This window comes from Pseudomonas sp. GP01-A4 (assembly GCF_058780865.1).
This window is the reverse complement of sequence record NZ_JBYSWF010000035.1, coordinates 1-56,178: the sequence shown is the minus strand read 5'-3', so window position 1 is coordinate 56,178 and position 56,178 is coordinate 1. Positions and strand designations below refer to the sequence as shown.

At 60.1% G+C, this 56,178-nt stretch carries 52 protein-coding genes and 1 tRNA gene (1 of these 53 only partly in view); 16 read left to right on the top strand and 37 right to left on the bottom strand.

The genetic code is table 11. The features are described 5' to 3' along the window. From nuoH to AC3WKX_RS19805, 16 genes are all read right to left on the bottom strand, one after another. A protein-coding gene (gene nuoH, locus AC3WKX_RS19880; RefSeq protein WP_003219563.1) for an NADH-quinone oxidoreductase subunit NuoH crosses the window boundary here: on the bottom strand, window positions 1-162 show its beginning. It extends 846 nt beyond the left edge of the window; the window shows 162 of its 1,008 coding nt (coding positions 1-162); the start codon lies at window positions 160-162; its stop codon lies beyond the left edge, outside the window. Further along, window positions 159-2,873, bottom strand: coding sequence for an NADH-quinone oxidoreductase subunit NuoG (gene nuoG, locus AC3WKX_RS19875; RefSeq protein ID WP_008432794.1), 2,715 nt, complete (start codon window positions 2,871-2,873; stop codon window positions 159-161). The genes nuoH and nuoG overlap by 4 nt, the downstream gene beginning before the upstream one ends. Window positions 2,874-3,008: 135 nt before the next feature. Next, entirely contained in the window at window positions 3,009-4,364 is a 1,356-nt protein-coding gene (nuoF, locus tag AC3WKX_RS19870; RefSeq protein ID WP_003219566.1) for an NADH-quinone oxidoreductase subunit NuoF, read from the bottom strand. Further along, a complete protein-coding gene (gene nuoE / locus AC3WKX_RS19865) occupies window positions 4,361-4,858 on the bottom strand; it encodes an NADH-quinone oxidoreductase subunit NuoE (RefSeq protein ID WP_003219568.1) in 498 nt (165 codons plus the stop codon). Before nuoE ends, nuoF begins: the two co-directional genes overlap by 4 nt. A 2-nt stretch (window positions 4,859-4,860) precedes the next feature. Next, entirely contained in the window at window positions 4,861-6,645 is a 1,785-nt protein-coding gene (gene nuoC, locus AC3WKX_RS19860) for an NADH-quinone oxidoreductase subunit C/D (protein WP_003219570.1), read from the bottom strand. 72 nt (window positions 6,646-6,717) lie between these two features. Continuing rightward, a complete protein-coding gene (locus AC3WKX_RS19855) occupies window positions 6,718-7,392 on the bottom strand; it encodes a NuoB/complex I 20 kDa subunit family protein (protein WP_003219572.1) in 675 nt (224 codons plus the stop codon). A 10-nt stretch (window positions 7,393-7,402) separates the two neighbouring features. Next, a complete protein-coding gene (locus AC3WKX_RS19850) occupies window positions 7,403-7,816 on the bottom strand; it encodes an NADH-quinone oxidoreductase subunit A (RefSeq protein ID WP_003219575.1) in 414 nt (137 codons plus the stop codon). A 716-nt stretch (window positions 7,817-8,532) separates the two neighbouring features. Continuing rightward, entirely contained in the window at window positions 8,533-9,858 is a 1,326-nt protein-coding gene (aceA, locus tag AC3WKX_RS19845; RefSeq protein WP_003219577.1) for an isocitrate lyase, read from the bottom strand. 494 nt (window positions 9,859-10,352) lie between these two features. Further along, complete coding sequence (locus tag AC3WKX_RS19840) at window positions 10,353-11,090, bottom strand: secretin N-terminal domain-containing protein (RefSeq protein WP_008432800.1); 738 nt, start codon at window positions 11,088-11,090, stop codon at window positions 10,353-10,355. A 239-nt stretch (window positions 11,091-11,329) separates the two neighbouring features. After that, window positions 11,330-11,752, bottom strand: coding sequence for a GNAT family N-acetyltransferase (locus tag AC3WKX_RS19835; protein ID WP_003219580.1), 423 nt, complete (start codon window positions 11,750-11,752; stop codon window positions 11,330-11,332). Then, window positions 11,745-12,911: a ribosomal protein uL16 3-hydroxylase gene (locus AC3WKX_RS19830; RefSeq protein WP_003219582.1), complete on the bottom strand. Its 1,167-nt coding sequence runs from the start codon at window positions 12,909-12,911 to the stop codon at window positions 11,745-11,747. The genes AC3WKX_RS19835 and AC3WKX_RS19830 overlap by 8 nt, the downstream gene beginning before the upstream one ends. 84 nt (window positions 12,912-12,995) lie before the next feature. After that, the gene (purB, locus tag AC3WKX_RS19825) at window positions 12,996-14,366 is read right to left on the bottom strand and encodes an adenylosuccinate lyase (RefSeq protein WP_003219584.1); all 1,371 of its coding nucleotides are present in this window, start codon (window positions 14,364-14,366) and stop codon (window positions 12,996-12,998) included. Window positions 14,367-14,490: 124 nt separating this feature from the next. Continuing rightward, the gene (gene hflD, locus AC3WKX_RS19820; RefSeq protein ID WP_003219586.1) at window positions 14,491-15,114 is read right to left on the bottom strand and encodes a high frequency lysogenization protein HflD; all 624 of its coding nucleotides are present in this window, start codon (window positions 15,112-15,114) and stop codon (window positions 14,491-14,493) included. Further along, on the bottom strand, window positions 15,111-16,235 hold the full coding sequence (gene mnmA, locus AC3WKX_RS19815; RefSeq protein WP_003219588.1) for a tRNA 2-thiouridine(34) synthase MnmA: 1,125 nt from the start codon (window positions 16,233-16,235) through the stop codon (window positions 15,111-15,113). Before mnmA ends, hflD begins: the two co-directional genes overlap by 4 nt. Window positions 16,236-16,294: 59 nt before the next feature. Continuing rightward, window positions 16,295-16,741: an NUDIX hydrolase gene (locus AC3WKX_RS19810; RefSeq protein ID WP_102604534.1), complete on the bottom strand. Its 447-nt coding sequence runs from the start codon at window positions 16,739-16,741 to the stop codon at window positions 16,295-16,297. Window positions 16,742-16,969: 228 nt separating this feature from the next. Further along, window positions 16,970-19,195: an NADP-dependent isocitrate dehydrogenase gene (locus AC3WKX_RS19805; RefSeq protein WP_008431567.1), complete on the bottom strand. Its 2,226-nt coding sequence runs from the start codon at window positions 19,193-19,195 to the stop codon at window positions 16,970-16,972. A gap of 494 nt (window positions 19,196-19,689) precedes the next feature. Between AC3WKX_RS19805 and icd the strand changes: the two genes are divergently transcribed. Continuing rightward, window positions 19,690-20,946, top strand: coding sequence for an NADP-dependent isocitrate dehydrogenase (gene icd / locus AC3WKX_RS19800; protein WP_003219599.1), 1,257 nt, complete (start codon window positions 19,690-19,692; stop codon window positions 20,944-20,946). A 69-nt stretch (window positions 20,947-21,015) separates the two neighbouring features. Here the strand turns inward: icd and cspD are convergent, their stop codons facing one another. Then, window positions 21,016-21,276 (bottom strand): cold shock domain-containing protein CspD, encoded by a 261-nt coding sequence (gene cspD, locus AC3WKX_RS19795; RefSeq protein WP_166742174.1) that lies wholly within the window; start codon window positions 21,274-21,276, stop codon window positions 21,016-21,018. A gap of 224 nt (window positions 21,277-21,500) precedes the next feature. On the opposite strand from cspD, the gene clpS reads away from it, so the two are divergent. Then, on the top strand, window positions 21,501-21,869 hold the full coding sequence (gene clpS, locus AC3WKX_RS19790) for an ATP-dependent Clp protease adapter ClpS (RefSeq protein WP_003219604.1): 369 nt from the start codon (window positions 21,501-21,503) through the stop codon (window positions 21,867-21,869). A gap of 29 nt (window positions 21,870-21,898) precedes the next feature. Further along, window positions 21,899-24,169 carry an ATP-dependent Clp protease ATP-binding subunit ClpA gene (gene clpA, locus AC3WKX_RS19785; protein WP_003219606.1) on the top strand — a complete coding sequence of 757 codons (2,271 nt, stop codon included), beginning with the start codon at window positions 21,899-21,901 and terminating at the stop codon, window positions 24,167-24,169. 236 nt (window positions 24,170-24,405) lie between these two features. Here the strand turns inward: clpA and infA are convergent, their stop codons facing one another. The 3 genes from infA to aat all read right to left on the bottom strand — a co-directional run bounded on the left by infA (window position 24,406) and on the right by aat (window position 26,168). Then, window positions 24,406-24,624, bottom strand: a complete 219-nt coding sequence (gene infA / locus AC3WKX_RS19780; RefSeq protein ID WP_002553999.1) for a translation initiation factor IF-1 — start codon at window positions 24,622-24,624, stop codon at window positions 24,406-24,408. Window positions 24,625-24,724: 100 nt separating this feature from the next. Then, window positions 24,725-25,432, bottom strand: coding sequence for an arginyltransferase (locus AC3WKX_RS19775; protein WP_003219609.1), 708 nt, complete (start codon window positions 25,430-25,432; stop codon window positions 24,725-24,727). Window positions 25,433-25,487: 55 nt separating this feature from the next. Then, window positions 25,488-26,168, bottom strand: a complete 681-nt coding sequence (gene aat, locus AC3WKX_RS19770) for a leucyl/phenylalanyl-tRNA--protein transferase (RefSeq protein WP_003219611.1) — start codon at window positions 26,166-26,168, stop codon at window positions 25,488-25,490. Between the two features lie 487 nt (window positions 26,169-26,655). Here aat and ftsK point away from each other — a divergent pair, with 487 nt between their 5' ends. From ftsK to cysG, 6 genes are read left to right on the top strand one after another with little or no spacing between them, the layout of a single operon-like run. Then, window positions 26,656-29,064 (top strand): DNA translocase FtsK, encoded by a 2,409-nt coding sequence (gene ftsK, locus AC3WKX_RS19765; RefSeq protein WP_003219614.1) that lies wholly within the window; start codon window positions 26,656-26,658, stop codon window positions 29,062-29,064. Window positions 29,065-29,121: 57 nt separating this feature from the next. Further along, window positions 29,122-29,745 (top strand): outer membrane lipoprotein periplasmic chaperone LolA, encoded by a 624-nt coding sequence (gene lolA, locus AC3WKX_RS19760; RefSeq protein ID WP_003219615.1) that lies wholly within the window; start codon window positions 29,122-29,124, stop codon window positions 29,743-29,745. 27 nt (window positions 29,746-29,772) lie between these two features. After that, entirely contained in the window at window positions 29,773-31,095 is a 1,323-nt protein-coding gene (locus tag AC3WKX_RS19755) for a replication-associated recombination protein A (protein ID WP_003219616.1), read from the top strand. Continuing rightward, complete coding sequence (crcB, locus tag AC3WKX_RS19750; RefSeq protein ID WP_008431560.1) at window positions 31,095-31,469, top strand: fluoride efflux transporter CrcB; 375 nt, start codon at window positions 31,095-31,097, stop codon at window positions 31,467-31,469. The genes AC3WKX_RS19755 and crcB overlap by 1 nt, the downstream gene beginning before the upstream one ends. Window positions 31,470-31,485: 16 nt before the next feature. Then, window positions 31,486-32,766 (top strand): serine--tRNA ligase, encoded by a 1,281-nt coding sequence (serS, locus tag AC3WKX_RS19745; RefSeq protein ID WP_003219618.1) that lies wholly within the window; start codon window positions 31,486-31,488, stop codon window positions 32,764-32,766. After that, a complete protein-coding gene (gene cysG / locus AC3WKX_RS19740) occupies window positions 32,767-34,161 on the top strand; it encodes a siroheme synthase CysG (RefSeq protein WP_102604531.1) in 1,395 nt (464 codons plus the stop codon). Between the two features lie 163 nt (window positions 34,162-34,324). On the opposite strand, the gene AC3WKX_RS19735 is transcribed toward cysG, so the two are convergent. The 7 genes from AC3WKX_RS19735 to AC3WKX_RS19705 all read right to left on the bottom strand — a co-directional run bounded on the left by AC3WKX_RS19735 (window position 34,325) and on the right by AC3WKX_RS19705 (window position 38,537). Then, window positions 34,325-35,320, bottom strand: a complete 996-nt coding sequence (locus tag AC3WKX_RS19735) for a glutathione S-transferase family protein (RefSeq protein WP_102604530.1) — start codon at window positions 35,318-35,320, stop codon at window positions 34,325-34,327. A gap of 88 nt (window positions 35,321-35,408) precedes the next feature. Further along, window positions 35,409-36,410 (bottom strand): glycosyl transferase family protein, encoded by a 1,002-nt coding sequence (locus AC3WKX_RS19730; RefSeq protein ID WP_102604529.1) that lies wholly within the window; start codon window positions 36,408-36,410, stop codon window positions 35,409-35,411. Beyond that, entirely contained in the window at window positions 36,407-36,742 is a 336-nt protein-coding gene (locus tag AC3WKX_RS19725; protein WP_008431552.1) for a TusE/DsrC/DsvC family sulfur relay protein, read from the bottom strand. Before AC3WKX_RS19725 ends, AC3WKX_RS19730 begins: the two co-directional genes overlap by 4 nt. Beyond that, window positions 36,739-37,032, bottom strand: a complete 294-nt coding sequence (tusB, locus tag AC3WKX_RS19720; protein ID WP_003219628.1) for a sulfurtransferase complex subunit TusB — start codon at window positions 37,030-37,032, stop codon at window positions 36,739-36,741. The genes AC3WKX_RS19725 and tusB overlap by 4 nt, the downstream gene beginning before the upstream one ends. Continuing rightward, on the bottom strand, window positions 37,032-37,382 hold the full coding sequence (gene tusC, locus AC3WKX_RS19715) for a sulfurtransferase complex subunit TusC (RefSeq protein WP_087693046.1): 351 nt from the start codon (window positions 37,380-37,382) through the stop codon (window positions 37,032-37,034). The genes tusB and tusC overlap by 1 nt, the downstream gene beginning before the upstream one ends. A 1-nt stretch (window position 37,383) precedes the next feature. Beyond that, window positions 37,384-37,776: a sulfurtransferase complex subunit TusD gene (gene tusD, locus AC3WKX_RS19710; RefSeq protein WP_003219632.1), complete on the bottom strand. Its 393-nt coding sequence runs from the start codon at window positions 37,774-37,776 to the stop codon at window positions 37,384-37,386. Between the two features lie 89 nt (window positions 37,777-37,865). Then, window positions 37,866-38,537 carry a Bax inhibitor-1/YccA family protein gene (locus AC3WKX_RS19705; RefSeq protein WP_003219636.1) on the bottom strand — a complete coding sequence of 224 codons (672 nt, stop codon included), beginning with the start codon at window positions 38,535-38,537 and terminating at the stop codon, window positions 37,866-37,868. A gap of 152 nt (window positions 38,538-38,689) precedes the next feature. Here AC3WKX_RS19705 and AC3WKX_RS19700 point away from each other — a divergent pair. Continuing rightward, window positions 38,690-38,780 (top strand) — tRNA-Ser (locus tag AC3WKX_RS19700). 248 nt (window positions 38,781-39,028) lie between these two features. Here the strand turns inward: AC3WKX_RS19700 and AC3WKX_RS19695 are convergent. Beyond that, window positions 39,029-39,940: a bifunctional GNAT family N-acetyltransferase/nucleoside diphosphate kinase regulator gene (locus tag AC3WKX_RS19695; protein ID WP_008431545.1), complete on the bottom strand. Its 912-nt coding sequence runs from the start codon at window positions 39,938-39,940 to the stop codon at window positions 39,029-39,031. Between the two features lie 362 nt (window positions 39,941-40,302). Here AC3WKX_RS19695 and AC3WKX_RS19690 point away from each other — a divergent pair, with 362 nt between their 5' ends. Next, on the top strand, window positions 40,303-40,761 hold the full coding sequence (locus AC3WKX_RS19690; RefSeq protein WP_003219642.1) for an Hsp20 family protein: 459 nt from the start codon (window positions 40,303-40,305) through the stop codon (window positions 40,759-40,761). Between the two features lie 126 nt (window positions 40,762-40,887). On the opposite strand, the gene AC3WKX_RS19685 is transcribed toward AC3WKX_RS19690, so the two are convergent. The 4 genes from AC3WKX_RS19685 to AC3WKX_RS19670 form a co-directional block, all read right to left on the bottom strand. Further along, window positions 40,888-42,216, bottom strand: coding sequence for an OprD family porin (locus AC3WKX_RS19685; RefSeq protein WP_102604528.1), 1,329 nt, complete (start codon window positions 42,214-42,216; stop codon window positions 40,888-40,890). Between the two features lie 230 nt (window positions 42,217-42,446). After that, window positions 42,447-42,704 carry a hypothetical protein gene (locus AC3WKX_RS19680; RefSeq protein ID WP_102604527.1) on the bottom strand — a complete coding sequence of 86 codons (258 nt, stop codon included), beginning with the start codon at window positions 42,702-42,704 and terminating at the stop codon, window positions 42,447-42,449. Between the two features lie 40 nt (window positions 42,705-42,744). Further along, window positions 42,745-43,737: a zinc-dependent alcohol dehydrogenase family protein gene (locus AC3WKX_RS19675; protein ID WP_102604526.1), complete on the bottom strand. Its 993-nt coding sequence runs from the start codon at window positions 43,735-43,737 to the stop codon at window positions 42,745-42,747. A 62-nt stretch (window positions 43,738-43,799) separates the two neighbouring features. Beyond that, a complete protein-coding gene (locus tag AC3WKX_RS19670) occupies window positions 43,800-44,102 on the bottom strand; it encodes an ArsR/SmtB family transcription factor (protein WP_102604525.1) in 303 nt (100 codons plus the stop codon). Between the two features lie 598 nt (window positions 44,103-44,700). Between AC3WKX_RS19670 and AC3WKX_RS19665 the strand changes: the two genes are divergently transcribed. Next, window positions 44,701-44,898, top strand: a complete 198-nt coding sequence (locus tag AC3WKX_RS19665) for a hypothetical protein (protein ID WP_023658951.1) — start codon at window positions 44,701-44,703, stop codon at window positions 44,896-44,898. 56 nt (window positions 44,899-44,954) lie between these two features. On the opposite strand, the gene AC3WKX_RS19660 is transcribed toward AC3WKX_RS19665, so the two are convergent. Further along, window positions 44,955-45,515: a fasciclin domain-containing protein gene (locus AC3WKX_RS19660; RefSeq protein ID WP_003219652.1), complete on the bottom strand. Its 561-nt coding sequence runs from the start codon at window positions 45,513-45,515 to the stop codon at window positions 44,955-44,957. A gap of 191 nt (window positions 45,516-45,706) precedes the next feature. Between AC3WKX_RS19660 and AC3WKX_RS19655 the strand changes: the two genes are divergently transcribed. Further along, window positions 45,707-46,456, top strand: coding sequence for a hypothetical protein (locus AC3WKX_RS19655; RefSeq protein ID WP_032898777.1), 750 nt, complete (start codon window positions 45,707-45,709; stop codon window positions 46,454-46,456). 15 nt (window positions 46,457-46,471) lie between these two features. Here the strand turns inward: AC3WKX_RS19655 and AC3WKX_RS19650 are convergent, their stop codons facing one another. Next, complete coding sequence (locus tag AC3WKX_RS19650; RefSeq protein ID WP_102604557.1) at window positions 46,472-47,734, bottom strand: MFS transporter; 1,263 nt, start codon at window positions 47,732-47,734, stop codon at window positions 46,472-46,474. 243 nt (window positions 47,735-47,977) lie between these two features. On the opposite strand from AC3WKX_RS19650, the gene AC3WKX_RS19645 reads away from it, so the two are divergent. Next, the gene (locus tag AC3WKX_RS19645) at window positions 47,978-49,105 is read left to right on the top strand and encodes an MFS transporter (protein WP_102604524.1); all 1,128 of its coding nucleotides are present in this window, start codon (window positions 47,978-47,980) and stop codon (window positions 49,103-49,105) included. Window positions 49,106-49,160: 55 nt separating this feature from the next. Then, complete coding sequence (locus AC3WKX_RS19640) at window positions 49,161-50,258, top strand: LacI family DNA-binding transcriptional regulator (protein WP_008431528.1); 1,098 nt, start codon at window positions 49,161-49,163, stop codon at window positions 50,256-50,258. Between the two features lie 108 nt (window positions 50,259-50,366). Here AC3WKX_RS19640 and AC3WKX_RS19635 read toward each other — a convergent pair whose 3' ends face one another. Genes AC3WKX_RS19635 through AC3WKX_RS19625 form a run of 3 tightly spaced genes read right to left on the bottom strand, consistent with a single transcriptional unit; the run spans window position 50,367 to window position 54,498 of the window. After that, window positions 50,367-51,977 carry an FAD-dependent oxidoreductase gene (locus AC3WKX_RS19635; RefSeq protein WP_102604523.1) on the bottom strand — a complete coding sequence of 537 codons (1,611 nt, stop codon included), beginning with the start codon at window positions 51,975-51,977 and terminating at the stop codon, window positions 50,367-50,369. 17 nt (window positions 51,978-51,994) lie between these two features. Further along, the gene (locus tag AC3WKX_RS19630) at window positions 51,995-53,782 is read right to left on the bottom strand and encodes a thiamine pyrophosphate-binding protein (protein ID WP_102604522.1); all 1,788 of its coding nucleotides are present in this window, start codon (window positions 53,780-53,782) and stop codon (window positions 51,995-51,997) included. Beyond that, window positions 53,779-54,498 carry a ThuA domain-containing protein gene (locus AC3WKX_RS19625; protein ID WP_102604521.1) on the bottom strand — a complete coding sequence of 240 codons (720 nt, stop codon included), beginning with the start codon at window positions 54,496-54,498 and terminating at the stop codon, window positions 53,779-53,781. The genes AC3WKX_RS19630 and AC3WKX_RS19625 overlap by 4 nt, the downstream gene beginning before the upstream one ends. A gap of 288 nt (window positions 54,499-54,786) precedes the next feature. Here AC3WKX_RS19625 and hisD point away from each other — a divergent pair, with 288 nt between their 5' ends. Continuing rightward, a complete protein-coding gene (gene hisD, locus AC3WKX_RS19620) occupies window positions 54,787-56,070 on the top strand; it encodes a histidinol dehydrogenase (RefSeq protein WP_008431521.1) in 1,284 nt (427 codons plus the stop codon). Window positions 56,071-56,178: the final 108 nt, after the last annotated feature.

Here is a 56,178-nt window from a genome sequence, read left to right as displayed (position 1 = left end):
CGGGCCAACGCGGTTCGGACCGTAACGGTCCTGCCACCAGCCCAGCAGGCGACGTTCGACGAAGCTGAGCAGGGCGCCCGCCACGACCACGGCCAACAGGATCACGATGGCCTTGACCACCGCGATGATCACGTCGATCACTTCAGGGGTGAACCAGGTCATTGAGCTGCCTCCTGCAGACCGTCAACGGTAAGGCCGAAGATCGCCGGAGGAATCCCCGCGAGGCCTTTTGGCAATGCAACCAGGCCAGCACCCAACTCTTCGTCGATGCGCAGCGGCAGACGCAGGGTCTTGCCGGCGACGTTCACGCTGAGCAGGGCACCGTCGTTGACGCCCAGGCGGTCGGCTTCGGACTTGGCTACGGACACGTAGGCGGCTGGAATGCGCTCTTGTACCGGCGCGGCTTTGGAAGAAGTCTCTTCGCTGCCGAACAGGTGGAAGAACGGCACAACCTGCCAGGTACCCTGGGCCGGGTTGAACGGACGCGGAACGCTGGCGAACCAGTTCAGCGAGTCACCGGTGCTTTCGATCAGGCGGGTGCCCGGGTCGCCGGCACGGATGTGGCCACCGACTTCGTCCTGGAACTTGTTCCAGGCCTGCGGCGAGTTCCAGCCCGGCGACCAGGCGAAAGGCACCTGCTGACGTGGCTCGACCGAACCCGAGTAACCTTCCATGGAGAAGGCAAACGCGGTGTCGTTGTCTTGCGGTGTACGTGGCTCATGCACGCTGATGTCAGCCCGCATGGCGGTACGGCCGGAGTAACGCAGCGGTTCACGGGCGAGTTTCATGCCCTTGATGCGGAACGAGGCAGACGGTGCAGCGTCGACGATGCGTGCCAGTTGCGGTGCGGCTGCGGCTGTGGCGGCAGTCACGTGGTCGAGCTGGGTCCAGTCGATCGGCTGGTTCAGCAGGGTGGCGCGCAGGGCATGCAGCCAGCGCCAGCCTTCGTGAACCAGGATGCTGGCGTCCATGTACTTCGGATCGAACACCTGGAAGAAGCGCTGGGCGCGGCCTTCCTGGCTGACCAGGGTACCGTCGCCTTCAGCAAAGCTGGCGGCGGGCAGTACCAGGTGGGCACGGTCGCTGGTGGCGGTTTTCTGGTGGTCGGCAACGATCACCACTTTGGCCGCGTTCAGCGCTGCGTCGACCTTGGCCGAATCAGTGCGGGTGTACAGGTCGTTTTCCAGCACCACGATCGCGTCGGCACTGCCGTCGGTCACGGCTTGCAGAGCGGCGTCGAGGGACTCGCCACCGAGCATGGCCAGGCCAAGGCTGTTGGCTTCCGGCACGATCAGGCTGATGGAACCGTTCTTCTCGCGCAGCTTCAAGGCTTTGGCAATGTTGGCAGCGGCTTCGATCAGCGCCTTGGAACCCAACGAGGTACCGGCAATGATCAATGGACGCTTGGCGGCCAGCAGGGCGTCGGCGATACGCTTGGCCAGTTCAGCGGCTTCAGCGTCCAGGCCTTCTACGGCAGGCGCACTGGCGTCGAGGGCGTGGGCCACGGCGAAACCGATGCGGGCCAGGTCGTCAGGCGCGGCGTGTACGCATTCTTCTGCGATGTCGTCGAGCTTGGTGGCGGTCAGGCTGGCGATAAACAGCGGGTTCAGCGCGTGCTGGCCGATGTTTTTCACCGCAGCGTCGAGCCAAGGCTGGACGCGCATGGCGTCGGCCATGTCTTCGGCCTTGCCTTTTACCGACTGGCGCAGGGACAGGGCCACGCGTGCAGCGGTTTGGGTCAGGTCTTCACCGAGGACGAAGATCGCGTCGTGGTCTTCGATGTCGCGCATGTTCGGAACCGGCAGCGGGCTGTCGTTCAGAACTTGCAGCACCAGGCGGATACGCTCCAGCTCACCGGCTTCGATACCCGAGTAGAAGTGTTCGGCGCCTACCAGCTCGCGCAACGCGTAGTTGCTTTCGAGGCTGGCGCGGGGCGAACCGATACCGACGATGTTGCGACCGCGCAGCAGGTCAGCGGCTTTATCCAGTGCTTCGTCGAGGCTCAACTTGGCGCCGTCGGCCAGCAGTGGCTGACGTGGGCGGTCTTCGCGGTTGACGTAGCCATAGCCGAAACGGCCACGGTCGCACAGGAAGTACTGGTTGACCGAACCGTTGAAGCGGTTTTCGATCCGACGCAGTTCGCCGTAGCGCTCACCCGGGGAGATGTTGCAACCGCTGGAGCAGCCATGGCAGATGCTCGGCGAGAACTGCATGTCCCACTTGCGGTTGTAGCGCTCGGAGTGAGTCTTGTCGGTGAACACACCGGTCGGGCAGACCTCGGTGAGGTTGCCGGAGAATTCACTTTCCAGGGTGCCGTCTTCAACGCGACCGAAGTACACGTTGTCGTGGGCGCCAAACACACCGAGGTCGGTACCGCCGGCGTAGTCCTTATAGAAGCGCACGCAGCGGTAGCAAGCGATGCAGCGGTTCATCTCGTGGGAAATGAACGGGCCCAGTTGCTGGTTCTGGTGGGTACGCTTGGTGAAGCGATACCGGCGCTCGTTGTGGCCGGTCATCACGGTCATGTCTTGCAGGTGGCAGTGGCCGCCTTCCTCACACACAGGGCAGTCGTGCGGGTGGTTGGTCATCAGCCATTCGACGACGCTGGCGCGAAACACTTTCGCTTCTTCGTCTTCGATGGAGATCCAGCTGCCGTCGGTGGCAGGGGTCATGCAGGACATGACGATACGACCACGGGTGTCGTTCTCGTCGGTGTACTGCTTGACCGCGCACTGGCGGCAAGCGCCAACGCTGCCAAGGGCGGGGTGCCAGCAGAAATATGGAATGTCGAGGCCTAGCGACAGACACGCCTGTAACAGGTTGTCTGCCCCATCGACTTCGAGCTCTTTGCCGTCTACGTGGATAGTGGCCATGGTTCAAAGTTCTTCGTTGGCCCGGTGTCAGCGGGCGTGGCTAATGGAATCTTGTTATTCATGTGCATCAACACAGCCTTGAAGGCGTCAGCACATGAGAAAGCGAAGGGCACGGACCCTTCGCCTTTTTAAGCGTTACGCGCCGACTACGATCGGCCTTGCCAGAGGCGGGACGGCGGCGCTGGTAGGCGCGATGCCGGCTTCGAACTCCGAGCGGAAGTATTTGATCGCGCTGCCCAATGGCTCCACGGCGCCCGGTGCGTGAGCACAGAAGGTCTTGCCTGGGCCGAGGAAACCGACCAGACCCAGCAGGGTCTCGATGTCGCCCTCGCGGCCTTCGCCGTTTTCCAGGGCCATCAGCAGCTTGACGCTCCATGGCAAACCGTCGCGGCACGGGGTGCAGAAGCCACAGGATTCGCGGGAGAAGAATTGCTCCATGTTGCGCAGCAACGACACCATGTTCACGGTGTTGTCCACGGCCATGGCCAGGCCGGTACCCATACGGGTGCCCACCTTGCCGATGCCGCCGGCGTACATTTGAGCGTCCAGGTGTTCTGGCAACAGGAAGCCGGTACCGGCGCCGCCTGGCTGCCAGGCCTTGAGGGTGTAGCCATCGCGCATGCCGCCGGCGTAGTCCTCGAACAGCTCGCGTGCGGTCACGCCGAAAGGCAGTTCCCACAGGCCCGGGTTCTTGACCTTGCCGGAGAAGCCCATGAGTTTGGTGCCCATGTCTTCGCTGCCTTCGCGGGCCAACGATTTGTACCACTCCACGCCGTCGCCGATGATTGCCGGCACGTTGCACAGGGTTTCAACGTTGTTCACGCAGGTCGGCTTGCCCCACACGCCCACGGCGGCAGGGAAGGGCGGCTTGGAACGCGGGTTGGCGCGGCGGCCTTCGAGGGAGTTGATCAGTGCGGTTTCTTCACCGCAGATATAACGCCCGGCGCCGGTGTGCACGAACAGTTCGAAGTCGAAACCCGAACCAAGGATGTTCTTGCCCAAGAGGCCAGCGGCCTTGGCTTCTTCCACGGCACGGTTCAGGTGCTTGGCGGCGGTGGTGTATTCGCCACGCAGGAAGATGTAGCCACGGTAGGTTTTCAACGCGCGGGCACTGATCAGCATGCCTTCGATCAGCAGATGGGGCAGTTGCTCCATCAGCATGCGGTCTTTCCAGGTGTTCGGCTCCATTTCATCCGCGTTGCACAGCAGGTAGCGGATGTTGATGGATTCGTCTTTTGGCATCAGGCCCCACTTGACACCCGTGGGGAAGCCTGCACCGCCGCGGCCCTTAAGGCCTGCGTCCTTCACGGTCTGGACGATGTCGTCCTGGGCCATGTCGGCAAAGGCTTTGCGCGCGGCCGCGTAACCGTTCTTGGCCTGGTACTCGTCAAGCCATACAGGCTCGCCGTCGTCACGCAGGCGCCAGGTCAGCGGGTGAGTCTCGGCCGACCGCTTGATGCGGTTGGCAGGACCGAAGGAAGTCAGGGTCATGGGTAGCCCTCGAGCAATTGGGTGACGCCAGCAGGCTGCACGTCGCCGAATGTGTCGTCGTCGATCATCAACGCCGGCGCCTTGTCACAGTTGCCCAGGCAGCACACCGGCAGCAGCGTGAAGCGCCCGTCCGGAGTGGTTTGGCCCAGGCCGATGCCCAGCTTGCTCTGGATCTCGCTGACCACGGACTCGTGGCCACCGATGTAGCAGACCATGCTGTCGCACACGCGAATGATGTGGCGGCCGACCGGCTGGCGGAAGATCTGGCTGTAGAACGTCGCCACGCCTTCAACGTCGCTGGCGGGGATGCCGAGGATCTCGCCGATGGCGTAGAGGGCGCCGTCCGGCACCCAGCCACGTTCCTTCTGGACGATCTTCAAGGCTTCGATCGACGCCGCGCGCGGGTCTTCGTAGTGATGCAGCTCGTGCTCGATGGCCGAGCGCTCGGTTTCACTCAAGGTGAAACGGTCTGTCTGGATAAGCGTGCTATTCATGCTTAGCGGTCCACGTCGGCCATAACGAAATCGATACTACCCAGGTACGCAATCAAGTCCGCGACCATTTCACCTTTGATCACCGAAGGGATCTGCTGCAGGTGCGGGAAGCTTGGCGTACGAATCCGGGTGCGGTAGCTCATGGTGCCGCCATCGCTCGTCAGGTAATAACTGTTGATACCCTTGGTCGCTTCGATCATCTGGAAGGATTCGTTGGCCGGCATTACCGGGCCCCACGAAACCTGCAGGAAGTGCGTGATCAGGGTTTCGATGTGTTGCAGCGTGCGCTCTTTCGGCGGCGGCGTGGTCAGCGGGTGATCCGCCTTGTACGGGCCTTCCGGCATGTTGCGCATGCACTGTTCGATGATCTTCAGGCTCTGGCGCATTTCTTCGACGCGCACGATGCAGCGGTCGTAGGCATCGCCGTTGGCCGCCAGCGGGACTTCGAATTCGAAGTTCTGGTAGCCGGAGTACGGGCGTGCTTTACGCAGGTCGAAATCGCAACCGGTGGAACGCAGGCCAGCACCGGTGACGCCCCATTCCAGGGCCTCTTTGGTGTTGTACTGGGCGACGCCGATGGTCCGGCCCTTGAGGATGCTGTTGTCCAGGGCGGCTTTCTGGTATTCGTCCAGACGCTTGGGCATCCAGTCGATGAATTCCTTGACCAGGCGTTCCCAGCCACGTGGCAGGTCGTGGGCGACGCCGCCGATGCGGTACCAGGCCGGGTGCAGGCGGAAACCGGTGATGGCTTCGATGACCTTGTACGCACGCTGACGGTCGGTGAAGGTGAAGAACACCGGGGTCATGGCGCCGACGTCCTGGATATAGGTACCCAGGAACAGCAGGTGGCTGGTGATCCGGAAGAACTCGGCCATCATGATGCGGATGGTGTCGACCTTGTCCGGCACCTTGATGCCGGCCAGCTTCTCGACCGAGAGCACGTACGGCAGGTTGTTCATCACGCCGCCGAGGTAGTCGATACGGTCGGTGTACGGGATGAAGCTGTGCCACGACTGACGCTCGGCCATCTTCTCGGCACCACGGTGGTGGTAGCCGATGTCCGGTACGCAGTCGACGATTTCTTCGCCGTCCAGTTGCAGGATGATGCGGAAGGCACCGTGAGCAGAAGGGTGGTTCGGGCCCAGGTTGAGGAACATGTAGTCCTCGTTGGTGCCGGAGCGCTTCATGCCCCAGTCTTCCGGACGGAAGCGCGCAGCCTCTTCTTCAAGCTGTTGCTTGGCGAGGGTCAGGCTGAATGGATCGAATTCGGTGGCGCGGGCAGGGAAGTCCTTGCGCAGCGGGTGACCTTCCCAGGTCGGCGGCATCATGATGCGCGACAGGTGCGGGTGGCCCGGGAAATCGATGCCGAACATGTCCCACACTTCACGCTCGTACCAGTTGGCGTTGGGCCAGATACCGGTCACGGTCGGAACGCTCAGGTCGCTCTCGGAGAGGGCCACCTTGATCATCACGTCGCTGTTACGTTCCAGCGACATCAAGTGGTAGAACACGGTGAAGTCGGCGCCGCTCGGCAGCCCCTGGCGCTTGGTGCGCAGGCGCTCGTCCACGCCATGCAGGTCATAGAGCATGACGTACGGCTTGGGCAGGTTGCGCAGGAAGCTCAGGACTTCGACAAGCCTGGCACGCGCCACCCACAGCACCGGCATGCCGGTGCGTGTGGCCTGGGCGGTGAAGGCGTCAGGGCCAAAACGGTTGTTGAGTTCGACGACCACATCCTGGTCGTCTGCCTTATAAGGCGGGATGTACAGAGCACTGCCTGTAGTCATGGTTTTTTATCGCTTTCGGTCAACGTAAAGAATGAAGCCAGGTTTTCGTTCTATAAAAGAAGCGGTTCTGGATCAGACTTCGTCGGGGCTGCGCAGGTTGGTTACCTGAATACGCTGTTCGCGGCGCTGTTCCTTTTGTGACGGCATCTCGGCGCGGTATACGCCTTGATCTCCGACAACCCAGGAAAGTGGGCGACGCTCCTTGCCAATCGATTCCTGCAACAGCATCAAGCCTTGCAGAAATGCTTCAGGGCGGGGCGGGCAGCCAGGCACGTAGACGTCCACGGGCAGGAACTTGTCCACCCCCTGAACCACGGAGTAGATGTCGTACATGCCACCGGAGTTGGCGCACGAACCCATGGAGATAACCCACTTTGGCTCGAGCATTTGCTCGTAGAGACGCTGGATGATCGGCGCCATCTTGATAAAGCAGGTACCGGCGATAACCATGAAATCCGCCTGACGCGGCGATGCCCGGATAACTTCGGCGCCAAAGCGCGCGATGTCGTGGGGCGCCGTGAAGGCGGTGGTCATTTCCACGTAGCAGCAGGACAGACCGAAGTTGTACGGCCACAGGGAGTTCTTACGTCCCCAGTTGACCGCGCCACTCAGCACGTCTTCCAGCTTGCCCATGTAGATGTTTTTGTGGACTTGGTCTTCTAACGGGTCGGAAACGGTTTCCCGTTCGCCGATTGGGTACTGCTCGTTAGGAGCATCCGGGTCGATCCTGGTGAGATTGTATTGCATCGCCAAAGCCTCATTGTTTCAGCTTCGCTTGCCGCTTGCGACGAGCTTCCGGAGCCCAGTCAAGGGCGCCCACTCGAAATAGGTAGACAAGGCCTGCCAACAGAATTGCTATGAAAACGAGGGCTTCGACGAATCCGGTCCAGCCGCTTTCGCGGACGGACACAGACCAGGCAAAGAGAAAAAGGGCTTCGATGTCGAAGATCACGAAGAGCATCGCGACCAGATAGAATTTGGCTGAGAGCCGCAAGCGGGCGCCACCTGTAGGTAGCATGCCGGACTCGAACGGTTCGTTTTTGCTGCGGCCCCAGGCTTTTGACCCGAGGAGGCTGGAGACGCCGAGCATGAAGGCGCAAAGGCCGACTACACCGAGGAGGAAAATGGCAAAGCCCCAGTTGTGGGCCATGAGTCCTGTCGCTTCGGTCATGCTGGAAATCCTTAACAGAGAGCAAAGGTCTCTGAGCTCGAAAAAGTAACGATGCAGTGACGATATGTCGCAGCGCAATCAATCGCGGTGATTTTATGGCTAAACACCGGGCAAGTAAAATTCCTATAGCGAAATTATTCGATGGAATAAGGACATAGTGCACCTTCTTGGGGCTGTAGCCCTTGTGCTGCGGGCATTAGCGGGCTTTTCACGAATTGTGTTTTGTTTAACCGGTAAAGAAGTTTTCATGCTCTAAATGATAATGAATATTGTTTGCGTGGGTTTTAAACAACTGTTCGGGGTTTAGCGCGGGAAGTTGTTGTTACTTGTGCGGGTGATGCTAGTTGGTAAAGCGGATCTTTTAACTGGTTTTGCAGATGGGAATAGCGCTCTGGATCAATGTTTTGATCGAAATCGGCTGGCGAGGGCGCGCAGGGGCACATATTCAAAAGCCCAATCAAAGGCTGGGCCAAGGCGCGTGCCGCTCTGCTTTCCTGTGGGAGCTGGCTTGGCTGCGATGGCATCGCCTCGGTGTATCGCAGAAACCGAGTTGTCGGCATCGCAGGCAAGCCAGCTCCTACAGTTGACCGTGGCTGCTCTCACACTCCAGTGCTTTTCAGGCGCCCAAAAAAACGCCCCGAACCAGTCGGGGCGTCAGATCGTGCGGCACTGCGGTTAGGTCTTCCGTGGGGCCGCAGTGGCCGTGTACTCAGTACTTAGTGGAACTGCTCTTCTTCGGTCGAACCGGTCAGCGCAGTCACGGACGAGGTGCCGCCCTGGATCACGGTGGTCATGTCGTCGAAGTAACCGGTGCCCACTTCCTGCTGGTGCGCCACAAAGGTGTAACCCTTGGCGGCGTCAGCGAATTCCTGCTCCTGCAGCTTCACGTAGGCAGTCATGTCGTTACGGGCGTAGTCATGCGCCAGGTTGAACATGCTGTGCCACATGTTGTGAATGCCGGCCAGGGTGATGAATTGGTGCTTGTAGCCCATGGCAGACAGTTCGCGCTGGAACTTGGCGATGGTCGCGTCGTCCAGGTTCTTCTTCCAGTTGAAGGAAGGCGAGCAGTTGTAGGACAGCAGTTGATCCGGGTATTCCTTCTTGATGGCTTCGGCAAAGCGGCGAGCTTCGTCCAGGTCCGGCTTGGCAGTTTCGCACCAGATCAGGTCGGCGTACGGCGCGTAGGCCAGGCCACGAGCGATCGCCTGGTCGAGACCGGCGCGCACTTTATAGAAACCTTCCTGGGTACGTTCGCCAGTCACGAACGGCTGGTCGTACGGGTCGCAATCCGAGGTCAGCAAATCAGCCGCGTTGGCATCGGTACGGGCCAGGATGATGGTCGGAGTGCCAGCAACGTCAGCAGCCAGACGAGCAGCCGTCAGCTTTTGAACAGCTTCCTGGGTTGGAACCAGTACCTTGCCGCCCATGTGGCCGCATTTCTTCACCGAAGCCAGCTGGTCTTCGAAGTGAACGCCGGCAGCGCCTGCCTCGATCATGCTCTTCATCAGCTCGTAGGCGTTCAGTACGCCACCGAAACCGGCTTCAGCGTCTGCAACGATCGGTGCGAAGTAGTCGATGTAGCCTTCATCGCCCGGGCCTTTACCGGCTTTCCACTGGATCTGGTCGGCACGGCGGAACGAGTTGTTGATGCGCTTGACCACGGTTGGCACGGAGTCCACCGGGTACAGCGATTGGTCGGGGTACATGGATTCAGCGGAGTTGTTGTCCGCTGCCACTTGCCAGCCAGACAGGTAGATCGCCTGGATACCGGCTTTGACCTGTTGAACCGCTTGGCCGCCAGTCAGGGCGCCCATGCAGTTGACGAAATCTTTTTCGGGACGGAAGGACGGCTTGGCACCCTGGGTGACCAGCTTCCACAGCTTCTCGGCGCCGAGTTTTGCAAAGGTGTGCTCAGGTTGAACCGAGCCACGCAGGCGGACGACGTCAGCAGCGGAATAAGCGCGGGTCACGCCTTTCCAGCGTGGGTTTTCAGCCCAGTCTTTTTCAAGGGCTGCAATTTGCTGTTCGCGTGTCAGTGCCATGGGGAAAAACCTCGTCGCATAGGTCTAGGTGGAAAATTCCATTTGCCAGCCACGTAATCAGTGCGTGGTTATGGCTGCTCGCTGACCAGAAGCTTAGGCGGTCAAGTCAGGCTTGGCGGGGAAGGCGACGGGATGAACGATAGGCTCAAGGGGGAGTTGAGCAGGTAAGGGCGAACTGCGAACAGTCTTCGGGCGTCGTGGGCCTTTGTACGATCCATCAGTGTGTTGCCGGGTTACCTGGTTAGCTTCCGTCCCTCGGGACAACTTCGTTCCAGTCGCAACCTCGTCAAACACACCTTGTGGGCGGTACAGACACGAATCGGCTCAGGTGGGTGGCTTTGAGCGACGATCCGAAGGCCCTTGCCAGGGCCCCTGATTAGCGGGAGCGAGGCCATCATGCCCATGCTTTTTTGGATCGTCAAATGTTTTGTAGTGCTTTTTTTAAAGCACTACATCTTTAGTCTAATACGACTCGCCAGTCAGTTTTTGGTGCTTCAGTTCAGCGTGTCGACTTTGACCCGCAATGTCAGGTCATCGCGCCCTTGAGTAGAGTAGCTGCGGGTTGTAGTGGTTTTGTCGGCCTGGGTCTGGCGGTTGATACCGGCCAGGGTGATCCACTCGCCCAGGCGTCCGCTGACAGTTGTGTCGGTACTTTGCACGTTCACTACATCGGGACGTTCCTGGCTCATGCGGTCACGATTGGTACTGATGCTCAGGTGAACGGTCTCGCCGGTGACGCTGGCCGTCACGTAGAAGCCCTGGGTTACGTTGCGATACTGGGTCTGGTTCTGCGGGCGGCCGTAGGCATCGGGCTGGGTGGTGGTGAGGGGCACGCTCTGGCCGATCTGGATCAGCGCGGGCACGCCTTCGCTGGCCTGGATCTGCTGGATCCCGCCGTCACGGCTTTCGGTGCTGTAGGTGATGACCTGTGTTTGATTGTTGCCGTTGCTCTGCTGGTTGTTTTCGTTGGTGTCGACGGTGATCAACAGGCGTTTGGAAGGCGTATCCAGTTGCGCGAGCAGGGCGCGCAGGCCCTGGATCTTGTCGGGCTCGGCGTTCACGATCAGTTGGTTGCCGTAGGCGCTGACGGTGCCGTCCTTGCCGATAAAGTTCTGCGCCACCGGCAGCAGGTCGGCGCTGGTGCGGTTGCTCAGGGGCACGACTTCGGTGGCGGCCATCACCGAGAAACTGGTGGCCAGGAGCAACAGGGTGAGCAGGGTGCGTAGGGACATGTCCGTTATCTCTGCGAGTCATTTAGGCTAGATATTGCCAGTTTGTCGGCCTGGCGGGGCGCAAGTTGAATCCTGGACGGCAAAAGGCCCTGGCATCGGGGGATGGCAGGGCCTTTTGAGGTGTTGCTGATGGCGCCTTCGCGAGCAAGCCCGCTCCCACATTTGACCTCATTCCAAAGGATGTACTGGATCGAATGTGGGAGCTGGCTTGCCTGCGAAGGGCGCGGCGCGGTCTCGGATCAGCCCTCGCGCACCATATCAACGTGAGGAATCCCGACTTCCAGGAACTCATCGCTGACAATCTTGAAGCCCAGGCGCTCATAAAACGGCGCCGCATGGACCTGTGCACTGAGGATCTGCCGGGTCTGGCCGCGTTTCTCGGCCACGCCGATCACCGCTTCCATCAGCTTGTCGCCGACCTTCAGGCCGCGCCAGTCTTTGAGAACCGACACGCGGCCGATCTCGCCGGTAGGCAGCAGGCGTGCAGTACCGATGGGAAAGTCGCCTTCGAACGCCAGGAAATGCACGGCACTCGCGTCGTCTGCATCCCATTCCAGCTCCGGTGGAACCGATTGTTCAGCGATAAATACCGCTTCACGAATGCGCCGTATCTCGGCGATATCCTTTTGCCAGTCCGCGACACTTACGTGAATCTTATTCATCGGCAAACCCCAGGCTTCCTTGCTTGACCAGTTCCCACAGCAGGGCGCAGCCATCTTCATCCGCCAGCCATGGGCCGAGGTTGTCGATGTGCAGGGCGTCGGCGGCGCACACCAGCTTCAGCAGTTCCCGCAGCTTGCCCGGCAACAGGCGGCTCTGGCCGCTGGCGAACAGCAGCAGGTCGTCGTCGACTTCGGACCAGGCCAGGCGGGCGCTCGGGTTGCGGATCAGCACGGCGCCGTTTTCCAGGCTGCCCAGCAGGTCTTCTTCTTCCACTTCCGGGCCGGCGACCAGTTCCGGGTAGCGCGGCTCGGTCATGAACTGGCCGAACCAGGTCAGCAGCATGCGCTCGTCGCTCATGTGCTCGGCCAACAGGCTTTTCAGGCGGTCGAGGGCGTCGCCCTGGATCTGGTGCGGGTCGCTGACCGGCTGGGCATCGGCGTCGGTGTAGCGCTCTTCGTCAGTCAGGTACTGGCTGAGGAAGTCGGTGAAGTGGGTCAGCACTTCAGCGGCGCTCGGAGCGCGGAAGCCTACGGAGTAAGTCATGCAATCATCCACGGCCACACCGCAGTGGGCCAGGCGGGGCGGCAGGTAGAGCATGTCGCCCGGTTCCAGCACCCATTCGGCGGTCTCTTCGAATTCAGCGAGGATGCGCAGGTCCGCGTGTTGCAGCAGCGGGCTTTCGGAGTTGCACATCTGGCCGATCTTCCAGTTGCGCTTGCCGGAACCTTGCAGCAGGAACACGTCGTAGTTGTCGAAGTGCGGCCCCACGCTGCCACCCGGGGCGGCGTAGCTGATCATCACATCGTCAATGCGCCAGCTTGGCAGGAAGCGGAAGTTTTCCAGCAGTTCGGCCACTTCCGGCACGAACTGGTCGACCGCCTGCACCAGCAGGGTCCACTCGCGCTCGGGCAGGGTGCTGAAGGCATCTTCGGCGAACGGGCCGCGGCGCAACTCCCACGGGCGTTCGCCGTGTTCGATGATCAGGCGCGACTCGACTTCTTCTTCCAGCGCCAGGCCGGCCAGTTCGTCGGCGTCGATCGGGCTTTCGAAGTCAGGGATGGCCTGGCGGATCAGCAGGGGTTTTTTCTGCCAGTAGTCGCGCAGGAATTCCCGTGCCGTGATGCCGCCCAGAAGTTGAAGAGGAATGTCAGGATTCATGTGTAACCTATTGAAAAAAAGCACTTTTCAGACGGGAATAAAAACGCCCGGCGCTGCCGGGCGTCTCAAAGGGTCAAGCTTCTATCAGATGCGTTTGGCTTGAGCCACAGCGTTGCCGATGTAGTTGGCCGGGGTGAGCAGTTTCAGCTCGGCTTTGGCGGCGGCTGGCATATCCAGGCCGTCAATGAAAGTTTGCAGCGCTTCGGAGGTGATGCCCTTGCCGCGGGTCAGCTCTTTGAGCTTCTCGTACGGGTTTTCGATGTTGTAGCGGCGCATCACGGTCTGGATCGGCTCGGCCAGGACTTCCCAGCAAGCGTCCAGGTCAGCGGCGATCTTCTGCTCGTTGAGCTCCAGTTTGCTGATGCCTTTGAGGCTGGCTTCGTACGCGATCACGCTGTGGGCGAAGCCCACGCCGAGGTTGCGCAGTACGGTGGAGTCGGTCAGGTCGCGCTGCCAGCGGGAGATTGGCAACTTGCTGGCCAGGTGCTGGAACAGGGCGTTGGCGATCCCGAGGTTGCCTTCGGAGTTTTCGAAGTCGATCGGGTTGACCTTGTGCGGCATGGTCGATGAACCGATTTCGCCGGCAATGGTGCGCTGCTTGAAGTAGCCCAGGGAGATGTAGCCCCAGATATCGCGATCGAAGTCGATCAGGATGGTGTTGAAGCGCGCAATCGCGTCGAACAGCTCGGCGATGTAGTCGTGGGGTTCGATTTGCGTGGTGTACGGGTTGAAACCCAGGCCCAGTTCGTCTTCGATGAAGGCGCGGGCGTTTTCTTCCCAGTCGATCTCAGGATAGGCCGACAGGTGGGCGTTGTAGTTGCCTACGGCGCCGTTGATCTTGCCCAGCAGCGGTACGGCCGCGACTTGAGCGATCTGGCGCTCCAGGCGATACACCACGTTGGCCAGTTCTTTGCCCAGGGTGGTCGGCGAAGCCGGCTGGCCGTGGGTGCGCGACAGCATCGGAACGTCGGCGAAACGGATCGCCAGTTCGCGGATGGCGTCGGCAGTCTGGCGCATCAGTGGCAGCATCACGTCATCACGGCCTTCGCGCAGCATCAGGGCGTGGGACAGGTTGTTGATGTCCTCGCTGGTGCAGGCAAAGTGGATGAACTCGCTGACCTTGGCCAGTTCCGGCAGCTTGGCCGCTTGCTCTTTGAGCAGGTATTCGATGGCTTTAACGTCGTGGTTGGTGGTGCGCTCGATCTCTTTGACACGCTCGGCGTGCTCCAGAGCGAAGTTTTCCGCCAGGGCGTTCAGCACAGCGTTGGCTTCGGCAGAGAACGCCGGCACTTCGCTGATGCCAGGGTGAGCGGCCAGGCGCTGGAGCCAGCGCACTTCAACCAGAACACGAGCACGGATCAAGCCGTATTCGCTGAAAATAGGGCGCAGGGCCTGGGTTTTGCCGGCGTAGCGGCCGTCAACAGGGGAAACCGCAGTGAGCGAAGAAAGCTGCATGGGGTGTTCTCGGACAGTCGGGCAACGAAATGGGGCGCGTATCATACATGAAAAAATCCGCCGGTCCGTTGCCAACTGACCGGCGTATTACGCGTGGGGCTATAAAAAAATCGGTTGCTGCGACTTATTCGTTGCGCATCAACGGGTAAAGCTCTTTCAGCAATTTGCGTCGGCTGACCACCAACTGCCAGCGATGACCGCCCAATTGGCGCCATAACCGCGCCGAACGAATACCGGCCAACAGCAGGGCGCGGATTTTCGAGGCGTTGTTCGGTTGTTGCAGGTTGCGCATATCGCCGTGCACCTGGATCCGCTGGCGCAAGGTACTTAGGGTGTCCTGGTACAGGGCGCCACAGGCTGCGATCACGTTTTCGTGGGCCGGGCCAAAATGCTCGACCTGGGACTGGATCTGCGGCAGGCGCTTGCCGATGGTGTCCAGCAGGTCGTCGCGCTTGGCCAATTGACGCTCCAGGCCGAGCATCGACAGGGCGTAGCGCAGCGGCTCGCGCTGCAAGGTGCTTGGGTCGCGCTCGAGGGCACCGACCAGTGCGCGATAACCTTCGCGCAGGGCCAGGTCGTCGCCGCCGTACACTTCCAGGGTGTCCTTCGGGTCGCGGATCAGCAGGCTGCCGAGCATGCAGGTCAGGCCTGCCTCGGTGACCTGGCCGGTCTTGGCGATCTTGTCCACCAGCACCGCGGCGAGAAATACGCCGCCCAGTGCCGTCAGTTGCTCCTGGGTCGGGCTCATGCCTGGCTGCTCCAGGGTTCGGCAACTTCGATCACACCGCCCCCCAGGCAAATCTCTCCGTCATAGAACACTACCGATTGGCCGGGCGTTACGGCGCGCTGCGGGTCGTCGAAGGTGGCGCGATAGCCGGTGGCGGTTTTTTCCAGGGTGCAGGGCTGGTCGCTCTGGCGATAGCGCACTTTGGCCGTGAGGCGGCGCGGGCTGCTGAGGTCCACCGGGTTGACCCAGTAGATGTCCGAGGCCAGCAGGGCGCGGGAGAACAGCCATGGGTGGTCATTGCCCTGGCCCACGATCAGCTCGTTGTGCTCCAGGTCCTTGACCAGCACGTACCACGGCTCTTCGCCGGCGTCTTTCAAGCCGCCGATGCCCAGGCCCTGGCGCTGGCCGATGGTGTGGTACATCAAGCCGTGGTGACGGCCGATGATCTCGCCTTCGGTGGTCTTGATCTCGCCCGGTTGCGCCGGCAGGTACTGCTTGAGGAAGTCGCTGAAACGGCGCTCGCCGATAAAGCAGATCCCGGTGGAATCCTTCTTCTTGGCGGTGGCCAGGCCGTGTTTCTCGGCAATGGCGCGCACTTCGGGCTTTTCCAGCTCGCCCACCGGGAACAGTGTCTTGGCGATCTGTTCGCCGCCGACGGCGTGCAGGAAGTAGCTCTGGTCCTTGTTGGCGTCCAGGCCCTTGAGCAGTTCGGTGCGGCCATCGATGTCGCGACGGCGCACGTAGTGGCCAGTAGCAATCAGATCGGCACCGAGGATCATCGCGTAGTCGAGGAACGCCTTGAACTTGATCTCGCGGTTACACAGGATGTCCGGGTTCGGCGTGCGGCCGGCCTTGTATTCGGCCAGGAAGTGCTCGAACACGTTGTCCCAGTACTCGGCGGCGAAGTTGGCGGTGTGCAGCTTGATGCCGATTTTGTCGCAGACGGCCTGGGCATCCGCCAGGTCGTCCATGGCGGTGCAATATTCCGTTCCATCGTCTTCTTCCCAGTTCTTCATGAACAGGCCTTCCACCTCATAACCCTGCTCCATGAGCAGAACGGCGGAAACGGAAGAATCCACGCCGCCGGACATACCGACGATGACGCGCTTCTTTTGTGTGTCAGAAGGGGCTGGATCACGCATAGGATTTCAACGGGAGTCTTTAAAAAGGACGCGATTCTAGCAGGCTCGCGTCTGCAAGGCTAAAGAGAAGGGCGGATCAATTCGAGGCTGTGGCGCTGGCCGGCCAGATAATCGTCGATGCAGCGGATAATCAGCTCGCTGCGCCAGTCTTCGCGCAGGGCCATCAATTCGTCACGGGTCAGCCAGAGGGCGCGCAGAATACCGTCGTCCAGTGGGTAGTCCGGGTGGTGTTGCAGGGCCTTGGCGATGAAGCATACGCGCTGATAGGTCACGCCATTGCTGGGAGCGGTGTACAGGTAAATCCCGACAATCCCGGTGGCTTCGACGTCCCAGCCGGTCTCTTCGAGGGTTTCGCGCACGGCGGCCTCGGTCAGGGTTTCGTTCGGGTCGAGGTGGCCGGCGGGCTGGTTGAGCACGGCGCGGCCGCCCTTGAGTTCTTCGACCATCAGGAAGCGGCCGTTGTCTTCGACGATGGTGGCGACGGTGATGTGAGGTAGCCAGGTCATAAAGTGCCTCGATTCAAGGTGTAACGCTGTCTTCAGGCGCGATTGCATTCAGTGTGGGAGCGGGCTTGCTCGCGAATACGGCGTGTCAGTTAAAGAGGTATTGACTGATCCACCGCATTCGCGAGCAAGCCCGCTCCCACATTTTGATTGGGTTTCTTCAATAAAAGCGCCATGTCCAGAAACAGAAACCCCGGCACAGGGCCGGGGCTTCTTTGCATCCTTACAACCTTACACCAGCGCAGCGATTGCCGCGTTGAGGGTGGCGCTTGGGCGCATGGCCTTGCTGGTCAGCTCGGCGTTCGGTGCGTAGTAGCCACCGATGTCCACTGGCTTGCCCTGGACAGCGTTGAGCTCGGCAACGATGGTTGCCTCATTCGCGGTCAGGGTCTTGGCCAGTTCGCCAAACTGCGCTTGCAATGCAGTGTCTTCGGTCTGGGCCGCCAGGGCTTGAGCCCAGTACAGCGCCAGGTAGAAGTGGCTGCCGCGGTTGTCGATGTTGCCGACTTTGCGCGATGGCGACTTGTTGTTGTCGAGGAACTGGCCGGTGGCCTGGTCCAGGGTCTTGGACAGTACCAGGGCTTTCGGGTTGTTGTACGTCACACCCAAATGCTCGAGGGATGCGGCCAGGGCGAGGAACTCGCCCAGGGAATCCCAGCGCAGGAAGTTCTCTTCAACCAGTTGCTGCACGTGCTTCGGAGCCGAGCCGCCAGCGCCGGTTTCGAACAGGCCGCCACCGTTCATCAGCGGCACGATCGACAGCATCTTGGCGCTGGTGCCCAGTTCCATGATCGGGAACAGGTCGGTCAGGTAGTCGCGCAGAACGTTGCCGGTCACCGAGATGGTGTCCAGGCCCTTGCGGGTGCGCTCCAGGGTGAACTTCATCGCGTCGACCGGCGACATGATGCGGATGTCCAGGCCTTCGGTGTTGTGGTCTTTCAGGTAAGCCTGAACTTTCTCGACCACGACGCCGTCGTGCGCGCGCTGTGGGTCCAGCCAGAAGATGGCCGGGGTGTTGCTGGCGCGGGCGCGGTTGACGGCCAGTTTGACCCAGTCCTGGATCGGCGCGTCTTTGGTCTGGCACATGCGGAAGATGTCGCCGGCTTCAACAGCCTGTTCCATCAGCAGGTTGCCCTTGCTGTCGGTGACGCGGACTACGCCGTCAGCCTTGATCTGGAAGGTCTTGTCGTGGGAACCGTACTCTTCGGCTTTTTTCGCCATCAGGCCAACGTTTGGCACGCTGCCCATGGTGGTTGGGTCGAAGGCGCCATTGGCCTTGCAGTCTTCGATCACTGCCTGGTAGATAGTGGCGTAGCAGCGATCCGGGATCACAGCCTTGGTGTCGTGCAGCTGGCCGTCGGTGCCCCACATCTTGCCGGAGTCACGGATCATGGCAGGCATCGATGCGTCGACGATGACGTCGCTCGGCACGTGCAGGTTGGTGATGCCTTTGTCGGAGTTGACCATCGCCAGGGAAGGGCGAGCAGCGTATACCGCCTGGATGTCGGCTTCGATCTGCGCTTGCTGATCGGCCGGCAGGGCCTTGATGCGAGCGTACAGGTCGCCGATGCCGTTGTTCAGGTTGAAGCCGATCTGCTCCAGCACCACAGCGTGCTTGGCCAGCGCGTCTTTATAGAACTCGGCAACGATCTGGCCGAACATGATCGGGTCGGAAACCTTCATCATGGTGGCTTTCAGGTGAACCGACAGCAGCACGCCTTGTTTCTTGGCGTCTTCGATTTCAGCGGCGATGAAGCTGCGCAGGGCTTTCTTGCTCAGCACGGCGGTGTCGATGATCTCGCCAGCTTGTACGCTGGTTTTTTCCTTCAGGACGGTAGCAGTACCGTCCTTGGCGATCAGTTCGATCTTGACGGCATCAGCGCCTTCGATCTGAACGGCTTTCTCGCTGCCGTAGAAGTCGCCGGTGCTCATGTGGGCAACGTGGGACTTGGAGTCGGCAGCCCAGGCGCCCATTTTGTGCGGGTGCTTGCGAGCGTAGTTCTTGACCGACAGCGGGGCGCGGCGGTCGGAGTTGCCTTCGCGCAGTACCGGGTTCACGGCGCTGCCCTTGACCTTGTCGTAACGTGCACGGGTTTCTTTTTCCGCGTCGGTGGTTACGGTTTCCGGGTAGTCCGGCAGGGCGTAGCCCTGGGCCTGCAGTTCCTTGATCGCAGCTTGCAGCTGAGGGGTCGAGGCACTGATGTTCGGCAGCTTGATGATGTTGGCTTCAGGGGTAACGGCCAGGTCGCCCAGTTCGGCGAGGTGGTCCGGCACGGCCTTGGCGCCCAGTTGCTCGGGGAAGCTTGCGAGGATGCGCGCGGCCAGGGAAATGTCGCGGGTTTCCACGGCAATATCAGCGGAAGCGGTGAAGGCCTCTACGATAGGCAGCAGTGAATAGGTGGCGAGGGCTGGGGCTTCGTCGGTGAAGGTGTAGATGATCTTCGAGCGGGTGGGCATATTCGGATTAACTCTCTTCTTTGCTGAAAGCATGCGCAGAAACTCGAGATGCGCCGGGTAAAGCGCGTTCGTTCAAAGTCATCCATGAGCGAAATGTCGAAGTTTCTTCGCGGTGATGTTGGGTTGCATCAGTCGAGCGTCAAGCGGGTGAGCTACTGTAGTAGCTCGGCTTTTCTGGCGGAGGGCGTCTGTCTAGAGCGGTCGGCCGTCGTGACTCTTTGGTCAGCGGCGGCATTATACATAGGTCGCTATGCTTACGCCGAGCCTTCATACAAAAGGTGTGTCGTCCATTGGTCTAAAGGTCGCAGGCAGCGGGTTGCGCCTAAAGTCGCATGATGTGCTCAAGATTGGCGCTTTTCCCTTTGCTTTCAAGCTTGTAGGCCGCTAAATGTGCTGTTTTCGACGCAAATGTGCAGGGCCTGAGGTTTCAGTCCTCATTTATCTGGAGTAGGCTCGAACGCAGCCAGATGTTCAATCCATAGATGGAGTTCAGCATGGGATACAAGAAGATTCAGGTTCCGGCAGTCGGCGACAAAATCACCGTCAATGCAGACCATTCTCTCAATGTTCCTGACAACCCGATCATCCCCTTCATCGAGGGTGACGGTATTGGCGTCGACATCAGCCCGGTGATGATCAAGGTGGTCGATGCAGCTGTTAACAAGGCTTATGGCGGCAAGCGCAAAATCTCCTGGATGGAGGTGTATGCCGGCGAAAAGGCCACCCAGGTTTACGACCAGGACACCTGGCTGCCCCAGGAAACCCTGGATGCGGTCAAGGACTACGTGGTTTCCATCAAGGGCCCGCTGACCACCCCAGTCGGTGGCGGTATCCGTTCGCTGAACGTTGCCCTGCGCCAACAGCTCGACCTTTATGTGTGCCTGCGCCCGGTGCGCTGGTTCGAAGGCGTGCCAAGCCCGGTCAAGAAGCCAGGCGATGTGGACATGACCATCTTCCGCGAGAACTCCGAGGATATTTACGCCGGCATCGAGTGGAAAGCCGGCTCCCCGGAAGCGATCAAGGTCATCAAGTTCCTGAAGGAAGAGATGGGCGTCACCAAGATCCGTTTCGACCAGAACTGCGGGATCGGCATCAAGCCGGTGTCCCTGGAAGGCACCAAGCGCCTGGCGCGCAAGGCCTTGCAGTATGTCGTGGATAACGACCGCGACTCGCTGACCATTGTGCACAAAGGCAACATCATGAAGTTCACCGAAGGTGCCTTCAAGGAATGGGCCTACGAAGTGGCGGCCGAAGAGTTCGGTGCGACCCTGTTGGATGGCGGCCCGTGGATGCAATTCAAGAACCCGCGCACCGGCAAGAATGTGGTGGTCAAGGACGCCATTGCCGACGCCATGCTCCAGCAGATCCTGCTGCGCCCGGCCGAATACGACGTGATCGCCACCCTTAATCTTAACGGTGACTATCTGTCCGACGCCCTGGCGGCGGAAGTGGGCGGTATCGGTATTGCGCCGGGCGCCAACCTGTCCGACACCGTGGCGATGTTCGAAGCCACCCACGGTACTGCGCCGAAGTATGCCGGCAAGGACCAGGTCAACCCGGGTTCGCTGATCCTGTCGGCGGAAATGATGTTGCGCCACATGGGCTGGACCGAAGCGGCCGACCTGATCATCAAGGGCACCAACGGCGCAATTTCGGCCAAGACCGTGACCTATGACTTCCACCGCTTGATGGACGGCGCCAAGTTGCTGTCGTCGTCGGCGTTCGGGGATGCGCTGATTTCGCATATGTAAGCTGATACAGAGGCGTAAAAAACCGGCCTTATGGGCCGGTTTTTTTTAGAGCGTTTGCTCAGTGGCTGATCAGGCCAGTTGTCTTTTTGATTTTTGAGCGACGCCCTCTTTGGGGGTAGTGGCGCTGACTGGAGCGCTGATATTCACTGCGTGCAAGCCCTTGGGTCCCTGAATGATGTCGAAGGAAACCGGTTGCCCTGCCTTTAGTGTCTTGTAGCCATCCATTTGGATAGCCGAGTAATGCGCAAATAGGTCTTCAGTCTTGTCGTCTTCGTTGATGAAGCCGTAACCCTTGGCATTGTTGAACCACTTGACCTTACCGCTCGCCATGCCCATATCCCTCTGCACCAGACTCCATCACTGGAGTATCATCCAGTTTATCCGTCCTAACCCGAATAAATAAGGTTGACTGCGCGGACCTTTTTTACCCACTGTGGGTTCTATTGGTTGTAACACTGATTTGCCGATAGTCAAGGCGACCAGTCGGTCAGAGTTGAAATTCTGACAGGTCGCCCCCACCACTGTATTTGAACCACTGACGAACCTTTCTTTCCATGCATGCAATCAGCCAGATTCGACTAACATTCAATCAGGATCGCCCGGATCATCAAGAAGACGACGACGGTTCTGCAGGCATTGCTGTCCAGGAGGCCAAGCCTGCTTTACAGGCGCCGCCGATGTACAAGGTGGTTTTGTTCAATGATGACTACACACCGATGGATTTCGTCGTCGAAGTACTCGAGGTGTTTTTTAACCTGAACCGCGAGTTGGCGACCAAGGTAATGCTGGCCGTTCACACAGAAGGACGGGCAGTATGTGGAGTGTTTACCCGCGACATCGCCGAGACAAAGGCCATGCAGGTCAACCAGTACGCCAGGGAAAGCCAGCATCCGCTACTCTGTGAAATCGAGAAGGACGGTTAACTCCGACCACTTGGGTATGAGGTGAAGCTATGTTAAACCGCGAGCTCGAAGTCACCCTCAATCTTGCCTTCAAGGAGGCCCGTTCGAAGCGTCATGAATTCATGACCGTCGAACACCTGCTGCTGGCACTTTTGGATAACGAAGCTGCCGCCACCGTACTGCGTGCGTGTGGTGCCAATCTCGACAAACTCAAGCATGACCTGCAGGAGTTTATCGACTCCACCACGCCGTTGATCCCCGTTCATGACGAGGACCGCGAGACCCAGCCAACCCTGGGCTTCCAGCGGGTACTGCAGCGTGCCGTTTTCCACGTACAGAGCTCCGGCAAGCGCGAAGTCACAGGGGCCAATGTGCTCGTGGCGATCTTCAGCGAGCAGGAAAGCCAGGCTGTGTTCCTGCTCAAGCAGCAAAGCGTTGCCCGTATTGACGTCGTCAACTACATCGCCCATGGCATTTCCAAGGTGCCGGGGCATGGCGATCACTCGGAAGGTGAGCAGGATATGCAGGATGACGAGGGCGGTGAGTCTTCTTCTTCGAGCAACCCGCTGGACGCTTATGCCAGCAACCTCAACGAACTGGCGCGCCAGGGGCGGATCGATCCGCTGGTGGGGCGTGAGCTGGAAGTTGAGCGCGTGGCGCAGATCCTGGCGCGTCGCCGCAAGAACAACCCGTTGTTGGTCGGTGAGGCAGGCGTGGGTAAAACCGCGATTGCCGAAGGCCTGGCCAAACGCATTGTTGATAACCAGGTGCCCGACCTGCTTGCCAACAGCGTCGTCTACTCCCTTGACCTGGGCGCATTGCTCGCCGGGACCAAGTACCGTGGCGATTTCGAGAAGCGCTTCAAGGCGTTGCTCGGCGAGCTGAAAAAACGCCCGCAGGCGATCCTGTTCATTGACGAAATCCACACCATCATCGGTGCCGGTGCGGCTTCCGGTGGCGTGATGGATGCGTCGAACCTGCTCAAGCCGCTGCTGTCTTCGGGCGATATCCGTTGCATCGGTTCGACCACGTTCCAGGAATTCCGCGGGATCTTCGAAAAAGACCGCGCCCTGGCGCGCCGCTTCCAGAAAGTGGATGTGTCCGAGCCTTCGGTAGAAGACACCATTGGCATCCTGCGCGGGCTCAAGGGGCGCTTTGAAGCGCACCATGGCATCGAGTACACCGATGAGGCGCTGCGTGCAGCCGCCGAGCTGGCATCGCGCTACATCAATGACCGGCACATGCCGGACAAGGCCATCGACGTGATCGACGAGGCGGGTGCCTACCAGCGCCTGCAGCCGGTAGAGAAGCGTGTGAAACGCATCGACGTGCCTCAGGTCGAGGATATCGTGGCGAAGATCGCGCGGATTCCGCCAAAACACGTCAACACCTCCGATCGGGAGCTGCTGCGTAACCTGGAGCGCGACCTCAAGCTGACCGTGTTTGGTCAGGATGCGGCGATCGACTCGCTGTCCACCGCGATCAAGCTGTCCCGCGCTGGCCTCAAGTCGCCGGACAAGCCGGTCGGTTCGTTCCTGTTCGCCGGGCCTACCGGCGTCGGCAAGACCGAAGCGGCGCGGCAATTGGCCAAGGCCATGGGGATCGAACTGGTGCGTTTCGACATGTCCGAGTACATGGAGCGTCACACCGTCTCGCGCCTGATCGGTGCGCCTCCGGGCTATGTCGGCTTCGACCAGGGCGGCCTGTTGACCGAGGCGATCACCAAGCAGCCACATTGCGTACTGCTGCTCGATGAAATCGAGAAGGCGCACCCGGAAGTCTTCAACCTGCTGTTGCAGGTCATGGACCACGGCACCCTGACCGACAACAACGGGCGCAAGGCGGACTTCCGCAACGTGATCGTGATCATGACCACCAACGCCGGTGCCGAAACGGCCGCGCGGGCTTCCATTGGCTTTACTCATCAGGATCACTCTTCCGACGCCATGGAAGTGATCAAGAAGAGTTTCACGCCGGAATTCCGCAACCGCCTGGACACCATCATCCAGTTTGGTCGCCTCAGCCATGAGGTCATCAAAAGCGTGGTGGACAAGTTCCTCACCGAGCTCCAGGCGCAGTTGGAAGACAAGCGCGTGCAGCTGGAAGTCTCGGACGCGGCGCGCAACTGGCTGGCGGAAGGTGGCTACGACGCGGCAATGGGCGCTCGGCCAATGGCTCGCCTGATCCAGGACAAGATCAAGCGCCCACTGGCGGAAGAGATCCTGTTTGGCGAACTGGCAGACCATGGTGGCGTGGTGCATATCGATCTGAAGGACGGCGAGCTGACCTTCGACTTCGAAACCACGGCTGAAATGGCCTGATAGCTGACGCAACAAAACAAAAAGGCGCCGAGAGGCGCCTTTTTGCTGCCTTGAACCCGATGGAGATCAAATGTGGGAGCGGGCTTGCTCGCGAATGCGGTGTGCCAGTCGACACAATCAGTGGCTGACACGCTGCATTCGCGAGCAAGCCCGCTCCCACAAGGGATTTCTGGTTTCAGGTAAATCGCGCGCACACAAAAACGCCCGGCATAACCGGGCGTTTTGTATTGACTTGATTAACGGGCGCGGTAAGTGATGCGCCCTTTGCTCAGGTCATAGGGCGTCAGTTCGACGCGCACTTTGTCACCGGTAAGAATACGAATGTAGTTCTTGCGCATCTTGCCGGAGATATGCGCGGTTACGACGTGCCCATTTTCCAACTCCACACGAAACATGGTGTTGGGCAGGGTGTCGACGACAGTGCCTTCCATTTCGAAGCTGTCTTCTTTCGACATGCAGTAAAGCCCTCGGTATCCAGTGAATGGCCCGGTGCAACTGCGCCAGGCAAAAGCGGCGTGCATTGTGCCCGAAAAAGGGTGTTTAAGCCAAGAGGTTCTAGTTCAACGTGACCCATCTTTGGTTAATTAGCAGCTCAATGGGCCGATATTGGGTCTTGTAGTTCATCTTTTTGCAGTTTTTTATCCAGTATCCGAGGTACACCGCCTCCAATTCCAGGCGCAAGGCTTCACCGATCTGCCACAGGATCGCAAAGCGTCCCAGGCTGCGCCGTTCCTCGGCGGGCTCATAAAAGGTGTAGACCGCCGACAGGCCATTGGGCAGCAGGTCGGTCACGGCGACCGCCACCAGTCGTCCCTCGAGCCGAAACTCATAGAAGCGCGAGAAGGGCAGGTCGCGCACCAGGAAGGTGGAAAACTGGTCGCGGCTGGGCGGGAACATGTCGCCGTCGGCGTGGCGCTGTTCGATGTAGCGTTGGTAAAGGTCGAAATATTCTTCGCTGAAGCCGGGTTTGGTGGCGGTGACGGTCAGGTCGGCGTTGCGCTTCAGGATGCGTTTCTGGTTGCGGTCCGGCAGGAACTGCGCCACCGGGATGCGCGCCGGTACGCAGGCGTTGCAGTTCTGGCAGTGCGGCCGGTAAAGGTGGTCGCCGCTGCGCCGGAAGCCCATTTCCGACAAATCGGCATACACATGCACGTCCATCGGCTGGCTGGGGTCGAGGAACAGCGTGGTGGCCTGCTCATCGGGCAGATAGCTGCATGAGTGGGGTTGAGTGGCATAAAACTTCAAACGCGCCAGCTCGGTCATGATCAACCCTCGGATAAGCTTTGAAATAAGTGTAAGCCAGGTGCGGGGAAGTCGCCTAGGAAACCCACGGAGCAGAGCTGGTTTGGTCCAAATGGTCGCGCAGGTAGTTGGCGAAGTCGCTGCGGGGAATGGCGCGGGCGCCGAGGCTGTGCAGGTGATCGGTGGGCATCTGGCAGTCGATCAGCACAAAGCCCCAGGCCTGTAGTTGCCGAACCAGGGTGGCAAAGCCGTATTTCGAGGCGTTGTCGGCGCGACTGAACATGGACTCGCCGAAAAACAACTGGCCCATCGCCAGGCCGTACAGGCCGCCCACCAGTTCGCCCGCGTCCCACACCTCCACCGAATGCGCATAACCGCGCTGGTGCAGTTGCAGGTAGGCGTTCTGCATGGCTTCGGTGATCCAGGTGCCATCGGCATAACTGCGCGGCGCCGCGCACGCCTGGATGACCGCAGCGAAGTCCTGGTCGAAGGTCACTGTGTAACGCTGCTGGCGCAACAATTTGCCGAGGCTGCGGGAAACGTGCAGCTCATCGGGGAACAGTACGGTGCGTGGGTCGGGCGACCACCAGAGGATGGGCTGGCCTTCCGAGAACCAGGGAAAGCAGCCGTGGCGGTAGGCCTGGATCAGGCGGTCGGCCGACAGGTCGCCACCGGCCGCGAGCAGGCCATTGGGTTCGCGCATGGCCTTGGCCAGCGGTGGGAAGGTCAGGGTGTTGCGTTGTAACCAGGTCAGCATGGCATCCAGGCTTACGGAAGGGGAGGGCGGTAACGGCGATGTTGTCCGTTGCAAGAGCTGTGATTATTGTCGACGAAACGCTCTGGGGCTACCCCGAACATGGGATCGATGCAGATAAGCATGAACGGGTGTTTCTGCAACTCTATGCCGGGGGCGTGGTCGTAATCGCGTACGTCGGTCGGCAAGCTAGCCTGGATTGGCAAAAACAGCTCATAAGCCTTTGTCAGTAAAGACAATGCATGCTCAAATTGAACGTTATGAAATTGAACATTGGCTATGCTGTGTAACGTAGGGCCAAGTGCGTGGCATCGCGCACACAAACCCGTACAATGCGGCCATTGGGGCGTTATCGCCGTTTCATGAATCAGTAGCAGGGTGTTAAAAGTAGCTCCACTGGCACTCGTTCATTTTTTACCTGCCCGGATTGGGCAGTGTTTTGCAGTCATTCAACAGATGGACGCGCTAAAGGCGCAGGAAAAGACCCGTTTTGAAGAAATCCGCCGCAACACCTAAAGCCGCAGTCGTGCCCGCCTGGCGCCAGCACCTGCACTACCGACTCAAGGAAGGTGCACTGATCGCCATCGGCGCGCTGTGCCTGTTCCTGATGATGGCCTTGCTCACCTATGGCAAGGACGATCCAGGCTGGAGCCACAACAGCAAGATCGAAGACGTGCAGAACTTCGGTGGTCCGGCCGGCTCCTACAGCGCCGACATCCTGTTCATGGTGCTGGGTTACTTCGCTTACATCTTCCCGTTGCTGCTGGCCATCAAGACCTGGCAGATCTTCCGCCAGCGTCACGAGCCGTGGCAATGGAGCGGCTGGCTGTTCTCCTGGCGCCTGATCGGCCTGGTGTTCCTGGTGTTGTCCGGCGCGGCCCTGGCCCATATCCATTTCCATGCACCTACCGGTCTGCCGGCCGGTGCCGGCGGCGCTCTGGGCGAAAGCCTCGGCGACCTGGCCCGCAGGACCCTGAACATCCAGGGCAGCACCCTGATGTTTATTGCGCTGTTCCTGTTCGGCCTCACCGTGTTTACCGACCTGTCCTGGTTCAAGGTCATGGACGTGACCGGCAAGATCACCCTCGACCTGCTCGAACTGTTCCAGGGCGCGGCCAATCGCTGGTGGTCGGCCCGGGTGGACCGCAAACGCATGGTTGCGCAACTGCGCGAGGTGGATACCCGCGTCAACGAGGTGGTAGCCCCGAGCACGCCGGACCGGCGTGAGCAGGCCAAGGTCAAGGAACGCCTGATCGAACGCGAGCAGGCCCTGACCAAGCACATGTCGGACCGCGAGAAGCAAGTGCCGCCGGTGATTGCCCCTGCGCCGCCGAAGGCCCCCGAGCCGAGCCACCGTGTGCAGAAAGAGAAACAGGCGCCGTTGTTTGTCGACAGCGCCGTGGAAGGCACCTTGCCGCCGATCTCGATTCTTGATCCTGCGGAAAAGAAACAGCTCAATTACTCCCCTGAGTCCCTGGCGGCCGTCGGCCACCTGCTGGAAATCAAGCTCAAGGAATTCGGCGTCGAAGTCTCGGTGGATTCGATCCACCCGGGCCCGGTGATTACCCGCTACGAAATCCAGCCGGCTGCCGGCGTCAAGGTCAGCCGCATTTCCAACCTGGCCAAGGATCTGGCGCGTTCGCTGGCCGTGACCAGCGTGCGGGTGGTGGAAGTGATTCCGGGCAAGACCACCGTCGGTATCGAGATTCCCAACGAAGACCGGCAGATCGTGCGCTTCTCCGAAGTGCTGTCGACCCCGGAGTACGACAACTTCAAGTCGCCGGTCACCCTGGCCCTGGGCCACGACATCGGCGGCAAGCCGGTGATCACCGACCTGGCGAAAATGCCCCACTTGCTGGTCGCCGGTACCACCGGTTCCGGTAAGTCGGTGGGTGTGAACGCGATGATCCTGTCGATCCTGTTCAAGTCGGGCCCGGATGACGCCAAGCTGATCATGATCGACCCGAAAATGCTTGAGCTGTCGATCTACGAAGGCATTCCACACCTGTTGTGCCCGGTGGTGACCGACATGAAGGATGCGGCCAACGCCCTGCGCTGGAGCGTTGCCGAGATGGAACGGCGCTACAAGCTGATGGCGAAGATGGGCGTGCGTAACCTGTCGGGCTTCAACGCCAAGGTCAAGGAAGCCCAGGACGCCGGCACGCCGCTGACCGACCCGTTGTACAAGCGCGAAAGCATCCACGACGAAGCGCCGCTGCTGACCAAATTGCCGACCATCGTGGTGGTGGTCGACGAATTTGCCGACATGATGATGATCGTCGGCAAGAAGGTCGAAGAGCTGATCGCCCGTATCGCCCAGAAGGCGCGGGCCGCCGGGATCCACTTGATCCTCGCGACCCAGCGTCCGTCGGTGGACGTGATCACCGGCCTGATCAAGGCCAACATCCCGACCCGCATGGCGTTCCAGGTGTCGAGCAAGATCGATTCCCGGACCATCATCGACCAGGGCGGCGCCGAGCAACTGCTGGGCCACGGTGACATGCTCTACATGCCGCCGGGCACCAGTTTGCCGATCCGTGTCCACGGCGCGTTCGTCTCCGACGATGAGGTGCACCGTGTGGTGGAAGCCTGGAAACTGCGTGGCGCCCCGGAATACAACGACGACATCCTCGCCGGTGTCGAAGAGGCCGGCAGCGGCTTCGACGGTGGCAGCGGCGGTGGCGACGATGATGCCGAGACCGATGCGCTCTACGACGAAGCGGTGCAGTTCGTGCTTGAAAGCCGCCGCGCCTCGATCTCCGCCGTACAGCGCAAGCTGAAGATTGGCTACAACCGCGCTGCCCGCATGATCGAAGCCATGGAAATGGCCGGCGTGGTCACCTCGATGAACACCAACGGCTCGCGCGAAGTGATTGCGCCAGCGCAGATGCGTGACTGATTACGTGCCGCGTGGCAACACGCGGCACGCCTTGCAACCGAATCTAAGAGGACTCCCATGCGTCTTATCCGCATGCTGTTGTTGCCTGCATTGGCCCTGACTGCTGTTTCGGCTCATGCTGACCCGGCTTCCGTCGCCAGCCTGAAAAACCTGTTGGACAAATCCCAGACCCTGACCGCGCGCTTCTCCCAGCTCACGCTGGATGCCGGTGGCACCCAGTTGCAGGAAACCGCCGGCGAGATGGCTGTGCAGCGTCCAGGGCTGTTCTACTGGCACACAGAAGGCAAGGCCGAGCAGACCATCGTCTCTGACGGCCAAAAAGTCACCCTGTGGGACCCGGACCTGGAGCAGGCGACCATCAAGAAGCTCGACCCGCGCCTGAACCAGACGCCAGCGCTGTTGCTGTCGGGCGATGTGTCGAAGATCAACGACAGCTTCGACATTACCTCCAAGCAGACCAGCAACGTGATTGAATTCACCCTTAAGCCGAAATCCAAGGACACGCTCTTTGACACGCTGTCCCTGTCGTTTGGCAACGGCGTGATCAACAACATGCGTCTGATTGACAGCGTCGGCCAGCGCACCGATATCCTGTTCTCCGGGGTCAAGGCCAACCAGCCGGTACCGGCATCCAAGTTCAAGTTCGACATCCCGAAGGGTGCCGACGTGATCCAGGAATAAACTGCCCAGAGGTTTCAAACGCTGCCCATGGACCTGTTTCGAAGTGACCCGATTGCTCAGCCTCTGGCGGCGCGCCTGCGCTCGACCAACCTGGACGAGTACGTCGGGCAGGAACACCTGCTCGCCCGCGGCAAGCCTTTGCGCGAGGCCCTTGAGCAGGGTGCGCTGCACTCGATGATTTTCTGGGGGCCGCCGGGCGTGGGTAAAACCACCCTGGCGCGGCTCCTGGCAAAAGTCTCGGATGCACACTTCGAGACGGTCTCGGCGGTGCTGGCCGGGGTCAAGGAGATCCGCCAGGCGGTGGAAGTCGCCAAGCAGCAGGCCGGGCAGTACGGCAAGCGCACCATCCTGTTCGTCGACGAAGTGCATCGCTTCAACAAGTCGCAGCAGGATGCGTTCTTGCCGTATGTCGAAGACGGCACGCTGATCTTTATTGGTGCCACCACCGAAAACCCGTCTTTTGAACTGAACAATGCCTTGCTGTCCCGGGCGCGTGTCTATGTGCTCAAGAGCCTCGATGAAGCCGCGATGCAGAAGCTCTTGCAGCGTGCGCTTAACGAAGACAAGGGCCTGGGCAAGCGCCAGTTGAGTGTCAGTGAGGAAGGCTTCAAGATCCTGCTGACTGCTGCGGATGGCGACGGTCGACGTTTTCTCAATCTGCTGGAAAACGCTTCCGACCTGGCCGAGGATGGCAGCGAAATCGGCGTCGACTTGCTGCAGAGCCTGTTGGGCGACACCCGCCGGCGTTTCGACAAGGGCGGCGAAGCGTTCTACGACCAGATTTCCGCGCTGCACAAGTCTGTGCGCGGCTCAAACCCCGACGGCGCGCTGTACTGGTTTGCGCGGATGATCGACGGCGGTTGCGACCCGCTGTACCTGGCCCGGCGCGTGGTGCGCATGGCCAGCGAAGATATTGGCAATGCCGACCCGCGTGCGCTGAGCCTGTGCCTGGCCGCCTGGGAAGTGCAGGAACGCCTGGGCAGCCCGGAAGGCGAGTTGGCGGTGGCCCAGGCCATCACCTATCTGGCCTGCGCACCGAAGAGCAACGCGGTGTACATGGGCTTCAAGTCCGCCCTGCGTGCTGCCGCCGAGCATGGTTCCCTGGAAGTGCCGCTGCACTTGCGCAATGCGCCGACCAAGCTGATGAAGCAACTCGGCTACGGCGATGAATACCGCTACGCCCACGATGAGCCGGACGCCTATGCGGCTGGCGAAGATTACTTCCCGGATGACCTTGAGCCGCAGCCGTTTTACCAGCCGGTGCCCCGCGGCCTGGAGCTGAAGATCGGCGAAAAGCTCAATCACCTTGCCCAACTTGACCGGCTCAGTCCGAAACAGCGGAGAAAGTAGTGCTCAGAACGATTCTTGCCGTGTCCGTAGCCGGCATCGCTGGTACATTATTGCGTTTCGCCACCAGCACCTGGGTCAGCGCCAATTGGCCGAAGCATTTTTATGCGGCGACCCTGGCGGTCAACCTGGTGGGCTGTTTGATCATCGGCTTGTTGTACGGGTGGTTTCTGCTTCGCCCGGAAGTGCCGATTGAGATTCGTGCCGGCTTGATTGTCGGTTTTGTAGGCGGTCTGACGACCTTTTCATCCTTTTCACTGGACACGCTACGCCTGCTGGAAAGCGGGCAGGCACCGGTCGCCTTCGGGTACCTGGCCATCAGCGTGTTCGGCGGGCTGCTCGCCACTTGGGCTGGCCTGTCCTTGACCAAACTTTGATAAACGAGAGACCGACATGCTCGATTCCAAACTGTTACGTAGCAACCTTCAGGACGTAGCGGACCGCCTGGCATCCCGTGGCTTTGCCTTGGATGTTGCGCGCATCGAAGCGCTGGAAGAACAGCGCAAGACCGTCCAGACCCGCACCGAAGCACTGCAGGCTGAGCGTAATGCGCGTTCCAAATCCATCGGTCAGGCCAAGCAGCGCGGCGAAGACATCGCGCCGTTGATGGCGGACGTCGAGCGTATGGCTGGCGAGTTGGCTTCCGGCAAAGTCGAGCTGGACGTTATCCAGACCGAACTGGACTCGATCCTGCTGGGCATCCCGAACCTGCCGCACGAATCCGTGCCAATCGGCGAAGACGAAGACGGCAACGTCGAAGTCCGTCGCTGGGGCACGCCAAAAGCCTTCGATTTCGAGATCAAGGACCACGTCGCCCTGGGCGAATTGACCGGTGGCCTGGACTTCGAGACAGCGGCCAAAATGTCCGGTGCGCGCTTTGCCTTGCTGCGTGGCCCGATTGCACGCATGCACCGCGCCCTGGCGCAGTTCATGATCAACCTGCACACCGGCGAGCACGGCTACGAAGAGGCTTACACCCCGTACCTGGTCCAGGCTCCGGCGCTGATGGGCACAAGCCAGCTGCCGAAATTCGAGGAAGACCTGTTCAAGATCAGCCGCGATGGCGAAGCCGACTTGTACCTGATCCCGACCGCCGAAGTGTCGCTGACCAATATCGTGGCCGGGGAAATCCTCGACGCCAAGCAACTGCCGATCAAGTTTGTCGCCCACTCGCCATGCTTTCGCAGCGAAGCCGGTGCATCGGGCCGCGACACCCGCGGCATGATTCGCCAGCACCAGTTCGACAAGGTCGAGATGGTGCAGGTTGTCGAGCCGTCGACTTCCATGGAAGCGCTGGAAGGCCTGACCGCCAACGCCGAACGCGTCCTGCAACTGCTGGAGCTGCCGTACCGCGTTCTGGCCCTGTGCACCGGCGACATGGGTTTCAGCGCCGTGAAGACTTACGACCTGGAAGTGTGGGTGCCGAGCCAGGACAAATACCGCGAGATTTCGTCGTGCTCCAACTGCGGTGATTTCCAGGCCCGTCGCATGCAGGCGCGTTTCCGTAACCCGGAAACCGGCAAGCCCGAGCTGGTCCACACCCTCAACGGTTCGGGCCTGGCAGTAGGCCGTACCCTGGTGGCCGTGCTGGAAAACTACCAGCAGGCTGACGGTTCGATCCGCGTGCCTGAAGTGCTCAAGCCGTACATGGCGGGCGTTGAGGTCATCGGCTAAATGGAATTTCTGCCGCTGTTTCATAACCTGCGCGGCAGTCGTGTGTTGGTCGTCGGTGGCGGGGAGATTGCCTTGCGCAAATCCCGGCTGCTGGCCGACGCCGGCGCGTTGTTGCGGGTGGTTGCTCCCCAGATTGAAGACCAGTTGCGTGAACTGGTGCAGGGCAGTGGCGGTGAACTGATTTTGCGTGGTTATCAGGAGGCCGACCTCGACGGTTGCACCCTGATCATCGCGGCGACCGACGACGAGCCGCTGAACGCGCAAGTGTCCAGCGATGCCCGGCGTCGTTGCGTACCGGTCAATGTGGTGGATGCGCCGGCCTTGTGCAGCGTGATCTTCCCGGCGATTGTCGACCGTTCGCCGTTGGTGATCGCAGTGTCCAGCGGCGGCGATGCGCCGGTGCTGGCACGGCTGATCCGCGCCAAGCTGGAAACCTGGATTCCGTCGACTTACGGCCAGTTGGCCGGGCTGGCGGCGCGGTTTCGCAGCCAGGTCAAAGGCTTGTTCCCGGATGTGCAGCAACGTCGCGCGTTCTGGGAAGATGTCTTCCAGGGCCCGATTGCTGATCGGCAACTGGCCGGGCAGGGCGATGAAGCCGAGCGTCTGCTGGTGGAGAAAATCAACGGCGCGCTGCCCCACGCACCGGGCGAAGTCTACCTGGTGGGCGCAGGCCCGGGTGATCCGGACCTGCTGACGTTCCGCGCCTTGCGCTTGATGCAACAGGCCGACGTGGTGCTGTACGACCGCCTGGTGGCGCCGGCGATTCTTGAATTGTGCCGTCGCGATGCCGAGCGGGTGTATGTCGGCAAGCGGCGCGCAGACCATGCGGTGCCGCAGGACCAGATCAACCAGCAACTGGTGGACCTGGCCAGGCAAGGCAAGCGCGTGCTGCGGCTCAAGGGTGGCGATCCGTTCATCTTTGGGCGTGGCGGTGAAGAGATCGAAGAATTGGCGGCCCATGGCATCCCGTTCCAGGTGGTGCCGGGTATTACCGCGGCCAGTGGTTGCGCGGCGTATGCCGGTATTCCGCTGACCCACCGCGACTATGCGCAATCGGTTCGCTTCATTACCGGGCACTTGAAGGACGGGACTTCGGACCTGCCGTGGAGTGACCTGGTGGGCCCTTCGCAGACCCTGGTGTTCTACATGGGCTTGATCGGGTTGCCGATCATCTGCGAACAGCTGATCAAGCATGGTCGTTCGGCGGATACGCCGGCGGCGTTGATCCAGCAGGGCACCACGTCCAACCAGCGGGTGTTTACCGGCACCCTGGCTGACCTGCCACGCATGGTGGCGGAACATGAGGTTCATGCGCCGACACTGGTGATTGTGGGAGAAGTGGTGCAGTTGCGTGAGAAGCTGAAGTGGTTTGAAGGCGCTCAGTCGCAAGTCTGACACGTCTCCTGTGGCGAGACCGTCTCTGTGGCGAGGGAGCTTGCTGTGGGGAGGGAGCTTGCTGTGGCGAGGGAGCTTGCTCCCGCTGGAGTGCGAAGCGCTCCCAGGATTTTGGGGCCGCTGCGCAGCCCAGCGGGAGCAAGCTCCCTCGCCACAGGGTTTGTCAGCTCAAGATGCCTTTTCCGCTCAGTCTCGCGCGGTCATGCTCCGCCTCAAACGTCTGCAACGGTCCCTTCGGCACAATCCCCGTCGGATTAATCGTGCGGTGACTGGCGTAGTAATGCCCCTTGATGTGAGCAAAATCCACCGTCTCGGCAATCCCCGGCCACTGATACAACTCCCTTAGCCAGTTCGACAGGTTCGGATAATCCGCAATTCGCCGCAGGTTGCATTTGAAGTGGCTGTAGTACACCGCATCAAACCGAATCGCCGTGGTGAAAAGCCTTACATCGGCTTCAGTCAGGTATTCTCCCGCCAGGTAACGATGCTCACCCAAGTGCTGCTCAAGGTGATCCAGTTCGGCAAACACATCATCAAATGCGGCCTCATAAGCCTTTTGTGACGTGGCAAAGCCTGCGCGGTACACACCGTTGTTCACGGCGGGATAGATTCGATCGTTCAGTGCATCAATGGTCGAGCGCTGGGCTTCGGGATAGAAATCCAGTTGATTGCCGGTCAGTTCATTAAACGCACTGTTGAACATGCGAATAATCTCCGCCGACTCATTGCTGACAATCCGCTTGAGCTTCTTGTCCCACAACACCGGCACTGTGACCCGCCCGGTGTAGTTGGCGGTGTCGGCGGTGTAGCGTTGATGCATGAAGGCGAAGTCGTCAAGCTTGTCGCCGCTGGAGCCATGAGCCTTGTCGAAGGTCCAGCCATTTTCCAGCATCAGCCAGCTGACCACGGATACATCGATCAAGCTCTCCAGGCCTTTGAGCTTGCGCAGGATCAATGTGCGGTGCGCCCAGGGGCAGGCGAGGGATACGTACAGATGGTAGCGACCGGCTTCAGCCGCGAAACCGCCTTCGCCGGTCGGGCCGGGTTCACCATCGGCGGTCACCCAGTTGCGGCGTTGCGCCTGCTCCCGTTGGAAGACGCCGTCTGCGCTACTTTCGTACCACTGGTCATGCCAGCGTCCTTCGATCAGCAAACCCATGACTGACTCCTTGGCTAATAAGCGTTGGAGTGCAGTCTAAAGGTCTGAGTTCGAACAAAAAGCGCAAAGGCTGGGGGTTAATGATCGACTAAATCGATTTGTCCCGGGCATCCCAGTACTGCTGGGCCAGTTCGAACGCCTGTTCCCGCGGGTGGCCGAGGCCGCGCAAGGCCAGGGCCATGGTGGCGATCAGTGCCAGTTGCGGGTAGCTGTCCTGCACGTCGCCGCGCCATAACGCCTTGAGGTGCTCGGGCTCCAGGGCGGCAGGCTTGACGTGACGCTGGGCGGAGAGGGCGGGCCACTCTTCATCCCAGCTCTCGCCGCCGGTAGTGCCGTACAGGTGGCTGATGGTGTCCGGGTTGATCTCGATCTCGCCGCCGTCGCCCTTGACCACAATGGTGTTGTCGCCAAGCAGGCCGCTGGCATCGCGGTGTACGCCCTGGTAGCCCGGGTGGAAGATGCTTTGCAGGCCGCAGCGGGCGCTCAACGGGTTGAGGATGCGCGCCAGTGAATGGATCGGCGAGCGCAGGCCCAGGGTGTTGCGCAGGTCGATCATGCGCTGCAGTTGCGGCGCCCAGTCCCCCAGGGGAATAAACGCCAGGTTGCCCTGTTCAAGGGCCGCTTCCACCTGTTGCCAATTGCGGCACAACGGAATCTGCAAGCCATCCAGCAACTGCTCGGTGTAGAGCCGGCCTGCCGTATGCGCGCCGCCGCCGTGCATCAGGATACGCACGCCGTTCTGTGCCAGGCACTTGGCTGCCAGCAGGTACCACGGCAGGTGGCGTTTTTTACCGGCGTAGGTCGGCCAGTCGACATCCACATTGAGCGACGGTGCATTCAGGCGCTCGCGCACGGCTTCGGTGAAGCCTGCGAGTTCTTCCGGGCTTTCTTCCTTGTGCCGCAGCAGCATGAGGAAGGCGCCGAGCTGGGTGTCTTCGACCTTCTCGTCCAGCAACATGCCCATGGCTTCCCGGGCTTCCTCACGGGTGAGGTTGCGGGCGCCGCGCTTGCCTTTGCCGAGGATGCGCACGAACGGCGCGAACGGGTGCTCAGCAGGGGTTTCAGTGATCAACGGGGCAAAATCAGTCATAAGCAATTCGTCGGCCTGGGCAGGCCCGCCAACTTGGCGGCGAGTTTGGCGGGAGTGCCTTTGAACAGTCGGTTGAGGTGCAGGCTGTTGCCCTTTTCCGGGCCCAGCTTCAAGGCGGTGTACTTGATCAGCGGGCGGGTGGCGGGCGACAGCTGGAATTCGGTATAAAAGCCGCGCAGCAGTTCGAGGATTTCCCAGTGTTCCGGGGTCAGCTCCAGCGCTTCGGTAGTGGCGAGGGCGTTGGCCACGTCGCTGGACCACTCGGTCAGGTCGACGAGGTAGCCGTCCTTGTCCAGTTCGAGGGTGCGTTCACCTACGGTCAAAGTGTTCATAGCCAGGTGTTGACCTTGTCATAGTCGATCGACAGCTGGACGAACGCCGGGTAATCGACACTGCCGGCCCATTCAGGCACGGCGAGGTTACGCGCCTGGCTGTCTTCGGCCAGTACAAACACTTTCACGCCCCTGGCCTGCAGGGCCTGGCAAGGCGCGCTGGCGGGTTGCAGGGCGTAGGCGCCGTCGCCGCACAGCAGGATCGCATCCTGGGTGCCACAGAGGCGCAGGCAGCTGTCCAGCCGGCTGTCGGTAAAAGGCGAGTGGGATACCACATGCAAGGTCGACATCAGAGGGTAATCACCTGGTCGTAACGGTCAATCATCTGTGAAATTTGTTCACTGCTCAGCGGCTGTGCGTTGCCGGAGGTGGCCAGCCCGCGCACGGCGAGGCTATGGCTGCAGGCAAACACCTCTTCGACGCCAAATAATTCCAGGGCCTGGAGGTTGGCGCTCAGGTCTTTCTGTTGCACGGCCCTGGCGTCCTGGCTCGCGGCCAGTTGAAACACGCCGTCATCCAGAAACAACAGGCCAATCGGCAAATCAAACGCGCCGCCAGCCAATACGATATCCAGCGCTTCACGGGCGCTGGGGCCGGACCACGGCGCCTGTCGGCTGATCACCAGCAAGGATTTCGACATGTCACGGCCCTCCGAAGCAGATCAAGCGGTCAGCGGACTGGGCGGCGTCATGCAACTGCCCAAGCCCGGACAATGCCCAAGGCGCGTCCAGGTTCACCGCGCTGCGCTGATAACGGGTGGCCTCTTCGGCATTCAGCACGCCACGGCGCAGGGCCGCGGCGATGCACACCACGCCATCGAGCTGATGCTCGCTGACAAACTCGCGCCACTGACGGGCGATATCCTGCTCATCCTGCGGCGCAACAATGTTAGTGGACGCGCTGTAGACGCCATCCTGATAAAAAAACAGCCGCACAATCTCATGTCCACCCGCCAGCGCCGCCTGGGCGAACAGCAAGGCACGGCGCGAGGAGGGCGCATGGGCGGCGGAAAAAAGCGCAATCGCGAACTTCATGGAACACTCTGAAGGCAAAACCTGTGGCAATGATAAAGCCGCAGGCAACAAAAAGCCCGCCGAAGCGGGCTTTTTGCATGCAGCTGCGATCAGTCGTCGCGGCCCATGATGCCGAAGATCTGCAACAGGCTGATAAACAGGTTGTAGATCGATACATACAGGCTGATGGTGGCCATGATGTAGTTACGCTCGCCACCCTGGATGATTGCGCTGGTCTGGAACAGGATGCAGGCCGAGGAGAACAGCACGAAACCTGCGCTGATCGCCAGTTGCAGGCCGCTGATCTGGAAGAACATGCCTGCCAGTACCGCAGCCAGCAACACGAAGAAACCGGCGGTGATGAAACCACCCAGGAAGCTCATGTCCTTGCGGGAGATCAGCACGTAAGCCGACAGGCCGCCAAATACCAGGGCAGTCATGGCAAATGCCGAGCTGACCACTTCCGCGCCGCCGGCCATGCCGAGGTAGCGGTTAAGGATCGGGCCGAGGATAAAGCCCATGAAACCGGTCAGGGCAAACGCCGACACCAGGCCCCAGGCCGAGTCGCGCAGCTTGTTGGTCAGGAAGAACAGACCGTAGAAGCCGATCAGCACGACGAAGATATTCGGGTAGCCGACGCGCATTTGCTGGGCTACGAAGGCCATCACGCCGCTGAACGCGAGGGTGAGAGCGAGCAAGCCGTACGTATTGCGCAGGACGCGGCTAACTTCTAGCTGCTCAGCCTGCGCGTTTCCATTCACTGCGTAATTTTGTTCGCGCATGGCGACACTCCTTCAGTTTTGAAACATTCAGTCGCAAGGATCATAACAGACGCTCTGTAACAAGCTATGGCGAGAGTTTGACAGTGTGTTTCATTCGGGTATTATGGCGCCCGCTGAGGCAGGATGAGCTACGCTAATCCTGTGTTGCACAAGGGAAATTGGCAGAGTGGTTGAATGCACCGGTCTTGAAAACCGGCGGACGTTAATAGCGTCTCCAGGGTTCGAATCCCTGGTTTCCCGCCAAGATTTACTCAAGAGCCCCGCTATTGCGGGGCTTTTGCGTTTCTGGGGTTCAGGAATACACCTCTAATCGTTTCCGTATCATTTCAGGCAGTTTCCGCAACTCTGCAAAAAGTGGGCGTCAGCGGGTAGGTTTCACGATCTCACCCCCCGCGCCGATAACCGTCTCGGTTATCAGTTCACGCTGGAGAAGTCAGGCACCCAAGCCGGGCGCGCTGACTGGCGTGATTCGTTACTGAGAAAAGGCGCAATTACAGGTGGAAGTCGCCCGCAGCCTCCGGCTGGTAAAGCACTTTCTTGATCTCAATCCGGCGGGTCCGGTCAGCAATTCGCCAGTCGATGGCGTCTCCCTCCTGATAGCCAAGGATGGCGGTGCCTATGTCGGAATACACGGAATGCTTTGCTGCGTTGCTGTCCGCGTCTTCAGGGTAGACCAAGGCCACTTCGAACTCTTCATCGTCCAGTTGCAGCAAGGCCCTGGAGTTCATCGTGATGACATTGCACGCCACCTGCTGCGGCTTGACGACAATGGCCCGCTCAAGCTCATGTTCGAGTTCAACAACCGCCGGGCCTTGCTCGAACGCGATCAGATCCTCGAGCCTGGCCTTGTCGATTTCAGTGATGTAGATCCTGGTGGAGTCGCCACCGGCGCCTTCGCGCAAGAACTGGAAATAGCTTGCCGCCGTCATGGAAAATGACGTCAATGTCGGCGTTTCGCTCTCCAGCATAAAGCCGCTGCGCAGAAAGGCTTTCAGCGAGCGCGAGTTGTCCGGGTGAATCTTGGCGATGAGCTTCTCGGCCCGCATGTCGAGGAAGGCCAGTTTCATGCCTTCGCGGATCGTGCTGGCGCCCAGGTTCCGGCCCCATTTGTCGCTGTCTCCGATGACCAGGACAATCTCGCAATTTGAGCCGGTCTTGATGAGACGGACAAAGCCCACCGGGGCGTCATGCCGGTCATAGGCCATAAAGAATCTGCCGCCCTGGTTGAATAGATGAGTCAGGATCGGCAACTGAGTCCGATCAATGACTTGCTCAATGGAGCGGGAGACATGACGCGAATCGCTCAGGTAGCAGGTGATGCGTTCATCCTCTAACCAATCCACCAACGTCAGCGCGTGCGCCCGCGTAATTTCAGGGCACAGCGAAATGAAAGGCTTGTTCATCTTGACCACACTTATTTGTAAAGGATTGAAGCCCTTCATGGATATGTCATGGCGGTTCTTCGGCAACCGGATATTTTAAGACATGCCGCGAGTAATGGCGAACATGCCAGAGAGTTCCAAGAAGCCACCGCTTGCTGAACCCGACCCAGGCAAGCACTCAAGAGAAAGGTGGGCTGACTACGCATCGCAGCCTGAGGGCGGCCTGTCTATCCAACCGAGCAAGCCGTTCCCGGCTGGCACTCAAATGTAAAAAATTTTATCTGCCCTCTTGAAAATTTTCCCGGCGAACATAAATTTTTATCACGCGACGCCGAATGCGGGTCGCGCACTTAATCACTTGGATTTAATCAGGAGATTTTGAGATGGCTACTACCCTTTCGTTGGCCCCTTTGTTCCGTCAATCCGTGGGCTTCGATCGCTTCAATGACCTGTTTGAGTCGGCGCTTCGCAGCGAGGCTCCGAACACTTATCCGCCTCACAATGTGGAAAAGCACGGTGATGACGAATATCGCATTGTCATTGCTGTCGCTGGGCTTACTGAAGCGGATCTGGATATACAGGTCGAGAAGGGCGTTTTGACAGTCGTTGGCGACAAGCGCGAAACCGAGAAAGCAGTCACTTATCTGCACCAGGGCATCGCGCAACGAGCATTTCGGCTGTCGTTCCGGCTGGCAGATCATATCGAGGTGCGCGGTGCTTCGATGAACAACGGGCTGTTAAGCATCGACTTGCTGCGCGTGGTTCCTGAAGAGGCCAAGCCCAAGCGCATCACGATTGGTAGCGGGAAAGAGCCCGAACTGCGTCAGGTTAGTTTGCAATAAGTCAGCGGTAACAAAAAAGGCGCTCTTGGTAGCGCCTTTTTTTGTGTGTGGAATCAAGACGCCTGCCGATCAATACCTGGCACGCAGAGTACCCGGTAGATCCATCAACCGGGCACTCCCGCCTGTTTAGAAGATATTCAACGGGTACTCGGTAATCAGGCGTGTCTGCACCAGATGCCCCCCGGTGGACGCATCACCATCGTGCCAGGCTTCCCTCAGGCGGAAGGACAGCTTCTTGGCCGGGCCACTCTGCACGACGTATTTCACTTCGGCGTCGGTTTCGTGTTCCTGGTCGTTGGCGCCATAGAACCCGGTGTAGGCCGAATTGCCGGGGGTATGCGTACCGTCGATGCCAGCACCGCGAATATGGCGGGCCATGAAGCTCAGGCCGGGGGCGCCAAAGGCTCCCATGTCCAGGTCATAGCGCATCTGCCAGGACCGCTCGCCCGGGCCGTTGAAGTCGGAGTATTGCACCGAGTCAGCCAGGTTGATCGAGTTGCCGTAGCGCCCGGCACCGACGCCGGCATTGGTCTCCCCAAAGCCGACGTAGTCGAACGGCTCGTCACCATGCACTTTCTGCCCGGCCAGGGTGAAGGTCTGTGCACCCAGGGTGTAGGCAGCCGCCAGCGAGGCTGCGGTTGTGTCGATGGTCCCGGCCTTGGCGCTGCCGTCGTCCAGTGTGCGATAGAGGTTGAAGTCCAGCGCGACGGATTGGTCATCGGTCAGTGGATGAACAAGGTTCAGGTTGACGTAGTACTGATTCCACACGTCTTCCAGGTGTGCTCCGTACAGCGACGCGGTGAATTCCTTGCTGAACTGGTATTTGCCCCCCGCGAAGCTGGCCGACGACGCTTCCACGCCTGCATAGCTGGCGAGAATGTCGCCGCTGCGCGAGGTGGTGGTGTTACCGGTGCCGGAGGTGTAATGGCCGGCCTCCAGGTTCAGGCCGGTGATTTCATGGCTGTCGATCTGGAAGCCTGATGCGGTCTGGGGCATCAGGTAGTTATCGGCGGTGGCAAACACCGGCGACGTGGGTTGCAAGTCGCCGATCTTGAGTGTGGTGTTGGAAACACGGAACTTGATGTCTCCGCCGGCCTTCGCATAGCCTCGATCCGGATTGCCATTGGCGTCGGAGGGTATGGTCGGGCCGCCGGCACGGTCGGTGTCCCCGTCGATGCGCAATGCCAGGTCGGCAAACGCATCGATGCCGATGCCGATGGTGCCTTGGGTGAAGCCCGAGCTGTAGGTTGCCATCAGCGCCTGGCTCCAGTCACGGGTGTGGGCGCTGCTTCCGTTCTGGTTCCAGAACACGTTGCGGTTGAGGATATTCAAGCTGCTGTCGGCGACAAAGCCCTTGGAGTCGGACTGATCGCTGGCATAGCTCATGGCCGGCAAGGCAAATGCCAGCGCCACGGCCAAGGTATTGAGCTGAAGTAACGGTTGACGTTTTTTCATTATATTTTGCTCCTGTGCACGAGTTCGTGTGGGAGCATTAAGGCGACAGCCCAGGCCATCAACAAATGAAACTGGATGAAGGTTTTGATATCCCTTTTACCAAATTCCAGGCAAAGAAAAGCCCGCGATGGGGAGTGCGGGCTTAAAGGTGTTCACTTAGGAGCTGGAGTGACGATAAGCGCTCGAGTGTGAAAGGGATGTGAAAGGTTGTTGGGTGCGTAGCGTATTTATCACGAGTGATCCTCTCCTCGCACAATCCTTCCGGCCTTCACCTCATCCGCGTACCCGCTGAGCTTTTCCTGCTGAGCCGCGAGCAGTGCACCCATCTTCATCAGGGCGACTGCTTCGTCGGGTGATTTGGCGACCCCGGCGATAGTGGCCAATTGATTGACCGACCAGGCGATAACGGCCGTCGCATCTTCGAGGTCGTAGAACAGTTCCTGCTGTGCGGTCCTTGGGCCGTCGAGCCTTTCCATCAGTTCTGCCATTTACCCGTGCTCTCCAAAAAAGTGGTTCAGTGCGATCAGCTCAAGCACCGTTGCGCCAATCCTCCTGTAAGCCGGCGGACACGGCAATCGCGATTTTCCCTTGAATGCCGTTGTTGGGGCTTTCCAGGCGGGAATGGGCGAGCGGGATGTCGGCAAGGGAATAGACCGCGCCAACGTGTGGCCGCAGTTGACCGTTGGCGATCAGTGCGCTCATTTCATCCAGCTTGCCGCGGTTCTGTCGTGTGAAGACGAAGTGATAACTCGCGTTCCTGCCCCAGGCCTGGACGAGGTTCTGGGGGTGCGCCGTGTCCACAATCGTGACCACGCGACCCAGTTGCGCAAGCGCGTCCGGGCTACGGGACAATGTGGTGCCGCCGATGGTATCGAACACCACATCAACGCCACGGCCACCCGTTTCCCGCAGGATGGCGTCGACGTAATCTTCCTTTTCGTAGTCGATGATTACGTCCGCACCCAGGCTTCGCGCGAACTCGACATTGACGTCGCGTACGGTGGTGAACACCTGGGCGCCAATGGCTTTCGCCAGTTGGATCGCCACATGGCCGACGCCGCCCGCGCCGCCGTGCACCAGGATGCTTTCTCCCACCCTGAGGGCTGCACGCACCACCAGCGCTTCCCAGGCGGTGCCGCCGACCAGGCTCAGGCTTGCCGCTTCAAGGTGACTCAGGGCAGGGGGCTTCTTCCCGATAATGCCTTCGGCCGCCACGTGGTATTCGGCATAGCTGCCGGGTCCGTCAAATATTTGCGGGGTGTACCAGACTTCGTCGCCTGGCGCGAAGGACGTAACCCCCGGCCCGACTTCCTCAACGACCCCCGATACGTCATGCCCGGTAATCGCCGGTAGCAGCACCAGGTCAACGTAGTCGCCACGTCGGACCTGGTAATCCAGCGGGTTGATGGAGGTTGCGTGTACGCGGACCAGGACTTGCCCCGTGTGCGGAACGGGCTTGGGAACGTCGCGAAGTTCGAATGATTCCGGGCCGCCAAATGACTTGAGTATCAACGCCTTCATTGCATTTCCTCGTTTCGACAAAAAGGGATATCGCGAAATCTCGATATTCTGTGATAAAAAAACTACAAATCTTTCCCTATTATCTCGGCAAGCCTGCGGATGGTGGCTTCATTGCGCTTGTAGTAAGTCCACTGGCCGATGCGCCTGACTTCGACCAGGTCCACCCGTTGCAGCGTTGCCAGGTAACCGGACACCGTCGACTGCGAGAGCCCGATGCCTTCCTGAATACTGCTGACGCACACGCCCACCGTGTGAACGTCCCCTTCATCTTGTGCAGGGAAGTTCTTCTCGGGGTCCTTCAAACCTTTCAGGATTTCGAGGCGTGTCTGGTTTGAGAGGGCTTTGAATATTTCGAGTAAGTCCATGGCGTGATCATATTGAGAATTATCGATATGTCAATGTGTGTCAGATATAAAGGGTAGTCAGTTTCAGGCCTCACCGTAGGCGGCGACCAAGGACCTGTCGCGCTGCGGGCCTCTGAGCTATAACAGTGTAAAAGCACAAAAAACAAACGTGTTTCCGGGCTGCTTTCAGGAGAGAACTCATGAGTGCCATGGACGCGGGGCAGGTGGTGCCTGGCTACGTAACCTTCGTCGGGCGTGAGGCATCGTGGGCCGGACGCCAATTCATGAGCTTCAGCTATAGCGTCAATGGGCAGCACTTTCACAAGTCTCTCAACGAGACGGTTGACGCTTGGTCAACGACGACGCTTCGTAAAGCTTCGTATGGCTTGCGAGTGGGAGACCCGGTGTCTGTCTGGTGTTCTCTCACCGACCCGGAGGTGTGTTGCATTGGCGAAAAACCAGCAGAGAAACCCGCGATCCTGCGGTGGATAGAGTCTCTCGGAGCGTTAGGGCCGTTATGAAATTGATCCCCACCGTTCGTCCATCGTCCGGCACTCGCGACACCGCACCGTTTCTCATGTTCAAGCACGGACATCCCGCGCTAGAACGGAGAGCCAGCATGGAAATTAACGAGAAGGCCCCTGGGAATGTATCCCAGCAAGGCGTAACGCGCGGTACAGACAATGAAACCGGGCATGATCCTCGGCGCGATCAACCTGAAGCGCCTCTACCACCGGACGATGATGCCCCTCTGGAAGAGGATATGTCGGATGTGGATGCAGCTGATTCTGTCGCGAGTGAACACCCCGACAACTGAAGCATCCGAATCAGCCCGACGCACACTGCGTCGGGCTTTTCGGTGTCAAGCGACGATTACGGCATCAGCACCGAATCAACCACATGAATCACGCCATTGGACTGCATCACATCCGCAATGCTGATGCTGGCCTTGCCACCCTTGGCATCCACCACCCACAATTTGCCGTCATGCAGCTTGATCGTCAGCGACTCACCCTGCACGGTTTTCAACATCACGGTACCGCCGTTCTTCTTGGCGTCGGCCATCAGTTGTGCAGAGGTATGAGTGCCAGCCACCACGTGATAGGTCAGGATTTTTGTGAGATCGGCTTTGTGCTCAGGTTTCACAAGCGTATCCACGGTGCCTGCGGGGAGCTTGGCGAAAGCTTCGTTGGTCGGTGCGAATACGGTGAACGGGCCTTTGCTGTTAAGGGTATCCACCAGTCCGGCTGCCTTGACCGCCGCCACCAGAGTGGTGTGGTCCTTTGAGTTGACTGCGTTTTCGACGATGGTTTTCGTCGGATACATCGCCGCGCCGCCCACCATTACGGTGTCGGCGGCAAAACTTAGGGATGTGGTGACGGAGAGGATCGTAAAGCAGGCAACGGCAGCAATTTTTTTGTAGATGGCGTGCATGATGTATCTCCTTGGTGCTTGTGCCCTCCGGGTGAGGGTATTGAATCTACGTACCAAGGATCAAAGTGGATGCACCTCTGGAAAAATTATTGGTTTGCCGCCCTCACTGCACTTTTTCCCGTTCTTCCGATCTATCTCTGTCCCGACCACACTAATTTCCGGCGTGGACAGCAGACCCAGACCTGGTGCCGATGGATCGCACGTTACCTGTTTTTATCACCCGATGGATGCGTCAGCCGCTGTGGCTGGCTGCGGTTTTGATGCTTTGCGCCAATGGTTGCAGCCAGCAGCAGGGGCGCGATATTGCCACGCAGTTCAGCAACGGCAAGCCCGACGAGTTCTTCCAGACCAGCGTTGATCGCATGGCCACCCTGAGCATGCGCGACAACCTGCAAAGCCTGTATCTGCTGATGAGCAAGCTCTACCTGCGCAACCCCAACCAGTGGCGTCAATCGGGTTACACCGACGCGGTGACCGCCGCCCGGCAAATCCGCCAGGCCATCGAACTTCGCCAACCACTGCCCGCCCTGGGGGATCGTCGCGACCTGGCGGCGCTGAGCTATTCCCTGAGCCCGGAGTTTCGCGGCGACCGGGTAGGCGCCTTCATCTACGCGATCGGCAGCATGCTGGTGACGGCACACGGCGGGCGCACCGAGTTTTATATAACGGACTCGATCAACCCGCAGTTCGTCAGCAATGCCGCGCGCAATATCGAGAAGGCCACTTGGCTGCTCAGTCAGCGCCAGGATGCCAATGGATCGCTGTTGCTGTTCTCCAACGAGATCTCGGAGGCGGGCAGCAACCTCAGCTTTGCCGTGGAGTTCGGCAAGATCGTCGCGCGCCTCGACCTGTTGACCCAGATGCTCGACGAACGCTACCGGCGCATCGGGCTCAACTACGCGCAAAGCTTGCTGCTGATGAATTTCCTGCCGGTGCAGTGACGATGCGGGCCTCCCTCACACCTCGGTTTGCGCTTTGCCGCGGGCAACGGTTTTCTTCGGCGCGCGCATCAGCAGTGGGCCGAACGTCGCGAGCAAACCGAGCATCACCAGCGGGAAGAACATCAGCTTGCTCAGGCCGAAGTTGCTGACGATGACGGTGATGACGGCGGGGCCCACCAGCATCCCGGAAAATCCGATGCAGTTGACGATGCCGATATTGCGCCCGGCATGTGCCGGGTCCCGGCGCCCGGCGGCGGAGATCATCAACGGTGCGATGCACGAAAGGCCGAGGCCAAACAACGCGAAGCCGACAACGCCGGTCACGGCCGTACCGCCCAATATCGTGGTGATCATGCCGAGGACGCACAACGTACCGCATCCAAACACCACCTGCGCATTACCGAACGCAGCGGCCAGGCGGTCGCCAAAAAGGCGCCCCACGAATGACGCACCGACGAACAGTGAGACCGCCATGCCTGCGGTCGAGGTGGTGGTCGCGAACTCCCGGCGAATGTATTCCTGGCCCCAGTCGGCAATTGCGTTTTCGCCCATCATGCTGCCCAGCAGCAAGGTGCCGAGAGCGATCATCACCAGCAGCGTCTTGGCCGAAGGGCCCTTGCCGGTCTCGTCCCGGGACTGGGTGCCGGCTTGCCAGTCGTCGAGCTGGGCGTCGGGCACATCATGCTTGCCCAGCAACCATCGGCTGAACACACAGCCCAGAATAAACATCGCCAGGCCCAGTACGGTGTAAGGCACCAGCACGCTGTCGGTGTAGAACCGGGTCAGCCAACTGCATGCCATGCCCAGCAGGAAGCCGCCCAGGGAATAGAAGGCATGGAAGCCGGACATGATCGAGCGTCGATAAAACCGTTCAACCTGCACGCCGTGGGCATTCAAGGCGGTATCCAGGGCGCCGCGCAACAGCCCCAGCACAGAGCCGAAACACAGCGCAAACCAGAAACCGTTGACGAAGCCCAGCGGGATAATCGAAAGGGGATAGGCGAGGGCGCCAAGGGTAATTACCGGCTTGGCGCCGAAGGTGTCCAGCAGCCGCCCGACCAGCAGCGCACCGGCTGCGGAGCCGACCCCGACCCCGAGGGCAATCAGGCCGAAACTCGAGTCCCCGAGTTCTCCCGTCAGGCCAAGCTGGGTCCTGAACACGCTTACACCGGTGGACCAGATGTACATCATGGCGCCGATCATCATGAAGCCGAGAAAGGTGGCGATACGTGCCTTGCGAATACGCGGGGGGATCGGGGTTTTCTGGAAAGTGCTTATCACGCTGCATGGTCCCTTTTGTTTTTGTGGGGTGGTTATGCAATTTTGGGTTATACGAATAACCTTGCGGAAGTAAAACCTGCACCCTGTGGGCTGTCAATGCTTTATCAATCCAGAATATGTAACAGTAACAAGGCAGTGGCTGGCGCTTGAGTTTTAAGTTATACGTATAACTCCAACTGTTCAGGTATTGGGGTTTCCGTGTCGTCTCAAGAGTTGTTATTGCCGTGCTCCACGCCGCATATGTCGGCCTACCGCTTGACGTTTCTGCTGTCCGGCCTGTGCATGGGCGCCTGGGCGCCGCTGGTTCCCTATGCGCGCAGCCGGGCCGGGGTGGACGACGGCGCATTGGGCATCCTGTTGCTGTGCCTGGGCCTCGGCTCACTGGTGATGATGCCGCTGGCGGGCATCCTGAACGCCCGCAAAGGTTGCCGCTTTACCATGCACATCGGCATCGCCCTGGTGTTTCTGACGCTGCCTCTGCTGGCGACCACACATTCATTCTTGGGCTTGATGTTTGCCCTGACCGTGTTCGGTGCAGGGTGCGGCGCAGTGGATGTGACGATGAACGTACAGGGCGTGATGGTTGAGCGTGCGACCGGGCGGTCCTTGATGTCGGGTTTTCATGGCTTGTTCAGCCTGGGCACGATTGTCAGTGCGGCGGGGATCACCGCGCTGCTCTGGCTGGGCGCCACGCCGTTGCTGGCCAGCGGCGCGGTGATGGCGGCACTGGCTGCGTTTGTCCTGAGTTACGGGCGCCAGATGCTCGGGCGCAGCGGCGAAGAGGGCAGCCCGATCTTTGTGCGGCCCACGCGTAAAGTCCTGGTGCTGGGGATGCTGTGCCTGTTCGCGTTCCTGGCCGAAGGTGCGATTCTCGACTGGAGCGCGGTGTTCCTGACCCAGGTGCGTGATGTCGAGCCTTCCATTGCAGGCCTGGGCTACGCCTGCTTCGCCGTGATGATGGCGTTGGGGCGCTTGAGTGGCGACCGGATTCTGCTCAGGCTCGGCGCCCGGCTAGTACTGGTGGGCGGTGGCCTGATTGTAATCCTGGGCTTTCTCACGGTGGTGCTCGCGACGAACTGGCAGGTGAACCTGGTGGGGTTTGCGGTCATCGGCATCGGTTTGGCCAACATCGCGCCGGTGTACCTGTCGCTGGCGGGCGCGCAAAAGACCATGCCGGGGGAACTGGCGATTGCCGCTGCCACCAGCCTCGGTTATCTGGGTATCCTGATGGGCCCGGCGGTGATCGGCTTGTTCGCCCACGCGACGAATCTATCCTGGGCGCTGCTGGCGGTTGCCTCGCTGATGGTCGCAATCATGTTCAGTGCCACACGACTGGTTCCGAAGGTTTCCCCTCAACGGGTACACTGAGCGCCTGTTTTTTCATGACCTCGCATGAGGTTTCAAAAGGATTGGGAAGCAAGCGATGGCCGTTTCAATGAAAGACGTAGCACTGGCGGCAGGGGTGTCCCAGCCTGCGGTGTCTTACGCCTACAACCGACCTTCCAAACTGTCCCCGGCCCAGCGCGAGCATATCCTCGAGGTGGCCGCTTCATTGGGCTACCCGGGCCCCAATGTGCTGGGCCGCAGCCTGCGCTCGGGCAAGATCGGCGCCATCGGGTTGATGATGATGGACAAGTTGTCCCTGGCCTTTGCCGACCCGTGCACCATCGCCATGCTGCGCGGCATCAGTGAAGTGGGCGAGTTGGAAAATGTCGCACTGACACTGTTTCCGCTCAACAACAACCGCCTGGTGGGCCGGGGCCCGGCGGCGAGCCACGGTAGCCTGGCCCTGCGCGGGCTGGTGGATGGCCTGATTATCTCGACCCTGCCCGATGATCACCCGGCGGTGCTGGCGGTGGTGAAGCACAGTATTCCGTTCGTGGTGATCGACTCGCCGCTGGTCGAGAATTCGTTTTTTGTCGGCATCGACGATCGCGGTGCGGCTCGCACGCAAATGCAGCATCTGCTGGACCTGGGCCACCGCAAGATCGGCGTCATCATTGACCGCCTCAACCCGGATGGTTACCGCGGCCCGATTGACCTGCAACGCTTCAAAAGTGCCAGTGAGCGGATTGTCCGCGAACGCCTCACCGGTTACGTGGAGGCGGCCACCGCCGCGGGCCTGGCGTTTGAAGACCTGAGCGTGATCGAGGCCGGTGGGCTGGATTCCACGTCCGGCCAGGCCGCAGCGTTCACATTGCTGACCTCCAACGACGTCACGGCAGTGGTGGCGTGCTCGGATGTGATGGCGATTGCCTGCATGAAAACCGCCCACGCCCTCAGTCGCCAAGTGCCGCAGACACTTTCGGTGATCGGCTTCGACGATATTCCCGAGGCGGTGCAACTCGGTTTGACCACCATTGCGCAACCCATGGTGGAGAAGGGCGTGTACGCCGCACGCATGCTGACCGAGCAATTGAATGCCCCGGCTGATGCGCCGCTGGCGCCCGAGCAGAAGATTTTCGCCACCAAGCTGGTGGTGCGTACCTCGACCCGCAGTATCCAGCAGGCAGACGCCTGATCCCGTTGTTAAGGGATCGCTGTAGGAGCTGGCTTGCCTGCGATGGCATCGACTCAATACCACTGACAGACCGAGTCGACTGCATCGCAGGCAAGCCAGCTCCCACCTTTACCCGGGCTGCCCCTTGAAGTGTGCCGCTACTCTGAGGGCATTCGCCGCGATGGTCAGTGCCGGATTAACCGCCGCCGACGACGGGAAGAACGAGCTGTCCACCACCCATACATTCTCCAGGTCATGCAGCTTGCAGTTCAGGTCCAGCACGCTGGTGGTTGGGTCCTTGCCCATCACGGCAGTGCCGCACTGGTGGGAGTTCGTCGCGATGCCCATGCGCGCCTTGAGGATCAGCGGATACCCTGCATCACGCATGGTTTGGGTGGCCTTGCTCACCAGTCCTTCATGGGCCTTGAGGTTGTTCGGCGTCCAGTGAACCTTGATCGCACCGCGCTGTGTGTCGTAGGTGACGCGGTTGTCCTGGGTCGGCAGATCTTCCGAGGTCAGGTACAGGTCTACGCTGTGGTCAGTGATATAGCGTGAAGCGAATTTCGGCAGCCAGGGCCGCATGGCACTGATCATCGGCTCGCGGATTTTCCCCAGCATCTGCACGTTACCCAAGGGGAATGCGTTGTGCGGGCTGGCGCTGTACCAGTCGTTGATGGCCAGGGTTTTCTGGAAGGTCACGTTGTTCTTGCGTCGCGGGTCCACCGCCAGCATGAAGGTGCTGTTGTGCACCATGTAGTTACGCCCCAACTGCCCGGAGCTATTGCCCAGCCCATGAGGATGTTGAGCGTTCGCAGACTTGAATAGCAATGCCGCGCTGTTGACTGCGCCGCACGCCAGCACGAAGCGTTTGGCACGCAGTGTCACCTCGCGTCCATCGAACAGACCCCGCGCTTGAGTCACGGTTTTGCCATCGTTATCGGTGTTCAGCTGCCGGATCGTGGTGCGAGTCATCAGCCGAATGCTGCCACTGCGCAGGGCGGGCATGAGCGCAGAAACTTCGGCGTCGGCCTTGGCCTCCACCAGGCACGGATAGCCATCGCAGGTTGAGCACAATACGCAATCGCCGCCATCGCCATAGTCCACCGCCGCCGGCATCACGAACGGCTTGAGTCCGGCACGCTGCATGCTTTGCTCCAGCGCAACCAGGGCCGGGTCGTGCTTGAGTGCCGGTTGCGGGAAGGGTCCTGAACGCCAGGGTTCGCTTGGGTCAATGCCGGCCTGACCATGCACGCGGTAGAGTTTTTCCGCTTCGGCGTACCAGGGTTCAAACTCGGCGTAGCTGACGGGCCACGCAGGCGACACGCCCTCGGCATGCTGGATCTCGCCAAAGTCCGCCTCGCGAAACCGTGGCAGCATGGCGCCGTAGAATTTGGTGTTGCCGCCGACGTAATAAAACACCCCCGGCGAAAATGCTTGGTTGGCCTGGTCCAGCCACGGTTCGGCATTGCGATAGCGTCCTTGGCCGAACACCGCTTCAGCGCTCCAGTTCTGGATTTCCCGGGGCAGGAAATCCCCTCGTTCGACGATCACAATATCCAGCCCGCTGTCACGCAGGGCATGGGCGAAGGTTGAACCGCCCATGCCCGAGCCGATAATCACCACGTCACAGTTGATCGTGCCATCTGCATCAGGTGTCACCACGTCGAGGGCGCGCGGTTCGCGCGGCGCCCCCGGTTGTGGATTCAGCTCTGCATGATGCGAAATCAATGCATCACTCATGTGAGCCGCTCCGGCATTTACAGGTGTTGTTCGGAATTACGGATTTGCCAGTACTCATCCTGGCGTTCGTCGGTGATGTATTCCGGAATCGGGAAGTCCCACCAGCCGGGCACCCAAGGGCCCGCCGCATCGCGGTCGGTGGGTACTTCGATCAGCACCGGCACATTCAAATCCAGCGCTTCCTGCAGGATAGGCTCAAGGTCTTCCGGGCGCTCCACACGGTAGGATTTGAGGCCGAAGGCTTCGCCCACCGCCTTGAAGTCCGGGCTGTAGGGCGTGCCGTCCGGGTGGTTGAACTCAGTGCCGATATGGCGGCTGGTCTGCTTGCGCTGGCCACCGCGAATCGACATGTAGCCGGCGTTGTTCTGGATCAGGAACACCACAGGGATATTGTTGGTCACGCAGATCGCAATTTCCTGGGAGGTCATCAGGAAATCGCCATCCCCGAGGATGCACACCACCGGCTGGTCAGGCGCCGCCAGCTTCGCACCGATGGCCGCAGGTACGGCCCAGCCCATGGACGAGAAGCCGCCGGAGGTCAGGTGGGTACGTGGCGTATAGACCGGGAAGGTCTGCTTGACCGCGCCCTGGGTGTTGCCCGAGCCAACCACCACGATGGTGTCCCGCGGGAACACTTTGCGCAGCGCGCCGAGGGGGCGTTGCGAGGTGAACGGAAAGCGATCGGAGTCACGACGGCCCGCCAGTTTGGTTTCCCATTCTTCCTGATAACCGCGCAGGTCGCTCAGGTACTCTTCGCGCTCAACCGTCTCGCCTTTCAGGCTTTCGACAATGGCGGCGAGGGCGTATTTGGCGTCGGCACAAATGCCCACGGTCACCGGGTAGTTCTTGCCGATTTCATGCGGGTCGATGTCGATGTGGATCAGCTTCGACGGCGGGATCGCGAAGGTCACGCCCTTGGCGTAGCTGGACGACGACCAGTCGGTGAAACGGCAGCCCACGGCGATGATCACGTCTGCGGTGGACGCGACTTTATTGCCGCACAGGGTGCCGGTCTGGCCGACACTGCCGGCGAACAACGGGTGATCTTCCGGGAAGCCGCTCTTGCCGTTCCAGGTGGTGACCACCGGGATCTTCCAGGCTTCGGCCAGGGCGAACAATTCCGCGCTGGCTTCGCCGGTAATCACGCCGCCGCCGATCACCAGCACCGGGCGCTTGCTCAGTTTCAGCTCTTCCACTGCGCGTGCGGTGGCTGCCGGGTCCGGGAAGCATTTGCCGATCGGGGTGCGCTCTTCGAGGGCATGCAGGGTCACTTCAGCGGCCTCGGCCTGCACATCCATCGGGATTTCCAGGTGCACCGGCCCCGGGCGTCCGGTGACCATTGCGCTCCAGGCGCGGTGCATCATGAACGGCAACTCTTCAACACGGGTCGCCACCCAATGACGCTTGGTCACGGCCTCGGCGATTTTCGGGAAGTCGTTGTCGGTGTAGCGCTCCAGCTCCTGCAGCAAGCCATGGCCACGCATGTGGGTGGGTGGCCCGCCGGTGATCAGCATCAGGCTGGTGGAGTCGGTAAACGCGGTGGCCATGCCGATTACCGTGTTGGCGGCGCCGGCACCGATGGACGTCACTGCCGCCATCGGCTTGCCGCTCACCCGGTAGTAACCGTCGGCGAGGTGCACCGCGCTCTGCTCATGGAACACCTGGATGAACTTGAGCTTGGAGTCTTCTTCGAGGAAGGCGTCGGTCAGGGTCCAGATACCGTGGCCGGGAATACCGGCGACGTATTCGACGCCATAGTTTTTCAGGGTTTGAGCCACGATCTGGCTGCCGGTCAATTTAGTCATGACAGGACTCCTTGGGTTGATGAAACGGAGGGGGTTGCCTCGGCGGTACTGGCTGCACGCCCGCGTGTCGCCCAGTTCAGGCCTTGCTTGGTCAGGCGGCGGATATTCGGGTCGGCGAGGTTGCTGGTGTCGTGCCCGATGGAGTGATAGAACACCCGCCCCTGGCCCCACTGGCGCACCCAGGCCACCGGGCTGCGATGGCCGTTGAGCCAGGGGAAGGGGTTGCCGTCGAAGGTGGTTTCAGCCAGCACATGAATGTTCGGGTCGACCTGCATGTAGTACTGCTCGGACCGTACCTCGAAATCCTCGACGCCCTGGGTCACCTCGTGGCTGTGGTCGATGACGTTGACCTGGTACGGATGGGGAAAGCCTTCACCCATCGGGTGTTCGAGGAATGAGCCGCCGAGCACCCAGTGATATTTGAGGCTGGCGCGAAACGCCGCGCCTGCGCCGTGCCAACCCACCAGGCCGGTGCCGCTTTCGATCGCTTCCAGCAGGCGGTTTTCCTGGGACGCGGTGAGCGTCTCGGTAGTGACGGCGTTGTTCCAGCCGATCACGATCAGGTCATAACCGGTCAAGTCCCTGTCCAGTGTGAAGATGTCGGTGGACTCTTCGACCTCGAAATCCAGTTCCTGGAAAACGGTGCGCGCCCATGTCGCAATTTCGTAGGGGAAATGGCCGGGCCAGCCACCGAATAGATACAAGACTCGACTCACGGTTGATCACCTCTTTACGTTGGGTGTGATTGTTAGGTTATACGTATAACCGCTTATTTAACCTATCACTCCGAATCCCTAAGTCAATGGGGCTTACATGTTTTTCATCCGGGGTTATACGAATAACGTCAGCAGCCCGCCGCAGTGCTTCAACACTGCGTCTGTGTTGCGTCAGGTTGCGTCACCAATAGGGAGGCTGCGAAATTGCCCGGGGCAGGGGGGTAGGAAAAGATGGTTGCCAATGCCGGGGGCATGTCGCGTGCCCTCAAGAACCACCTGGAGCCACTGATGATTCGTTACCTGAAAACGCCTAAACCGGTCGAAGCCCAAGCCGAGATTGCCGCCCAAGTCCGCGATACCGTTGAGCGCATCATCGCCAACGTCGCCCGTAACGGCGATGCGGCCGTACGTGAATATTCGAAGCAGTTTGATCAGTGGTCGCCTGTATCTTTCCGGCTGAGCGACGAAGAAATTGCCGCCTGCGTGGCGAGCCTGTCCGAGCAGGAAATCGGCGATATCACCTTTGCCCAGGCCCAGGTCCGGCGCTTCGCCGAGGTGCAAAAAGCCTCGATGCACGATGTGGAAGTCGAGACCTTGCCTGGCGTGATCCTTGGGCATCGCAATATTCCGGTGAACTCGGTGGCTTGCTACATTCCGGGCGGCAAGTACCCGTTGCTGGCGTCGGCGCATATGAGCGTGCTGACGGCCAAGGTGGCCGGGGTGAAGCGCGTTGTTGCGGCCGCGCCGCCGTTTGATGGCAAGCCTCATCCGGCCATTGTGACGGCGATGTATTTGGCGGGTGCCGATGAGATCTATTGCGTGGGCGGGGTGCAGGCGATTGCTGCGTTTGCGTTGGGCACCGATACGTTCAAGCCGGTGGATATGATCGTTGGGCCGGGTAATGCGTATGTGGCCGAGGCCAAGCGTCAGTTGTTCGGCAAGATTGGTATCGACTTGATTGCCGGGCCTACAGAGACACTGGTGATTGCTGATGACAGCAGCGATGTTGAAATCATCGCTGCCGATTTGTTGGGGCAGGCGGAGCATGGGGTTAATTCGCCTGCGGTGTTTTTGACGAACAGTGCGGAGTTGGCGCAAACCCTGCCGGCGGAGATCGAGCGGCAGTTGGCGATCCTGTCCACCGCACCGGTTGCTTCTGTCGCCTGGCGCGACTATGGCGAAATCATCCTGTGCGACAGCGTCGACGAGCTGGTGCAGGAAGCCGATCGCATCGCCTCCGAGCACGTGCAGGTGATGACCCGCGATCCGTTGTATTTCCTGGAGCACATGACCAATTACGGCGCGTTGTTCCTTGGTGAGCGCACCAACGTTTCCTATGGCGATAAGGTGATTGGGACCAACCACACATTGCCTACCACCGGGACTGCGCGGTACACCGGCGGGCTGTGGGTCGGCAAGTTCATCAAGACGTGCACGTATCAGCGGGTGCTGACGGATGAGGCTTCGGTGTTGGTAGGGGAATACTGCTCGCGGCTTTGCGGGATGGAAGGGTTTGCGGGGCACAAGGAGCAGGCGGATATTCGGATTCGTCGTTACAAGAAGCACGGTTGAGGGTACATATCCGTTGTTTGGGTAACGGCCTCTATTGGTTCCGCTCTTACAGCGGCTCACTTTTGAACAGCGCAAAAGTAAGCAAAACGCTCTTGCCCCACCACTCGG

What these genes read in the sequence shown, in the direction of transcription:
- lolA (WP_003219615.1), top strand. Translation starts at nt 29,122, where the DNA reads ATGCGTCTTATCCGCATGCTGTTGTTGCCTGCATTGGCCCTGACTGCT.
- AC3WKX_RS19635 (WP_102604523.1), bottom strand. Translation starts at nt 51,977, where the DNA reads ATGAGTGATGCATTGATTTCGCATCATGCAGAGCTGAATCCACAACCG.
- nuoC (WP_003219570.1), bottom strand. Translation starts at nt 6,645, where the DNA reads ATGACTACAGGCAGTGCTCTGTACATCCCGCCTTATAAGGCAGACGAC.
- AC3WKX_RS19775 (WP_003219609.1), bottom strand. Translation starts at nt 25,432, where the DNA reads ATGACCGAGCTGGCGCGTTTGAAGTTTTATGCCACTCAACCCCACTCA.
- hisD (WP_008431521.1), top strand. Translation starts at nt 54,787, where the DNA reads ATGATTCGTTACCTGAAAACGCCTAAACCGGTCGAAGCCCAAGCCGAG.
- AC3WKX_RS19640 (WP_008431528.1), top strand. Translation starts at nt 49,161, where the DNA reads ATGGCCGTTTCAATGAAAGACGTAGCACTGGCGGCAGGGGTGTCCCAG.
- AC3WKX_RS19630 (WP_102604522.1), bottom strand. Translation starts at nt 53,782, where the DNA reads ATGACTAAATTGACCGGCAGCCAGATCGTGGCTCAAACCCTGAAAAAC.
- AC3WKX_RS19810 (WP_102604534.1), bottom strand. Translation starts at nt 16,741, where the DNA reads ATGACCTGGCTACCTCACATCACCGTCGCCACCATCGTCGAAGACAAC.
- AC3WKX_RS19725 (WP_008431552.1), bottom strand. Translation starts at nt 36,742, where the DNA reads ATGAACACTTTGACCGTAGGTGAACGCACCCTCGAACTGGACAAGGAC.
- AC3WKX_RS19665 (WP_023658951.1), top strand. Translation starts at nt 44,701, where the DNA reads ATGGAAATTAACGAGAAGGCCCCTGGGAATGTATCCCAGCAAGGCGTA.
- tusD (WP_003219632.1), bottom strand. Translation starts at nt 37,776, where the DNA reads ATGAAGTTCGCGATTGCGCTTTTTTCCGCCGCCCATGCGCCCTCCTCG.
- AC3WKX_RS19685 (WP_102604528.1), bottom strand. Translation starts at nt 42,216, where the DNA reads ATGAAAAAACGTCAACCGTTACTTCAGCTCAATACCTTGGCCGTGGCG.
- mnmA (WP_003219588.1), bottom strand. Translation starts at nt 16,235, where the DNA reads ATGCGTGATCCAGCCCCTTCTGACACACAAAAGAAGCGCGTCATCGTC.
- purB (WP_003219584.1), bottom strand. Translation starts at nt 14,366, where the DNA reads ATGCAGCTTTCTTCGCTCACTGCGGTTTCCCCTGTTGACGGCCGCTAC.
- AC3WKX_RS19695 (WP_008431545.1), bottom strand. Translation starts at nt 39,940, where the DNA reads ATGAACAAGCCTTTCATTTCGCTGTGCCCTGAAATTACGCGGGCGCAC.
- tusB (WP_003219628.1), bottom strand. Translation starts at nt 37,032, where the DNA reads ATGTCGACCTTGCATGTGGTATCCCACTCGCCTTTTACCGACAGCCGG.
- AC3WKX_RS19755 (WP_003219616.1), top strand. Translation starts at nt 29,773, where the DNA reads ATGGACCTGTTTCGAAGTGACCCGATTGCTCAGCCTCTGGCGGCGCGC.
- infA (WP_002553999.1), bottom strand. Translation starts at nt 24,624, where the DNA reads ATGTCGAAAGAAGACAGCTTCGAAATGGAAGGCACTGTCGTCGACACC.
- serS (WP_003219618.1), top strand. Translation starts at nt 31,486, where the DNA reads ATGCTCGATTCCAAACTGTTACGTAGCAACCTTCAGGACGTAGCGGAC.
- tusC (WP_087693046.1), bottom strand. Translation starts at nt 37,382, where the DNA reads ATGTCGAAATCCTTGCTGGTGATCAGCCGACAGGCGCCGTGGTCCGGC.
- AC3WKX_RS19690 (WP_003219642.1), top strand. Translation starts at nt 40,303, where the DNA reads ATGGCTACTACCCTTTCGTTGGCCCCTTTGTTCCGTCAATCCGTGGGC.
- AC3WKX_RS19670 (WP_102604525.1), bottom strand. Translation starts at nt 44,102, where the DNA reads ATGGACTTACTCGAAATATTCAAAGCCCTCTCAAACCAGACACGCCTC.
- AC3WKX_RS19660 (WP_003219652.1), bottom strand. Translation starts at nt 45,515, where the DNA reads ATGCACGCCATCTACAAAAAAATTGCTGCCGTTGCCTGCTTTACGATC.
- AC3WKX_RS19850 (WP_003219575.1), bottom strand. Translation starts at nt 7,816, where the DNA reads ATGACCGAAGCGACAGGACTCATGGCCCACAACTGGGGCTTTGCCATT.
- AC3WKX_RS19840 (WP_008432800.1), bottom strand. Translation starts at nt 11,090, where the DNA reads ATGTCCCTACGCACCCTGCTCACCCTGTTGCTCCTGGCCACCAGTTTC.
- AC3WKX_RS19730 (WP_102604529.1), bottom strand. Translation starts at nt 36,410, where the DNA reads ATGACTGATTTTGCCCCGTTGATCACTGAAACCCCTGCTGAGCACCCG.
- AC3WKX_RS19835 (WP_003219580.1), bottom strand. Translation starts at nt 11,752, where the DNA reads ATGAATAAGATTCACGTAAGTGTCGCGGACTGGCAAAAGGATATCGCC.
- AC3WKX_RS19805 (WP_008431567.1), bottom strand. Translation starts at nt 19,195, where the DNA reads ATGCCCACCCGCTCGAAGATCATCTACACCTTCACCGACGAAGCCCCA.
- AC3WKX_RS19675 (WP_102604526.1), bottom strand. Translation starts at nt 43,737, where the DNA reads ATGAAGGCGTTGATACTCAAGTCATTTGGCGGCCCGGAATCATTCGAA.
- nuoE (WP_003219568.1), bottom strand. Translation starts at nt 4,858, where the DNA reads ATGAATAGCACGCTTATCCAGACAGACCGTTTCACCTTGAGTGAAACC.
- AC3WKX_RS19645 (WP_102604524.1), top strand. Translation starts at nt 47,978, where the DNA reads ATGTCGGCCTACCGCTTGACGTTTCTGCTGTCCGGCCTGTGCATGGGC.
- nuoG (WP_008432794.1), bottom strand. Translation starts at nt 2,873, where the DNA reads ATGGCCACTATCCACGTAGACGGCAAAGAGCTCGAAGTCGATGGGGCA.
- clpA (WP_003219606.1), top strand. Translation starts at nt 21,899, where the DNA reads ATGTTAAACCGCGAGCTCGAAGTCACCCTCAATCTTGCCTTCAAGGAG.
- hflD (WP_003219586.1), bottom strand. Translation starts at nt 15,114, where the DNA reads ATGAGCCCGACCCAGGAGCAACTGACGGCACTGGGCGGCGTATTTCTC.
- nuoF (WP_003219566.1), bottom strand. Translation starts at nt 4,364, where the DNA reads ATGACCCTGACTTCCTTCGGTCCTGCCAACCGCATCAAGCGGTCGGCC.
- AC3WKX_RS19655 (WP_032898777.1), top strand. Translation starts at nt 45,707, where the DNA reads ATGGATCGCACGTTACCTGTTTTTATCACCCGATGGATGCGTCAGCCG.
- AC3WKX_RS19735 (WP_102604530.1), bottom strand. Translation starts at nt 35,320, where the DNA reads ATGGGTTTGCTGATCGAAGGACGCTGGCATGACCAGTGGTACGAAAGT.
- aceA (WP_003219577.1), bottom strand. Translation starts at nt 9,858, where the DNA reads ATGGCACTGACACGCGAACAGCAAATTGCAGCCCTTGAAAAAGACTGG.
- AC3WKX_RS19705 (WP_003219636.1), bottom strand. Translation starts at nt 38,537, where the DNA reads ATGCGCGAACAAAATTACGCAGTGAATGGAAACGCGCAGGCTGAGCAG.
- AC3WKX_RS19830 (WP_003219582.1), bottom strand. Translation starts at nt 12,911, where the DNA reads ATGAATCCTGACATTCCTCTTCAACTTCTGGGCGGCATCACGGCACGG.
- cysG (WP_102604531.1), top strand. Translation starts at nt 32,767, where the DNA reads ATGGAATTTCTGCCGCTGTTTCATAACCTGCGCGGCAGTCGTGTGTTG.
- clpS (WP_003219604.1), top strand. Translation starts at nt 21,501, where the DNA reads ATGCATGCAATCAGCCAGATTCGACTAACATTCAATCAGGATCGCCCG.
- AC3WKX_RS19855 (WP_003219572.1), bottom strand. Translation starts at nt 7,392, where the DNA reads ATGCAATACAATCTCACCAGGATCGACCCGGATGCTCCTAACGAGCAG.
- icd (WP_003219599.1), top strand. Translation starts at nt 19,690, where the DNA reads ATGGGATACAAGAAGATTCAGGTTCCGGCAGTCGGCGACAAAATCACC.
- AC3WKX_RS19680 (WP_102604527.1), bottom strand. Translation starts at nt 42,704, where the DNA reads ATGGCAGAACTGATGGAAAGGCTCGACGGCCCAAGGACCGCACAGCAG.
- aat (WP_003219611.1), bottom strand. Translation starts at nt 26,168, where the DNA reads ATGCTGACCTGGTTACAACGCAACACCCTGACCTTCCCACCGCTGGCC.
- cspD (WP_166742174.1), bottom strand. Translation starts at nt 21,276, where the DNA reads ATGGCGAGCGGTAAGGTCAAGTGGTTCAACAATGCCAAGGGTTACGGC.